This is a genomic window from Sphingosinicella microcystinivorans (genome assembly GCF_027941835.1).
Lineage (GTDB): Bacteria > Pseudomonadota > Alphaproteobacteria > Sphingomonadales > Sphingomonadaceae > Sphingosinicella.
In genome coordinates, this window is sequence record NZ_CP116005.1 from 1,119,182 (window position 1) to 1,175,802 (window position 56,621).

The 56,621-nt window shown below is 68.9% G+C and carries 54 protein-coding genes (2 of these 54 running past the window's edge); 35 read left to right on the top strand and 19 right to left on the bottom strand.

Annotated features, from left to right (window positions below; translation table 11 throughout):
- The 4 genes from PE061_RS05380 to PE061_RS05395 form a co-directional block, all read left to right on the top strand.
- Nucleotides 1–675, top strand: the final stretch of a protein-coding gene (locus PE061_RS05380) for an AMP-binding protein (protein WP_271258129.1). It extends 936 nt beyond the left edge of the window; 675 of the gene's 1,611 nt are visible here — the last part of the coding sequence; its start codon lies off the left edge, out of view; the stop codon is at nt 673–675.
- On the top strand, nt 672–1,085 hold the full coding sequence (locus PE061_RS05385; protein WP_271258130.1) for a Zn-ribbon domain-containing OB-fold protein: 414 nt from the start codon (nt 672–674) through the stop codon (nt 1,083–1,085). The genes PE061_RS05380 and PE061_RS05385 overlap by 4 nt, the downstream gene beginning before the upstream one ends.
- A gap of 7 nt (nt 1,086–1,092) precedes the next feature.
- Nucleotides 1,093–2,232, top strand: coding sequence for a thiolase family protein (locus tag PE061_RS05390; protein WP_271258131.1), 1,140 nt, complete (start codon nt 1,093–1,095; stop codon nt 2,230–2,232).
- A gap of 91 nt (nt 2,233–2,323) precedes the next feature.
- Nucleotides 2,324–4,633 (top strand): TonB-dependent receptor, encoded by a 2,310-nt coding sequence (locus PE061_RS05395; protein ID WP_271258132.1) that lies wholly within the window; start codon nt 2,324–2,326, stop codon nt 4,631–4,633.
- Between the two features lie 62 nt (nt 4,634–4,695).
- Here PE061_RS05395 and PE061_RS05400 read toward each other — a convergent pair whose 3' ends face one another.
- Nucleotides 4,696–6,897, bottom strand: coding sequence for a TonB-dependent receptor (locus tag PE061_RS05400; protein ID WP_271258133.1), 2,202 nt, complete (start codon nt 6,895–6,897; stop codon nt 4,696–4,698).
- A 294-nt stretch (nt 6,898–7,191) separates the two neighbouring features.
- Here PE061_RS05400 and PE061_RS05405 point away from each other — a divergent pair, with 294 nt between their 5' ends.
- Together PE061_RS05405 and PE061_RS05410 are read left to right on the top strand one after the other, a co-directional pair.
- Entirely contained in the window at nt 7,192–8,274 is a 1,083-nt protein-coding gene (locus PE061_RS05405) for a helix-turn-helix transcriptional regulator (protein ID WP_271258134.1), read from the top strand.
- Between the two features lie 19 nt (nt 8,275–8,293).
- Nucleotides 8,294–9,031, top strand: a complete 738-nt coding sequence (locus PE061_RS05410; RefSeq protein WP_271258135.1) for a LuxR C-terminal-related transcriptional regulator — start codon at nt 8,294–8,296, stop codon at nt 9,029–9,031.
- Nucleotides 9,032–9,167: 136 nt separating this feature from the next.
- Here the strand turns inward: PE061_RS05410 and paaZ are convergent, their stop codons facing one another.
- Complete coding sequence (gene paaZ, locus PE061_RS05415) at nt 9,168–11,180, bottom strand: phenylacetic acid degradation bifunctional protein PaaZ (protein WP_271258136.1); 2,013 nt, start codon at nt 11,178–11,180, stop codon at nt 9,168–9,170.
- A gap of 60 nt (nt 11,181–11,240) precedes the next feature.
- Complete coding sequence (paaG, locus tag PE061_RS05420; protein ID WP_271258137.1) at nt 11,241–12,029, bottom strand: 2-(1,2-epoxy-1,2-dihydrophenyl)acetyl-CoA isomerase PaaG; 789 nt, start codon at nt 12,027–12,029, stop codon at nt 11,241–11,243.
- Nucleotides 12,030–12,115: 86 nt separating this feature from the next.
- Between paaG and paaI the strand changes: the two genes are divergently transcribed.
- From paaI to paaE, 7 genes are all read left to right on the top strand, one after another.
- Nucleotides 12,116–12,592: a hydroxyphenylacetyl-CoA thioesterase PaaI gene (paaI, locus tag PE061_RS05425; protein WP_271258138.1), complete on the top strand. Its 477-nt coding sequence runs from the start codon at nt 12,116–12,118 to the stop codon at nt 12,590–12,592.
- Nucleotides 12,589–13,791: a 3-oxoadipyl-CoA thiolase gene (gene pcaF, locus PE061_RS05430; RefSeq protein WP_271258139.1), complete on the top strand. Its 1,203-nt coding sequence runs from the start codon at nt 12,589–12,591 to the stop codon at nt 13,789–13,791. The genes paaI and pcaF overlap by 4 nt, the downstream gene beginning before the upstream one ends.
- Before the next feature lie 73 nt (nt 13,792–13,864).
- Nucleotides 13,865–14,851: a 1,2-phenylacetyl-CoA epoxidase subunit PaaA gene (gene paaA / locus PE061_RS05435; RefSeq protein WP_271258140.1), complete on the top strand. Its 987-nt coding sequence runs from the start codon at nt 13,865–13,867 to the stop codon at nt 14,849–14,851.
- A 14-nt stretch (nt 14,852–14,865) separates the two neighbouring features.
- Entirely contained in the window at nt 14,866–15,150 is a 285-nt protein-coding gene (paaB, locus tag PE061_RS05440; protein WP_271258141.1) for a 1,2-phenylacetyl-CoA epoxidase subunit PaaB, read from the top strand.
- Nucleotides 15,150–15,902: a 1,2-phenylacetyl-CoA epoxidase subunit PaaC gene (gene paaC, locus PE061_RS05445; RefSeq protein WP_271258142.1), complete on the top strand. Its 753-nt coding sequence runs from the start codon at nt 15,150–15,152 to the stop codon at nt 15,900–15,902. The genes paaB and paaC overlap by 1 nt, the downstream gene beginning before the upstream one ends.
- Complete coding sequence (gene paaD / locus PE061_RS05450; protein ID WP_271258143.1) at nt 15,899–16,366, top strand: 1,2-phenylacetyl-CoA epoxidase subunit PaaD; 468 nt, start codon at nt 15,899–15,901, stop codon at nt 16,364–16,366. The genes paaC and paaD overlap by 4 nt, the downstream gene beginning before the upstream one ends.
- An 8-nt stretch (nt 16,367–16,374) precedes the next feature.
- Nucleotides 16,375–17,454: a 1,2-phenylacetyl-CoA epoxidase subunit PaaE gene (paaE, locus tag PE061_RS05455; protein WP_271258144.1), complete on the top strand. Its 1,080-nt coding sequence runs from the start codon at nt 16,375–16,377 to the stop codon at nt 17,452–17,454.
- A gap of 113 nt (nt 17,455–17,567) precedes the next feature.
- Here paaE and PE061_RS05460 read toward each other — a convergent pair whose 3' ends face one another.
- The gene (locus PE061_RS05460) at nt 17,568–19,193 is read right to left on the bottom strand and encodes a long-chain fatty acid--CoA ligase (RefSeq protein ID WP_271258145.1); all 1,626 of its coding nucleotides are present in this window, start codon (nt 19,191–19,193) and stop codon (nt 17,568–17,570) included.
- Nucleotides 19,194–19,204: 11 nt separating this feature from the next.
- Complete coding sequence (locus PE061_RS05465; protein ID WP_271258146.1) at nt 19,205–19,684, bottom strand: 2,4'-dihydroxyacetophenone dioxygenase family protein; 480 nt, start codon at nt 19,682–19,684, stop codon at nt 19,205–19,207.
- Nucleotides 19,685–19,882: 198 nt separating this feature from the next.
- Between PE061_RS05465 and PE061_RS05470 the strand changes: the two genes are divergently transcribed.
- The 8 genes from PE061_RS05470 to PE061_RS05505 all read left to right on the top strand — a co-directional run bounded on the left by PE061_RS05470 (nt 19,883) and on the right by PE061_RS05505 (nt 26,916).
- On the top strand, nt 19,883–20,668 hold the full coding sequence (locus PE061_RS05470) for an SDR family oxidoreductase (protein ID WP_271258147.1): 786 nt from the start codon (nt 19,883–19,885) through the stop codon (nt 20,666–20,668).
- A 5-nt stretch (nt 20,669–20,673) separates the two neighbouring features.
- Nucleotides 20,674–21,426 carry an SDR family oxidoreductase gene (locus PE061_RS05475; protein WP_271258148.1) on the top strand — a complete coding sequence of 251 codons (753 nt, stop codon included), beginning with the start codon at nt 20,674–20,676 and terminating at the stop codon, nt 21,424–21,426.
- Between the two features lie 11 nt (nt 21,427–21,437).
- Entirely contained in the window at nt 21,438–21,992 is a 555-nt protein-coding gene (locus PE061_RS05480) for a VOC family protein (protein WP_271258149.1), read from the top strand.
- Nucleotides 21,993–22,007: 15 nt separating this feature from the next.
- A complete protein-coding gene (gene paaK / locus PE061_RS05485) occupies nt 22,008–23,303 on the top strand; it encodes a phenylacetate--CoA ligase PaaK (protein WP_271258150.1) in 1,296 nt (431 codons plus the stop codon).
- A 182-nt stretch (nt 23,304–23,485) separates the two neighbouring features.
- On the top strand, nt 23,486–24,064 hold the full coding sequence (locus PE061_RS05490) for a TetR/AcrR family transcriptional regulator (protein ID WP_271258151.1): 579 nt from the start codon (nt 23,486–23,488) through the stop codon (nt 24,062–24,064).
- A 114-nt stretch (nt 24,065–24,178) separates the two neighbouring features.
- Nucleotides 24,179–25,138, top strand: coding sequence for an MBL fold metallo-hydrolase (locus PE061_RS05495; protein WP_271258152.1), 960 nt, complete (start codon nt 24,179–24,181; stop codon nt 25,136–25,138).
- Nucleotides 25,139–25,144: 6 nt separating this feature from the next.
- Nucleotides 25,145–26,719 (top strand): FAD-dependent oxidoreductase, encoded by a 1,575-nt coding sequence (locus PE061_RS05500; protein ID WP_271258153.1) that lies wholly within the window; start codon nt 25,145–25,147, stop codon nt 26,717–26,719.
- Nucleotides 26,716–26,916 carry a DUF2783 domain-containing protein gene (locus tag PE061_RS05505; RefSeq protein ID WP_271258154.1) on the top strand — a complete coding sequence of 67 codons (201 nt, stop codon included), beginning with the start codon at nt 26,716–26,718 and terminating at the stop codon, nt 26,914–26,916. Before PE061_RS05500 ends, PE061_RS05505 begins: the two co-directional genes overlap by 4 nt.
- Here PE061_RS05505 and PE061_RS05510 read toward each other — a convergent pair.
- Nucleotides 26,873–27,301, bottom strand: coding sequence for an RrF2 family transcriptional regulator (locus PE061_RS05510; RefSeq protein ID WP_271258155.1), 429 nt, complete (start codon nt 27,299–27,301; stop codon nt 26,873–26,875). The two genes, PE061_RS05505 and PE061_RS05510, sit on opposite strands and share 44 nt — an antisense overlap.
- Nucleotides 27,302–27,386: 85 nt before the next feature.
- On the opposite strand from PE061_RS05510, the gene PE061_RS05515 reads away from it, so the two are divergent.
- From PE061_RS05515 to PE061_RS05530, 4 genes are all read left to right on the top strand, one after another.
- Nucleotides 27,387–28,061 carry a response regulator transcription factor gene (locus tag PE061_RS05515; RefSeq protein WP_271258156.1) on the top strand — a complete coding sequence of 225 codons (675 nt, stop codon included), beginning with the start codon at nt 27,387–27,389 and terminating at the stop codon, nt 28,059–28,061.
- A gap of 34 nt (nt 28,062–28,095) precedes the next feature.
- Nucleotides 28,096–29,436 (top strand): sensor histidine kinase, encoded by a 1,341-nt coding sequence (locus PE061_RS05520; protein ID WP_271258157.1) that lies wholly within the window; start codon nt 28,096–28,098, stop codon nt 29,434–29,436.
- 107 nt (nt 29,437–29,543) lie between these two features.
- Nucleotides 29,544–30,815: a glycosyltransferase gene (locus PE061_RS05525; RefSeq protein WP_271258158.1), complete on the top strand. Its 1,272-nt coding sequence runs from the start codon at nt 29,544–29,546 to the stop codon at nt 30,813–30,815.
- Nucleotides 30,812–31,564 carry a methyltransferase domain-containing protein gene (locus PE061_RS05530; protein ID WP_271258159.1) on the top strand — a complete coding sequence of 251 codons (753 nt, stop codon included), beginning with the start codon at nt 30,812–30,814 and terminating at the stop codon, nt 31,562–31,564. Before PE061_RS05525 ends, PE061_RS05530 begins: the two co-directional genes overlap by 4 nt.
- Nucleotides 31,565–31,567: 3 nt before the next feature.
- On the opposite strand, the gene PE061_RS05535 is transcribed toward PE061_RS05530, so the two are convergent.
- The 7 genes from PE061_RS05535 to PE061_RS05565 form a co-directional block, all read right to left on the bottom strand.
- Nucleotides 31,568–32,431, bottom strand: coding sequence for a DMT family transporter (locus PE061_RS05535; protein WP_336297019.1), 864 nt, complete (start codon nt 32,429–32,431; stop codon nt 31,568–31,570).
- Nucleotides 32,432–32,466: 35 nt separating this feature from the next.
- Entirely contained in the window at nt 32,467–33,675 is a 1,209-nt protein-coding gene (locus PE061_RS05540) for an ABC transporter permease (RefSeq protein WP_271258160.1), read from the bottom strand.
- A gap of 3 nt (nt 33,676–33,678) precedes the next feature.
- The gene (locus PE061_RS05545) at nt 33,679–34,383 is read right to left on the bottom strand and encodes an ABC transporter ATP-binding protein (protein WP_271258161.1); all 705 of its coding nucleotides are present in this window, start codon (nt 34,381–34,383) and stop codon (nt 33,679–33,681) included.
- Entirely contained in the window at nt 34,373–35,779 is a 1,407-nt protein-coding gene (locus PE061_RS05550; RefSeq protein ID WP_271258162.1) for an efflux RND transporter periplasmic adaptor subunit, read from the bottom strand. The genes PE061_RS05545 and PE061_RS05550 overlap by 11 nt, the downstream gene beginning before the upstream one ends.
- Nucleotides 35,776–37,182 (bottom strand): efflux transporter outer membrane subunit, encoded by a 1,407-nt coding sequence (locus PE061_RS05555; RefSeq protein ID WP_271258163.1) that lies wholly within the window; start codon nt 37,180–37,182, stop codon nt 35,776–35,778. The genes PE061_RS05550 and PE061_RS05555 overlap by 4 nt, the downstream gene beginning before the upstream one ends.
- 125 nt (nt 37,183–37,307) lie before the next feature.
- A complete protein-coding gene (locus PE061_RS05560; protein WP_271258164.1) occupies nt 37,308–38,048 on the bottom strand; it encodes a lysophospholipid acyltransferase family protein in 741 nt (246 codons plus the stop codon).
- Nucleotides 38,045–39,268: an SAM-dependent methyltransferase gene (locus PE061_RS05565; protein ID WP_271258165.1), complete on the bottom strand. Its 1,224-nt coding sequence runs from the start codon at nt 39,266–39,268 to the stop codon at nt 38,045–38,047. Before PE061_RS05565 ends, PE061_RS05560 begins: the two co-directional genes overlap by 4 nt.
- A 128-nt stretch (nt 39,269–39,396) precedes the next feature.
- Between PE061_RS05565 and PE061_RS05570 the strand changes: the two genes are divergently transcribed.
- Entirely contained in the window at nt 39,397–39,879 is a 483-nt protein-coding gene (locus tag PE061_RS05570; RefSeq protein WP_271258166.1) for a septal ring lytic transglycosylase RlpA family protein, read from the top strand.
- 22 nt (nt 39,880–39,901) lie between these two features.
- On the opposite strand, the gene rlmN is transcribed toward PE061_RS05570, so the two are convergent.
- Together rlmN and PE061_RS05580 are read right to left on the bottom strand one after the other, a co-directional pair.
- Nucleotides 39,902–41,116 carry a 23S rRNA (adenine(2503)-C(2))-methyltransferase RlmN gene (gene rlmN, locus PE061_RS05575; protein ID WP_271258167.1) on the bottom strand — a complete coding sequence of 405 codons (1,215 nt, stop codon included), beginning with the start codon at nt 41,114–41,116 and terminating at the stop codon, nt 39,902–39,904.
- A 33-nt stretch (nt 41,117–41,149) separates the two neighbouring features.
- Entirely contained in the window at nt 41,150–41,791 is a 642-nt protein-coding gene (locus PE061_RS05580; protein WP_271258168.1) for a histidine phosphatase family protein, read from the bottom strand.
- 107 nt (nt 41,792–41,898) lie between these two features.
- On the opposite strand from PE061_RS05580, the gene PE061_RS05585 reads away from it, so the two are divergent.
- Genes PE061_RS05585 through PE061_RS05595 form a run of 3 tightly spaced genes read left to right on the top strand, consistent with a single transcriptional unit; the run spans nt 41,899 to nt 44,089 of the window.
- Nucleotides 41,899–42,603, top strand: a complete 705-nt coding sequence (locus PE061_RS05585; protein WP_271258169.1) for a CoA transferase subunit A — start codon at nt 41,899–41,901, stop codon at nt 42,601–42,603.
- The gene (locus tag PE061_RS05590) at nt 42,600–43,448 is read left to right on the top strand and encodes a 5'-nucleotidase, lipoprotein e(P4) family (RefSeq protein WP_271258170.1); all 849 of its coding nucleotides are present in this window, start codon (nt 42,600–42,602) and stop codon (nt 43,446–43,448) included. The genes PE061_RS05585 and PE061_RS05590 overlap by 4 nt, the downstream gene beginning before the upstream one ends.
- Nucleotides 43,448–44,089 carry a CoA transferase subunit B gene (locus PE061_RS05595; protein ID WP_271258171.1) on the top strand — a complete coding sequence of 214 codons (642 nt, stop codon included), beginning with the start codon at nt 43,448–43,450 and terminating at the stop codon, nt 44,087–44,089. Before PE061_RS05590 ends, PE061_RS05595 begins: the two co-directional genes overlap by 1 nt.
- 67 nt (nt 44,090–44,156) lie before the next feature.
- Here PE061_RS05595 and PE061_RS05600 read toward each other — a convergent pair whose 3' ends face one another.
- Nucleotides 44,157–44,837, bottom strand: coding sequence for a TetR/AcrR family transcriptional regulator (locus PE061_RS05600; RefSeq protein ID WP_271258172.1), 681 nt, complete (start codon nt 44,835–44,837; stop codon nt 44,157–44,159).
- 129 nt (nt 44,838–44,966) lie between these two features.
- On the opposite strand from PE061_RS05600, the gene PE061_RS05605 reads away from it, so the two are divergent.
- From PE061_RS05605 to dnaN, 3 genes are all read left to right on the top strand, one after another.
- The gene (locus PE061_RS05605; RefSeq protein WP_271258173.1) at nt 44,967–47,186 is read left to right on the top strand and encodes a TonB-dependent receptor; all 2,220 of its coding nucleotides are present in this window, start codon (nt 44,967–44,969) and stop codon (nt 47,184–47,186) included.
- Between the two features lie 11 nt (nt 47,187–47,197).
- A complete protein-coding gene (locus PE061_RS05610; protein WP_271258174.1) occupies nt 47,198–48,391 on the top strand; it encodes an alpha/beta hydrolase in 1,194 nt (397 codons plus the stop codon).
- A gap of 97 nt (nt 48,392–48,488) precedes the next feature.
- Complete coding sequence (dnaN, locus tag PE061_RS05615) at nt 48,489–49,589, top strand: DNA polymerase III subunit beta (protein ID WP_271258175.1); 1,101 nt, start codon at nt 48,489–48,491, stop codon at nt 49,587–49,589.
- A gap of 135 nt (nt 49,590–49,724) precedes the next feature.
- Here dnaN and PE061_RS05620 read toward each other — a convergent pair whose 3' ends face one another.
- On the bottom strand, nt 49,725–50,444 hold the full coding sequence (locus PE061_RS05620) for a hypothetical protein (protein WP_271258176.1): 720 nt from the start codon (nt 50,442–50,444) through the stop codon (nt 49,725–49,727).
- 48 nt (nt 50,445–50,492) lie between these two features.
- Here PE061_RS05620 and recF point away from each other — a divergent pair, with 48 nt between their 5' ends.
- The 3 genes from recF to PE061_RS05635 all read left to right on the top strand — a co-directional run bounded on the left by recF (nt 50,493) and on the right by PE061_RS05635 (nt 54,853).
- Entirely contained in the window at nt 50,493–51,593 is a 1,101-nt protein-coding gene (recF, locus tag PE061_RS05625) for a DNA replication/repair protein RecF (protein WP_271258177.1), read from the top strand.
- A 7-nt stretch (nt 51,594–51,600) separates the two neighbouring features.
- The gene (gyrB, locus tag PE061_RS05630) at nt 51,601–53,967 is read left to right on the top strand and encodes a DNA topoisomerase (ATP-hydrolyzing) subunit B (protein WP_271258178.1); all 2,367 of its coding nucleotides are present in this window, start codon (nt 51,601–51,603) and stop codon (nt 53,965–53,967) included.
- Nucleotides 53,968–54,055: 88 nt separating this feature from the next.
- Nucleotides 54,056–54,853: a universal stress protein gene (locus tag PE061_RS05635; RefSeq protein ID WP_271258179.1), complete on the top strand. Its 798-nt coding sequence runs from the start codon at nt 54,056–54,058 to the stop codon at nt 54,851–54,853.
- Here the strand turns inward: PE061_RS05635 and PE061_RS05640 are convergent.
- Nucleotides 54,801–55,094: a hypothetical protein gene (locus PE061_RS05640; RefSeq protein WP_271258180.1), complete on the bottom strand. Its 294-nt coding sequence runs from the start codon at nt 55,092–55,094 to the stop codon at nt 54,801–54,803. The two genes, PE061_RS05635 and PE061_RS05640, sit on opposite strands and share 53 nt — an antisense overlap.
- Before the next feature lie 315 nt (nt 55,095–55,409).
- Nucleotides 55,410–56,621, bottom strand: the 3' portion of a protein-coding gene (locus tag PE061_RS05645; protein WP_271259130.1) for a [protein-PII] uridylyltransferase. Its footprint extends 1,518 nt past the window's final position; the window shows 1,212 of its 2,730 coding nt (coding positions 1,519–2,730); its start codon lies beyond the right edge, outside the window — the gene reads right to left on this strand; its stop codon occupies nt 55,410–55,412.

Below are 56,621 nucleotides of genomic sequence, written 5' to 3' on the forward strand. Positions count from 1 at the left end.
GAAGGCTACGGCATGAGCGAGATCGGCATTCCGCTGAACAACAGCATCGAGCATCGCCGGCCCGGATGCTGCGGACGGCCGCTGCCGCAATACGAGGTGCGGCTGGTGGACGACGACGGCGGCGACGTACCGGACGACACGCCCGGCGAGCTGCTGATCCGGCCGAAGACGATGAACAGCATGATGCTGGAATATTACCGGATGCCGGAAAAGACCGTGGAAGCGTGGCGCGACCTCTGGTTCCACACCGGCGACTATCTGAAGCGTGACGCGGACGGCTATTATTATTTCGTCGACCGCAAGAAGGATGCGCTGCGTCGGCGCGGCGAGAACATCTCCAGCTACGAGGTGGAGCGCGGCGTCTCCGCGCATCCCGCCGTCCTCGAATCCGCCGCGGTCGCCGTCGCCTCCGAACTGGGCGAGGACGAGGTGATGATCTGCCTGACGCTGCACCCCGGCCAAAGCCTCGAACCCGTCGACCTGATGCGGCACTGCCTGCGCCAGATGGCGCGCTTCATGGTGCCGCGCTACGTGCGCATCCTCGAGAGCCTGCCGAAGACGCCGACCGAGCGCGTGCAGAAATACGCGCTCCGCGCCGAGGGCGTCACCGCCGACACCTACGACCGCGAGGCCGACCCCGCGTGGCACACGCTGCTGAAGGACGCGGCGGCATGAGCGGCGACAACCTCCCGCCCTTCGCGGAAGGCATCTTCCGCAGCGACGGCGCGCTCACCGAGCTCGTCGGCAGCCGCTGCCCGACATGCGGCGCACGGCACTTCCCGGCGCGTGCGCATTGCCCGGACGACATGGCGGAAACCGAAACCGTGAGCCTCGGCGCCAGCGGCACGCTCTACAGCGCCACGGTCGTCCGCACCAAGCCGCCGTTCGGCCTGCCCGCGCCCTACGCGGTCGGCTACGTCGACCTCGATGATCATCCCTTGCGCATCTTCATGCTGCTCGACCCCGCGCACGCAGAGGATTTCCGCATCGGCATGGCGCTCGATCTGAGGAGCGGCGCGCTCGGCGTTGGCCTCGACGGCGAACCCTGCATCCGTCCCTATTTCACGCCCGCACTGAAAGACTGATCCCCGCATGGTCGCGATCCTCGGTGTCGGCACGACACGCTTCACGCAAAAACTGGAACGAACGATCGTTTCACTGGGCGTCGAGGCCGCGCGCCTCGCACTTTCCGACGCGGGCCTCGCGCCCGCGCAAATCGACGGCGCATTCGTCGCCAACGCGCTCGGCGGGATGCTGTTCGGCGACACGACGATCGGCCAGACCCTGCTCCGCGAGGTCGGCCTGCGCCGCCTGCCGGTCGTGAACGTCGAGAATGCCTGCACCTCGGGATCGAGCGCGCTCTGGCTCGCGTGGAACGCCGTGAGCGCGAGGCAGATGGAGGCGGCGCTGGTGCTCGGCGTCGAGCGCATGTGCGTGCCGACGCTCGGCCTCATCAATTCCGGGCGCACCGAGATCGACACGCTGCTCGGCCTCGTCACGCCCGCGAGCTTCGCGCTGCGCGCGCAGCGGCACATGCACGAATTCGGCACCACGCGCGAACAGATGGCCGCGGTCGTCGAGAAGAGCCGCCGCCACGGCGCGCTCAATCCGAACGCGCTGTTCCAGCGCGCGGAGGCAACAGCCGACGTGCTCGCCGGTCCGGCGGTCGCCGATCCGCTCACACGCTCCGAATGCTGCCCGATCGCGGATGGCGCGTCGGCGCTCGTCATCGGCTCCGATCGCCTCGCGCGCGAACTGGGCGCGGGCGTGCGCATCGACAGCGTCGTCCTCGCGAGCGGCGGCTACGAGAACCCCGCCGATCTCGCGCGCTGGGAGACCGACAGCGAGACCGCCGCCACCGCATATGCGCGCGCCGGGATTGGACCCGAGGACCTCGACCTCGTCGAATGCCACGACGCTTTCTCGATCGCCGAGATCCTGCACTGCGAGGCGCTGGGCCTCTGCGCGCCGGGCGAGGGCGGGCCGCTTGCCGCGAGCGGCGCGACCGCGCTCGGCGGGCGCATCCCCGTCAACGTCTCCGGCGGGCTTCTGAGCCGCGGCCACCCGGTCGCGGCGACGGGCGTCGCCCAGATCGCCGAAATCGCCGCGCACCTGCGCGGCAACGCGGGCGCGCGCCAGGTGGACGGCGCGAAGGTCGGTCTCGCCCAGTGCATGGGCGGCGACCTCGCCGGCGACACGAAATCCTGCACCGTCGCGGTCCTTTCGCGATGAGGCAGAGAACACCAGAAAACGGGAGGATTGCATCATGGTTCGAAGGTCTGTTTCCGCTGCCATAAAGACCGGAATTTCCATTTCGGCATTCATGGCAGGGTTCATCGCCCTGCCCGCCGCCGCGCAGGACACCGATGAGACCGGCATCGCCGAGATCATCATCACCGCGCAGAAGCGCGAGCAGAGCCTGCAGGACACGCCGCTCTCCGTCTCCGCGTTCGGCGCGGCGCAGATGAATGCACGCGACGTCACCAACATCGGCAATGTCGCGGCCTATGTGCCGAACGTCGAGATCAATTCGGGCAAGGGCGACGGCGGCAGCACCAACGCCGCGATCTTCATCCGCGGCGTCGGCCAGAACGATTTCATCTTCCCGACCGATCCGGGCGTCGGCGTCTATGTCGACGGCGTCTATATCGCGCGCTCGATCGGCGCGATGATGGACCTGTCCGACATCGAGCGCATCGAGGTGCTGCGCGGACCGCAGGGCACGCTCTACGGCAAGAACACGATCGGCGGCGCCATCAACATCATCTCCTCGCGGCCCGGCAACGAACTCTCCGGGCAGGTCCGCACGACGCTCGGCTCGCGCGACCGCATCGACGTGGAAGGCCGCGTCTCGGTGCCGCTGATCCCGGACGTGCTCGCGATCAAGCTCGCCGCGGCCAGCAAGAATCAGGACGGCTACGTGATCCGCCCCGACGGCACCGATCTCGGCAACATCAACGTCGATGCGGGTCGCTTCGCGATCGCGTGGAATCCTGCGGAGGACTGGACGGTCGACCTGTCGTTCGACGCCTCGCGTATCCGCCAGAACGGCTCGCCGCAGCGGCTGTCGGACACGTTCTCGTTCCCCGGCGGGCTCTACGATCTCTACAACATGATCGCCGCGCCGCTCGTCGCCGCGCGCGACGGCCTGCCCGCGGGCGCGCTGTTCGACGACCGCTGGGTCTCCTCCGACCGGCGCGTCAGCAACGGCACCGGCCCGACGCGCGACAAGGCGGACGTGTGGGGCACGAACCTCACCATCGCGTGGGAGGCGAGCCCGGCGCTCACCGTCAAGTCGATCACCGGCTACCGCGAGATGGACGCGAAGATCCAGGTCGACATGGACCAGTCGCCGTTCCCGATCATCCACACCGACGAGGTGCAGAGCGAGAACCAGTTCAGCCAGGAATTGCAGCTGGGCGGGGCGACCGGCGACAAGCGTCTGAACTGGCTGGTCGGCGCGTACTACTTCCGCGAACGCGCGCACGATCTCAACCAGACGCTGCTCGCCTCGGGCCTCTACGACGCGCTCGAACTGCTGCCCGATGCGCTGATCCCGCTGGTGCCGGGCGTGCCCTGCCCGCCGCCGGTGGCCGGCCTCCCCTGCGCGGGCGGCGCGGGCAATCCGTTCAACGCGCTGCTCGACCTCGACGTGCGGCCGCAGACGGCGCTCACCACCAACAACTGGGCGGTGTTCGGTCAGGCGAGCTACGAGATCGTGCCCGCGCTGACGCTCACCCTCGGCGGGCGCTACAGCTGGGAGCGCAAGCGCTACTTCATCGATTCCGTCTATCCGAATTCCGGCCGCATCGCGACGCCGCCGACGCACGACGAGCGCACGTGGAAGAACTTCACGCCGAAGATCGGCATCGACTACCGCGCGAGCGACGACGTGCTGCTCTATGCATCGTGGTCGAAGGGCTTCAAGAGCGGCGGCTGGAACCCGCGGCCGCTGACGCCCGAGGAATTCAAGTCCTACGATCCCGAGAAGCTGACGGCGTATGAGGCGGGCCTGAAGTCGCGGGTGCTGGGCGGGCTGATGACGTTCAATCTCGCCGGCTTCTACAGCCAGTACAAGGATCTCCAGCTCCAGACCAACAGCGTCTCGCCGACGACGGGCGGCCTGATCCTCACCGTCGATAACGCAGGCAGCGTCGATCTCTACGGGTTCGAGGCGGAGATTCTCGCGGCGCCGCTTCCGGGCCTCGACCTCAACGCCAGCGTCGGCTACCTCCACAACGAGTATCAGTCGCTCGCGGCGGGCACGGGCTATCCGATCACCAACAAGCTGCCGAAGGCGCCCGCATGGACGGTCGCGCTCGGCGCGCAGTACCGTTTCGATCTGCCGGGAACGATGGGCGGGCTCACGCTGCGCGGCGATCTCAGCCACCGCAGCAAGACCTATCACGATCCGGCGAATTCGCTTTCGATCGTGCAGCCGGCCTATACGCTCGTCGACGCGCGCCTCGCATGGACATCATCGAGCGAGGCGTTCGAGGTCGCCGTCTTCGGCAAGAACCTGACCAAGGAAAACTATTTCACCGCCGCCGAGTTCGTACCGGCGTTCGGCGTGCAGAACATGGTGATCGGGCGTCCCCGCGAATGGGGGCTTCAACTCACCGCACGTTTCTGACGATCCCTTCCGGGTTGTCGGTATCGGCCGGAGGCGGCGCCCCGCCTCCGGCCGTTTCTTTTCTAGAAGTTGTAGCGCACCTGCGCACCGAACCAGCGCGGCTGCGTGTAGGTGTCGTAGGCGCCGCCGAGCGGCGGGGCCGAGACGTCGAACGAGAAGATCTTGCGGGCCTTGTCGAACACGTTGTTCGCGAACACCGAAAGCTCGAGCTTGTCCTCCATCGTCTTCAACGACACGCGCGCATTGGCGAGCCATCCGCCCGGGACCTTCGTGACCGCCGCGTTGGTGAGCTGCGAGTAGAAGTCCGCGGTGTAGACGGCGTTGAACGTCGTGCTGAGCTCGCCGAAGCCGAGATCGAAGTCCTTCGTCGCGGCGAGGTTGATCGTGTGGCCGGGCGACTGCGGCGCCTTGCGGTCGACGAGGCGCGTGCCGATCGGAATATCCTCGACGTTCGTGTGCAGCAGCGCGAGGCCCGCGTCGAAGCGGAAGCCCATGCCCGGTTGCACCGACAGCTCGAAGTCCGCGCCGTAGATCTCCGCGCCGGTGTTGAACAGCGTGAAGTTGAAGCCGCGCTGGTCGAACGCCTGATAGTTCGAATAGTCGTAATAGAAGGTCGCGGCGTTGAAGCGGACGCGGCGATCGAGCAGCTCGAACTTGCCGCCGATTTCATACGCCATCAGGTTCTCGCCCTTGAAGCGGAAGCCGGAGAGCGGCGCCTGCCCGACGAAACCGGCGTTGTAGTTGAACGCCTTGTAGCCGCGGTTGATGCTCGCATAGAGGAGCATCGCATCATTGGGCTTCCAGTCGAGCGCGAGGCGGCCCGAAACGCCGGTTTCGCCGTGCTTGTCGGTGGTGACGCCGTTCGCCGCAAGCGTGCCCGGCGCGATCAGCAGCGGGCAGAGCGGGCCTTCGCAGATTTCCGAGTAGTAATAGTCCTTCTCGTCGCGCGTCACGCGGATGCCCGCCGACAGCTTGAGCTGATCGGAGAGATCGTATTCCGCCTGCGCGAAGCCCGAGTAGGACTTGGTGTCGACCCGGTAGTCGGCGCGCGGATAGGTGGCGAAGCCGGAGAGGTTGAAGCCCTGGAAATAGTCGCCGTTGATGTTGAGGTAGTAGAGACCGGCGGTCCAGCGGAACGCGCCGTCGTCCTCGATCAGGCGGATTTCCTGCGTGAAGTGCTTCGCCTTCGCGTCCTGCTCGAAGACGCCGATGTCGACCGGCGAGAAATCGTTGTCGGCGGCGTAGGTGCTGTCGAGCTTCTGGTAGCTCGTCACCGTCGCGAGCGAGTAGCCGCCGCCGAGATCGTAATTGATCTTGCCGCCGATGGTCCACGTCTCGCGCGCGAAGTTGCCCGCGTAGTTGAACGCGCCGGTGTAGGGATCGCCGTCCGCGTCGGCATAGCCGAAGCCGGTGGGCGAGCCCGGCGGCAGCGGCACGCCGAGGCCGTCCGCATCCTGCGTGGCGCCGGTGATCATGGCGCCGCCGCTGGTCACGGGCCGCGTCTTGTACCAGTCGGCGAACAGGTTGATCGTCAGCGCCTCGTTCGGTTCCAGCCGGAGCTGGAAACGCCCGGCGAGCGTGTCGTCGGCGAGGAGGTCGGGGCCGATCGCGTTCTTCACGTAGCCGTCGTGCTTGTCCTTCATGAAGGCGACGCGCGCGGAGACGCCCTCGGCGATCGGGCCGCCGACCGCGGCCTCGATGCGGAACTGGTCGTAGCTGCCGTAGGTGAGGTCGACATAACCGTCGAGTTCGTCGCCCGGCTGGTTGGTGACGATGTGGACGAGGCCGCCCGTGGCGTTGCGGCCGAACAGCGTGCCCTGCGGGCCCTTCAGCACCTCGACACGGCCGACGTCGAACAGCTGCTGCACGCTGGTGCCGCTCGAGGGCTGGTACACCTCGTCGATGTAGAAGGCGTTGGCGGGCTCGATGTGGCCGGCGAAATCGTTCTGCGAAACGCCGCGGATCGAGATGAGGCCGGCGACCGGCGGGCCACCCGGCGAGACGAACTGCAGGCCCGGCGTCATCGCCGCAAGGTCGGTCGTGTCGCGCAGGCCGAGCTCGACGAGGCGGTCGCCGCCATGCGCCGTGACGGCGATGCCGATGTCCTGCACGTTCGCGGCGCGGCGCGTCGCGGTGACGACGATGGCCTCGATGCCGTCGCTGCCGCCCGTCGCGGCATCCTGCGCCGCCGCGCCCGTCGCGCCGAGCGCGGCCGCAAGCGCGAGAAGACCGGCACCCGTGTTGAAACCGCTGGTCCGTTTCATGATTCTGACACCTCCCCCGAAAGGCCGGTCGCGCCCCGCGGCGGCCGGCGATCTTGCTTCTCGGGGCCCTTCATGGCGCGTTCCCGAAAAGCCGCCTATAACGGGAAACACTCATGGGGGTATCGGGGGGTGTGGCGCGGAAGCCGCGCGTCTCCGGCACTTTTCCCGCGCCGGCTTTTCTGATTGAATGCGGAATGCAGGGGCAGTAGATTCATTGTACGATCGGTCGATCTATAGATACGCGCCATGAAGAGCGCACGAGACCGAGGGACGAGGGAGGCGGAGGTGCCCAGCGTGAATTTCGGGGAGGATCCCTCAGCGGGGATCTTCGAGAAGATTCTGTCGTGCGAAAGCGCCGACGCGGTCGGCGAAACAGTGCTCGAACCGATGGTCGATGCGCTCGGCGCGACGAGCGCGGTGTTCATGCAGATCTTTTCGTCGCCCTACGGCGACCGGCATTTCGGTGCGCGCAGCTATGTCGGCGGCACGCCCGCGTCGGTGGATGCCTATGTCGACGGGCTCTACGCGCTCGACCCCGTGATCCGTCCGGTGATGGAATGGATCGACGACGAGCGCGGCCCGGCGCCGAGCCTGCTCACCAGCTCCTTCGAGCGCGAGCTCGCAGAAGACGCGCAGTACCGCGACACGTTCCTGCGCCCCTACGACATCGGCCATGTCGTCGCCGTCGCGATGCCGATGAAGACCGGTCTCGAAGCCCAGCTCGCCTGCGTCGGCTTCCATCGCCGCCACGGCGACATCGCCTTCCTGCCGGAGCAGCTCGCGTGGTTCCAGCGGCTGGTGCCGGCGATCCGCTCGGTGCTCTATGCGCTCGCCTGCAAGGAGGCGCTGGCGCTTTCCGAGACCATCGCCATCGCCGCGCGCGAGGCGGGCACGGAGATGGGCTTCCTGATCCTCGACGAGGATCTCGTCGTCCGCAACGGCAACGCGAAGGGCATGGAGGACCTCGGCCTCACCGGCGCGCGCGGCGGCTCGTCCGTGCTCGGCGAGATCAAGCAGCGTTTGTTGACCGTGGATCGCGTGCCCGGCGCGGCGTTCGGCTTCAAGGCGAACGGCCCGCGCGCGTTCGATGTCGAGGTCCGCAATTTTGAAACGGCCGACGGGCGCCACTTCCATCTCGTCGTCACCAGCGGCGGCGGCCCGCGCCACGCCATCGGCGACGCCTGCCGCCGCTTCGGCCTCACCGAGCGCGAGACGGAGATCGCGCGCCAGATCGCGTCGGGCAAGTGCAACGCCTCGCTCAGCCACGAACTCGGCATCTCGCTGCGCACCGGCGAGAACCACCTTCGCTCGATCTACCGCAAGGTGGGCGTCAGCAGCCGGACGCAGCTCGTCTCGCGCTTGCTGCACATCCAGTAAGTGCGGTAACGCTCCGCCGATGGCCGAGCTTCCGCTCCTCGATCCCGACATCGGCGCCGCGCTCGTCGACGCGATGGGCACGCCCGCGTTCGGCGCGCTGATGCTGGACGCCGCGCAGCGCGTCGCGGGCGTCGACGAGATCTTCGCCTACCATGTCCGCGACGGCGAGCGCCCGGTCGCGCTCTCCTCGATCAGCGAACGCGGCGACCACGACCGCCGCGCGCGGCACTATGCCGAGCGCTTCTACCACCATGATCCGGTCGTCCACGCCCGCCAGCGCACCGCCGCTGGACGCGGCTTCGTCGCCTGCGTGCGCGCCGCGGAAATCAGCCTGCGCGACTACCGCGCGATCTGCTTCGAGCAGCCCCGCTTCGCCGACAAGCTCTGCTTCGGCTGGCGCGGCGCCGGGCGTGCGATCGTGCTCAGCTTCTACCGGCGGCAGGACAGCGAAGGCACCGCCGCGCTCGCCGCGCTCGCCAACGTCGGCCTCACCGCGCTCGCCCGGCAGAACATCGCGGCGCCCGACCCCGAGGCCCGCCTCGTCGAACGTCTGGAAGCCCGCATCGCGCGCGCCTTTCCGGCGCTCACGCACCGCGAGCGGCAGGTCGCCGCCCGCACCGTCGCCGGCTGGACCGCGGAGCGCACGGCGGATGCGCTCGACATCCGCCCGAGCAGCGTCCTCACCTACCGCCAGCGCGCCTACCAGCGCCTCGGCTTCTCGTGCGCGGCGGATTTCCTTCCCGCGATCCTCGACTGACCGATCCGGCGTTCTGACACGAATACCGTGCGTCCCTCGACTTCGCTCGGGATGATGCACGTTTTACAAGGGATAAAGGCCCCTTCATCCCGAGCGAAGTCGAGGGACGCACAACCGGACTGTCGTTTCGGTCGGGCTACACCGCGTTCATCGTCAGCAGGTCGTATGTCGCGCAAAGCTCGTCGTCCTGGTTGGTGACGCGCACCGCCCAGCGCACCTCGCCCATCTCGGGCGAGCGCTGCGACTTCGACTTCACGGTGAGCGAGACCTTCATCGAATCGCCCGGCTTCATCGGCTTCACGAAGCGCAGGTGCTCGAGGCCGTAGTTGGCGAGCACCGGCCCCGGAGGCGCATCGACGAAGAGGCCGGCCGCGAACGACAGGATCAGGTAGCCGTGCGCCACGCGCCCGCCAAAGATCGGGCTCGCCTTCGCGGCCTCCTCGTCCATGTGCGCGTAGAAGGTGTCGCCGGTGAAGTGCGCGAAATGCTCGATGTCGTCGAGGGTGATGGTGCGCGATCCGGTCTTCAGCGTGTAGCCCGGTTCCAGCTCGCCGAGGCGCAGGCGGAACGGGTGCACCGTGCCCTCGTCCATCGGCGCGCCGGGCAGATACTCGCCGAGCGCCTTCGACAGCAGCCCCGGATCGCCCTGAAGCGCGGTGCGCTGCATGCAGTGCTTGACGCCGCGGATGCCGCCCATCTCCTCGCCGCCGCCCGCGCGGCCGGGGCCGCCGTGGACGAGCACCGGCAGCGGCGAGCCGTGGCCCGTGGAGGTCTTCGCGGATTCGCGGTTCAGGAACGCCATGCGCCCGTGGAATGCGCCCGATTCGAGCACCAGCTCGCGCGCCGTGGCGCCGTCGTGCGTGAACACGGAAATGGCGAGCGAGCCCTTGCCGTGGTTGGCAAGCGCCGCGGCATCGGCGAGATCGGCGTAGGGCATCAGCGTCGAGACCGGGCCGAACGCCTCCACCTCGTGAATCGCCTCCGCCTTCCACGGATCGTCGGTGCGCATCAGCACCGGCGCGAAGAATGCGCCCTTTCCGTCGTCCGCCGCGTTCGGATCGCCGTAGACGACCGGCGCGACCGCCGAAAGCTCGGCCACCTTGGCGCGCACGTCCGCAAGCTGGCCGCGGCTGACGAGCGCGCCCATGGTGACGCCTTCCTGACGCGGATCGCCGACCACCGTCTTCGCGAGGCGCGCGGAGAGCGCCTCCTGCACGGCGTCGATCAGGCTCGCGGGCACCAGCGCGCGGCGGATCGCGGTGCACTTCTGCCCGGCCTTCACCGTCATCTCGCGCGCGACCTCCTTCACGAACAGGTCGAACTCCGGCGTGCCCGGCGCAGCATCCGGCGCGAGGATCGAGGCATTGAGCGAATCGCGCTCCGCCGTGAAGCGCACCGCCTCGCGCGCGATCACCGGGATCTGCTGGAGCTTCGCGGCGGTCGCCGCCGAGCCCGTGAACGCCACCGAATCCTGCCCCGTGAGATGATCGAAGAGGTCGCCCGGCATCCCGGCGATGAACTGGAGCGCGCCCTCCGGCAGCACGCCGCTTTCGATCATGATACGGAACGCCGCCTCGGCCACGTAAGCCGTGGCGGACGCGGGCTTCACGATCGCGGGAACGCCCGCGAGCAGCGTCGGCCCGAGCTTTTCGAGCATCCCCCACACGGGGAAGTTGAACGCGTTGATGTGGAGCGCGAAGCCCTGCATCGAGGTGTAGACGTGCTGGCCGATGAAGCTGCCGTCACGCGCCAGCACCTCGGTGTCGCCGTCGATCAGGATGCGGTCGTTCGGCAGCTCGCGCCGCCCCTTCGAGGCGTAGGAGAACAAGGTGCCCGCGCCGCCCTCGATGTCGATCCAGCTGTCGGCGCGCGTCGCGCCCGTGTCCCACGACAGGTCGTAGAGCTCTTCCTTGCGCTCCATGATCGCCTGGCCGAGCGCCTTCAGCATCAGCGCGCGCTCGTGGAAGGTCATGGCGCGCAGCGCCTTGCCGCCTTTCTTGCGGGCGTAATCCGCCATGCCGCCGAAATCGAGGCCGTCGCTGCCGGTCTCGGCGACGACCGCGCCGGTGAGCGCGGAATGGATGGGCGCGAGCCCGCCGGCGCTCTTCACCCAGCGGCCTTCGGCGTAGTTTTCAAGAATGGCGGTCATGGATCGTGGCTCCGGGAACAGGGGTCGTCGTGGACGGCGCGCGGATCAGGCGCCGGTGAATCAGATGCCGGTGAATTTCGGTTTGCGCTTTTCCATGAAGGCGGCGACGCCTTCCTTGTAGTCGGCGGAAAAGCCGAGGCGGCGCATCAGGTCGCGCTCGTTGTCGAGCTCGGCGTCGAGCGTGTTCGCCCATGCGCCGCGGATCGCCTGCCGCGTGGCGGCGAGGCCCTGCGTCGGTCCGGCGGCGAGGCGAACGGTAAGCGCGCGCGCCTCTTCGGCAAGCGCCTCGTCGTCGATGCACTTCCAGATGAGGCCCCACTCTTCGGCGCGCTCGGCGCTGAGCGGCTCGCCGGTGATGGCGAGGCCGAGCGCGCGCGCTTGACCCACGAGGCGCGGCAGCACCCACGTGCCGCCGCTGTCGGGGATGAGGCCGATCGCCGCGAAGGACTGGATGAACTTCGCGCTTTTCGCGGCAAGCACGATGTCGCAGGCAAGCGCGATGTTGGCGCCCGCGCCCGCGGCAACGCCGTTCACGGCGCAGACGACCGGGATGGGAATCGTGTTCAGTCGGCGGATCAGCGGATTGTAGAACCGCTCCACCGAATCGCCGAGATCGACGGCGCTTTCCCCCGGCGTCACGGCACGGTCGGAAAGGTCCTGCCCCGCGCAGAAGCCGCGCCCCGCGCCCGTCAGCAGCAGGGCGCGCGCGCCCTCCTTCTCGGTGCGGTCGAGCGCCTCGGCGACCTCGCCGTGCATCTGCACGGTGAAGCTGTTGAGACGGTCGGGACGGTTCAGCGTCAGCGTCGCGACGCCCTCGCTGATGTCGAACACGATCGTTTCGAAAGACACGCCACCTCCCTCCGCAATTGTTAATGATAAAATGAACGGTCGAACAATTATTGGCAAGCGCGAAATCGCCCGCTATCTGCCTCGCCATGCCTGACACGACGAAGCCGAATCCGCCAAATTCCGCACCGCTCTCCGCCGACGATACGGCGCTCCGCATCGCCCGCGCAATGGCGGCGAAGGAAGGCACCACGCCCGCCTTCGGCCTCGAGATCGAGGCGGCGGGCGAAGGTTATGCGCGCGTCGCCATGCGGCTCTCACCCGCCATGCTGAACGGCTTCGGCATGGCGCACGGCGGCATGGTCTTCCTGCTCGCCGACACCGCGTTCGCCTACGCCTGCAATTCGCGCAACGTGCAGACCGTGGCGCAGCACGCCAGCATCAGCTTCATAGATGCTGGCCGCGCGGGCGAGCGGCTCGTCGCCGAAGCGCGCGAGCGCGCCGCGAAAGGCCGGACGGGGGTATACGCCGTCAGCGTCTTCGGCGAAGACGGCCGCATCATCGCTGAATTCCAGGGGCTCAGCCGCACCATCGGTGGGCCGGTCATCGAAGAGGGACAATCATGACGGAAGCTTTCATCTGCGACGCCGCGCGCACGCCGATCGGCCGCTACGGCGGATCGCTCGCGGAGGTCCGGCCGGACGATCTCGCTGCGGTGCCGCTGAAGGCGCTCGCCGCGCGCAATCCCGGCATCGACTGGGGTGCGCTCGACGACGTGATCCTCGGCTGCGCCAACCAGGCGGGCGAGGACAACCGCAACGTCGCGCGCATGGCGGCGCTGCTCGCGGGCCTCGGCGACAGCGCGCCGGGCACCACGATCAACCGCCTGTGCGGCTCCGGCCTCGACGCGGTGGCGATGGCGTCGCGCGCGATTCGCGCCGGCGACGCCGATTTCATCGTGGCGGGCGGCGTCGAGAGCATGACGCGCGCGCCCTTCGTGATGCCGAAGGCGGACAGCGCCTTCTCGCGCGGCAACGCCGTCTACGACACCACCATCGGCTGGCGCTTCGTGAACCCGCTGATGAAGGCGGGCTTCGGCATCGATTCGATGCCCGAGACGGCGGAGAACGTCGCGGACGACTTCGGCGTCTCGCGCGAGGACCAGGACCGGTTCGCGGTCGAGAGCCAGCGCCGCGCCGCCGCCGCGCAGGCGAGCGGCCGCTTCGCCGAGGAGATCGTGCCTGTCACCATCGCGCGCAGGAAGGGCGACCCCGTCGTCGTCGACCGCGACGAGCATCCGCGCGAGACGAGCATGGAAACGCTCGGCAAGCTCCGCCCCATCGTGCGCGCGGACGGCACGATCACCGCGGGCAATGCCAGCGGCGTCAATGACGGCGCGGCAGCGCTGCTCATCGCCAGCGAATCGGCGGCGGCGAAGCACGGGCTCACCCCCATCGCCCGCATCGTCGGCGGCGCCGTCGCGGGCGTGCCGCCGCGCATCATGGGCATCGGCCCCGCCCCCGCCACGCGGCGGCTGCTCGCGCGCACCGGCGTCGCGCTCGGCGACGTCGACGTCATCGAGCTCAACGAGGCGTTCGCCGCGCAGGGCCTCGCCGTGCTGCGCCAGCTCGGGCTCCCCGACAACGCGGCGCACGTGAACCCGAACGGCGGCGCCATCGCGCTCGGCCACCCGCTCGGCATGTCCGGCGCGCGCCTCGCGCTCACCGCCGCCATCGAGCTCCGGAAGCGCGGCGGGCGCTACGGCCTGGCCACCATGTGCATCGGCGTCGGGCAGGGCATCGCGCTACTGATCGAGCGTGTCTGAATCGTTCAAATAATAATTGACCGGTCGGTCGATTTATTATACGTGAGACGGAACAGGGAGGAAGGAGCGCCCCGTGTACACCACAGAACTTCAGAAGGCCGATCCGCAGCAGGTTCCCGCGCGGGAACCGCAGGACCTCATCGACGCGTTCGAGGCGCGGGTCGCCGCCGACGCCTTCATCGAACCCAAGGACTGGATGCCGGAGGCGTATCGCCGCACGCTCATCCGCCAGATTTCGCAGCACGCGCACAGCGAGATCGTCGGGATGCTGCCGGAGGGCAACTGGATCACGCGCGCGCCGTCGCTGAAGCGCAAGGCGATCCTGCTCGCCAAGGTGCAGGACGAGGGCGGCCACGGCCTCTACCTCTATTCCGCCGCCGAGACGCTCGGCGCCTCGCGCGAGGAGATGATCGACGCGCTGCACAGCGGCAAGGCGAAATACTCGACGATCTTCAACTACCCGACGCTGACGTGGGCCGACATCGGCGCCATCGGCTGGCTGGTGGATGGCGCCGCGATCATGAACCAGGTGCCGCTGCAGCGCACCTCCTACGGCCCCTATGCGCGCGCGATGGTCCGCGTCTGCAAGGAAGAGAGCTTCCACCAGCGGCAGGGCTATGACGCCCTCCTCGTGATGGCGAACGGCACCGACGAGCAGAAGGCGATGGTGCAGGACGCCATCGACCGCTGGTGGTGGCCGGCGCTGATGATGTTCGGCCCGCCCGACGAGAATTCGCCGAACTCGGCGCAGTCGATCCGCTGGCGCATCAAGCGCGAGACCAACGACGAGCTTCGCCAGAAGTTCGTCGACGCCACCGTGCCGCAGGTCCACCTGCTCGGCATGAAGGTGCCGGACGCCGACCTCAAGTGGAACGAGGAGCGCGGCCATTACGACTACGGCGCGCTCGACTGGGAGGAATTCTACGCCGTCGTGCGCGGCGAGGGTCCGACCGCGAAGGAACGCATGGAAGCCCGCCGCAAGGCGTGGGACGACGGCGCCTGGGTGCGCGAGGCGGCAGACGCCTACGAAGCCCGCCGCCGCATCAAGGCCGCAGCCTGAAGGAAAGACGAGACATGAAGACCGATTGGCCTCTCTGGGAAGTGTTCGTGCGCGCGCGCGGCGGGCTTTCGCACCGCCACGCGGGATCGGTGCACGCGCCCGACGCGACGATCGCGCTCCGCCACGCGCGGGACACCTACACGCGGCGCATGGAAGGCGTCAGCCTCTGGGTGGTGCGCTCGTCCGACATCGCCGCGTCCGATCCCGAGCAGGCGGGGCCGATGTTCGAGCCGGCGGAGACGAAGATCTATCGTCATCCGACCTTCTACGACCTCCCCGACGCCGTGAAGCACATGTGATGACGGACGCGCTTTTCACCTACGCGCTGCGCCTCGGCGACGACAGCCTCGTGCTCGGGCAGCGGCTTTCCGAGTGGTGCGGCCACGCGCCGACCATCGAGGTCGACCTCTCGCTCGCCAACGTCGCGCTCGATCTCGTCGGGCAGGCGCAGCTCTTCCTCGGTTACGCGGGCGAGCTTGAAGGCAAGGGCCGCGACGCCGATCGTCTCGCCTTCCACCGCGACGTGATGGCGTGGACCAACTGCCTGATGGTCGAGCAGCCGAACGGCGATTTCGCGCGCACGATGGCGCGGCAGTTCCTGTTCTCGACATGGCAGAAGGCGCTGTTCGACAGGCTCGCCGTCTCGAAGGACGCGCGCCTCGCCGAGATCGCCGCCAAGGCTGTGAAGGAGGTCGCCTACCACGCCGACCTCGCCGCCGACTGGGTGATCCGTCTCGGTGACGGCACCGGGGAAAGCCGGACGCGCATGATCGCGGGCCTCGACTGGCACTGGCGCTTCGTCGACGAGCTGTTCCAGACGGACAGTGTCATCGAAACGCTCGTCGCCGAGGGCATCGCGGTCGATCCGGCCGCGCTGCGCCCGGTGTTCGAGGCGCGCGTCGCGGCGGTGCTCGCCGAGGCGGGCCTTCCCGCGATGGAGCTTCCGCGCCCCATCGTCGGCGGGCGCAAGGGCCATCATTCCGAGCACCTCGGGCACATGCTCGCGGTGATGCAGCACATCCCGCGCACCTATCCGGAAGCCGTCTGGTGAACGACGCACGCGCCATCATGGCCGTGCTTGCCTCCGTGCCGGACCCCGAGATCCCGGCGGTGTCGCTGGTCGATCTCGGCATCGTCCGCGACGTGCTCACCGATGCCGAGCCGCCGCGCGTGCTGATCACACCGACGTACACGGGGTGCCCTGCCACGGCCTACATCCAGCTCGCGGTCCGCGAGGCGCTCGATGCGGCGGGTATGGCGGATGTCGCCATCGAAACCCGCCTGTCGCCGCCGTGGACCACGGCGTGGATCACCAAGGACGGCCGCGAGAAGCTGCGCGCCTACGGCATCGACCCGCCGCCCGACGACATCCGCATGAACAGCCAGCCTGCCACCTGCCCGCGCTGCGGTTCAAGGAACACGCACGAGGTCAGCCGGTTCGGCTCCACCCCCTGCAAGGCGCTCTGGCAGTGCGACAGCTGCCGCGAGCCCTTCGACCGTTTCAAATGCCATTGAGGCCCTGAATGTCCACGCATTTCCACACGCTGAAGATCGCCGAAGTCCGCCGCGAGACGCCGAGCGCCGTCTCCATCCTGTTCGACGTGCCCGAGGCCGAGCGCGAGGCCTTCGCCTTCCGCGCGGGCCAGCACATCACGCTTCGCGCCGACATCGACGGCGAGGACCTGCGCCGCAACTATTCGCTCTGCGTCGCCCCGCACGAGGGCCAGCTTCGCGTGGCGATCAAGGCCATTTCCGACGGCCGCTTCTCGCGCTGGGCGAACACCGCGCTCGCCGCCGGCGACACGATCGAGGTGATGCCGCCGCACGGCAGCTTCTCGTGGGATTTCGATGCGAATGCTGCGCGGCATTACGTGGGCTTCGCGGGCGGCTCGGGCATCACGCCGGTGCTGTCGCTCCTCAAGACCGCGCTCCGCGAGGAGCCGAACAGCCGGTTCACCCTGTTCTACGGCAACCGCGCCAGCAACGAGATCATGTTCCTCGAGGAGATCGCCGCGCTCAAGGACCGCTTCCTCGACCGGCTGGAAGCCTACCACTTCCTCGAGGACGAGGACGACGAGGACATCGCCCTCTTCAACGGCCGTCTCGATTCCGGGAAGCTCGCCGAGCTGATGCAGGGGCTGATCGATCCCGCCGCCATCGACGCCGCCTTCATCTGCGGCCCCGGCCCGATGATGGACGCGGTGGAAAGCGCGCTGACCACGGCTGGCGTCGCGGCCGACCGCATCAAGGTGGAGCGCTTCACCACCGATCGCCCGACCGCCGAGCAGGCCGCAGCGGCACGCGAACTCGAGCGCAAGGCCGAAGGCCGCAAGATCGAGGCGACGCTGGAAGGCCGCCGTCGCCGCTTCGCATTCGAAAGCGCACAAGGCAGCATCCTCGACAGCGCCCGCGCGGCCGGACTGCCGACGCCCTACGCCTGCAAGGCGGGCGTGTGCGCCACGTGCCGCGCGAAGCTGGTGAGCGGCGAGGTCCACATGAAGGTGAACTACGGCCTGTCGCCGGAGGAAGTCGCGCAGGGCTATATCCTCACCTGCCAGGCCGTGCCGATGACCGACAACGTGATGGTCGATTACGACGCCTGATCGAAAAGCCCCTCCTCTTCAGGGGAGGGGTTTGGGGAGGGGCGGTTCCGCCCGGTGCAACGTCTGAGGATACGCCCCACCCCCGGCCCCTCCCCTGAAGAGGAGGGGTGATTTTACGCCGCCGCGTCGTCCAGACAGTTCACGTAGCGCGCGCGCAGCGTCTTCTTGTCGATCTTGCCGGTCGCCGTCAGCGGCACGGCGTCGAAGAAGATGCGGTCCGGCATCCACCATTTCGCGATGGCCGGGGCGAGGTGCGCGCGCATCGCCTCTTCCGTCACCTCGGCGTCCTCGTGGAGATCGAGGACGAGGACCGGACGCTCCTCCCATTTCGGGTGATGCACGCCGACCACCGCCGCGACCTTCACGCCCGGAAAGCCGACCGCGATGTTCTCGATGTCGATCGAGCTGACCCACTCGCCGCCCGACTTGATGACGTCCTTGGCGCGGTCGGTGATGCGCATGAAGCCGTAGCCGTCGATGGTGGCGATGTCGCCGGTGTCGAACCAGCCCTCGTCGTCGAGCGCACTGTCCTCCGCGCGGTAATAGCGCGCGATCGTCCACGGCCCGCGCACCTTGAGCGCGCCGGAGGTCTCGCCGTCGTGCGGGAGGACGCGGTTCTCCTCGTCGGTGATGCGGAGCTCGACGCCGAACTGCATCCGGCCCTGCCGCGTCCAGATGATGTCGTCGACATGATCCGCGCCGCCCTCGGCAAGCGCGGGTGTCGGCGTCGCGACGACGCCGAGCGGGTTCAGCTCGGTCATGCCCCAGAGTTGCAGCACCTTGACGCCGTAGGTGCGCGAATACGCCTCCGCCATCGCACGCGGCACGGCGGAGCCGCCGATCACCAGCCGCCGGAGCTTCCCCGTGGTTCCGCCGGTGCGCTGGAGATAATCGAGGTACATCGTCCAGATCGTCGGCACGCCGCCAGAGAAGGTGACGCCTTCGCCGAGCACGAGTTCGTGCAGGCTCGCCGGGTCCATGCGGTCGCAGGGCAGCGCGAACGCGCAGCCGTTCAAGGCGCCCGCAAACGGCAGGCCCCAGCCGGTCGCGTGATAGAAGCTGCTGCACGGCATGATGCAGTCGAACACGTCGAGCCCGAACGCGGACGGCAGGCTCGCCGCCATCGCGTGCAGCACCGTCGAGCGGTGGCTGTAGACGACGCCCTTCGGATGGCCCGTGGTGCCCGAGGTGTAGCAGAGGAACGCCGCCGTGTTCTCGTCGAGGCGCGGCCAGTCGATGGTGTCCGGCTGATCCGCGATCAGCGTTTCCCACGAGTCCGCGCCGACGCTGCCGGGGATCGTGTGCCCCGCATCGCTCAGCATCACGAAGCGCGTGAGCTGCGGCAGCATCGGCGCCAGCCGCTCGACCAGATCGGCGAACGTGCGTTCGTAGAACAGGATGCTGCTGCCCGCGTGTTCGATCGTGTAGGCGATCTGCTCATCGGTGAGGCGCGGGTTCGCGGTGTGCAGCACCGCGCCGATGCCGGGCGCCGCGAACATCAGCTCCATGTGGCGGTGCGTGTTCCAGCCGAGCGAGCTGATCCGGTCGCCCGGCGCGACGCCCATGCCGCGCAGCATGTGCGCCGCACGCGCGGTACGCGCGGCGAGCCCGGCATAGTCGTAGCGCCACAGCGGCTCGTCGACGAGCCGCGACACGATCGGCCGCGCGCCGTGCGCCGCGGCGGCGTGGGTGAGGAGCCCGCTGATCAGCAGCGGGCTGTCCTGCATCAATCCCAGCATCCGGGCGGCTCTTACCAGTCGAGCGGCTTGTCGATGTGGTCGGCCGCGCCGTGCGAGGCCGCGAGATCGTACATGAACTTCGCGTCCACCACGGCGGCGATGCTGCCGTCCGCGTTGTAGCCCATGAGCGGGCCGTTGACGGTGGCGAACATCACCATGCCGTCCGCGTCGGTATCGGGGATGTGGTTGATGCCGCCGGGCTCGCGCACGTACCAGCCGGCGCGGCCGCGGTCCTCGCCGTAGCCGAAGCCGCCTTCGAGCAGGATGCCCTCGACCGAGCCGATATGGCCGTGCACGGGCGCGAGGTTGTTCGGCCCCACCTTCAGCAGCATCGTGAACCCGCCCGTGTAGGGATTGACGTTCAGCAGCTTGAACCAGGTGTCGGGCATCACCCAGTCGTGCCACGGCAGCTCGGCGACATTGAAGAAGGCCGGGCGGTGCAGCGCGGTCTGGGCGATGTCGGGGCTGTCTTCCCGGGTGAGCAATGCCATGATGAATCCTCCCTCGTTTTTGAAACAGGGCGGCATTCTGCACATCTGCCCCGCGCCGCGGAATGGCGGGAAACACCTAAGGCGCAAGCTTAGGTGTTTCCCGCTATTGGAATGACAGGCCGCCTCTCTAGCTTTTCGTGCGAGCATAACGAGGTCTGCCCACGAGGCGTTCGGGGGCATTGGGGAGGGGTCCGCAGCATGCGTCTTCAGGGTAAGGTCGCCATCGTCACCGGCGCCGCGTCCGGCATCGGCCGCGCGACCGCCATCGCCTTCGCGCGGGAAGGCGCGCGCGTCGGCGTCACCGACATCAATCTCGCGGGCGCCGAGGCGACCGCCGCCATGATCGGCGAGACTGCGCTCGCTTTGCGGCTCGACGTGACGAGCGAGGCGGCATGGGCGGAGGCGACGTCGGCGGTCGTCAAGCGTTTCGGCAAGCTCGACAGCCTCGCCAACGTCGCGGGCATCGGCTTCCCCGGCACGATCATGGACCTCGCCATCGACCAGTGGGACAAGATGATCGCGGTGAACCTCACCGGCGTGATGCTGGGCTGTCAGGCGGCGATCCGCGCCATCTCGGCGAGCGGCGGCAGCGGCGCGATCGTCAACGTCTCGTCGCTGGCGGGTCTCGTCGGCATTTCGGACGTCGCGGGCTACTGCGCGTCCAAGGGCGGGGTGACGACGCTTTCGAAATCGGTCGCGCTCTACTGCGCGGAGCAGCGCCTGCCGATCCGCTGCGTCTCGGTGCACCCCACCTATGTCGACAGCGAGATGCTGGACCCCGTCGCCGAAGCCATCGGAAACCGCGCGGCGATGATCGCGGGCATGGCGAGCCTCGTGCCGATGGGCCGCATCGCCAGACCTGAGGACATCGCGAACGCCATCCTGTTCGCGGTTTCGGACGAGGCGGCCATGCTCAGCGGATCGCCGCTCATCATCGACGGGGCGCAGCTCGCCGGCCCCTCCAGCGCGCACACGAAAGGCTGAACGTCATGGGACGCGTAAACGGCAAGGTCATCATCGTGACGGGCGCCGCCGCCGGGCTCGGCGCGGCGATCGCCGACCGGCTGGTGGAAGAAGGCGCGACGGTCATCCGCACCGACATCGCGCAGGGCGAAGGCGTCGTCCGGCAGGACGTTGCCGACGAGGCGGGCTGGCAGGCGCTGATCGACGAGACGCTGGCGAAGCACGACCGCCTCGACGGGCTCGTCAACAATGCCGGTATCTCCTCGAGCAAGAGCCCGATGGACCCCGAAGGCGCGGCGCTGGAGGACTGGCGCCGCATCAACACGGTGAACGTGGAAAGCGTGTTTCTCGGCTGCAAATACGCGATGCCTGCCATCGCGAAGGGCGGTGGCGGCGCCATCGTCAACATGTCGTCGATCGGCGCGCTCGTGCCCACGCCTTTCATCGCCGCCTACGGCGCCTCCAAGGCGGCGGTCGCGCAGTTCACGCGCTCGCTGGCGCTGCACTGCTGCGAAAGGAACTACGCCATCCGCTGCAACAGCGTGCACCCCGGCCAGATCCGCACGCCGATGCACGACGTGCTGATCGCGCGCACCGCCGCCGAGCACGGCATCAGCGAAGACGATGCCGCGCAGGCCTTCCTCGCCAAGGTGCCGATGAAGACATGGCAGGAGGCGATCGACATCGCCAACGCCGTGCTGTTCCTGCTGTCGGACGAGGCGCGCTTCATCACCGGCACCGCCGTCGTCGTCGACGGCGGCATGAGCCTGACCAACTAGGAGAACCCCGCTTGAAAAACCTCGACTTCGGCCAGCCGATGGGCGGCATCATGCAGATCGCCTACATCGTGCCCGACATCACCGCGGCGATGAAGCACTACATGCCGCGCCTCGCCTGCGGCCCGTGGTTCGTCATCGAGCACTTCCCGCTGTTCGACGCGCAGTATCGCGGCAAGCCCACCGAGCTCGACATCACGCTCGCCATCGGCTTTTCGGGCGCGATGAGCTTCGAGCTGATCCAGCAGAACAACTGGGAGACGCCTTCGGTCTATACCGAGGTGCAGCAGAAGCGCGGCTGGGGCTTCCACCATTTCGGCGTCTCCAGCGCGGACTTCGACGCGGACGTCGCGAAATACAAGGCGCTCGGCCACGACATGGCGCTGTACGGCGTCGCGGGCGTCGGCGCGCGCGCGGCCTACATGGACACGTCGGACGTGCTGCCCGGCATGATCGAGCTGATCGAGATGACCGACCAGACCGAGGCCTTCTTCACGATGATGAAGACCGCGTCGGAAAACTGGGACGGCAGCGATCCCATCCGCGTGTTGCAGCCGCCGGCCGAGTGAGTGCAGAACAGGCCCATGACAAGCAAGGTTGGTCTTGACGCGATTGAGCACGCGTCGCGTGACGAGCTTGGCGCGTTGCAGTTGTCGCGCCTCAAGCAAAGCCTCGCCCACGCCTATGCGGGCAACCCTGCGTACCGTGCGAAGTTCGACGCGGCGGGTGTGCATCCCGACGACCTCGTGTCGCTGGAGGATTTGGCGAGGTTCCCGTTCACGACGAAGGCGGACCTGAGGGACGCCTACCCGTTCGGCTTCTTCGCGGTGCCGCAGGAGAAACTCGCCCGCATCCACGCCTCGTCGGGGACGACTGGCAAGGCGACCGTGGTGGGGTACACGAAGCGCGACATCGAGACGTGGTCCGGCCTCGTGGCGCGTTCGATCCATGCTGCGGGCGGGCGCCCGGGCATGAAGGTGCACGTCGCCTACGGCTACGGCCTGTTCACCGGCGGCCTCGGCGCGCACTACGGGGCGGAGGCGCTCGGCTGCACGGTGATCCCGATGTCGGGCGGGCAGACCGAGAAGCAGGTGCAGCTGATCACCGACTTTGCCCCCGAGATCATCATGGTGACGCCGAGCTACATGCTGGCGATCCTCGACGAGTTCCGGCGGGAAGGCATCGACCCGGCCCAAAGCTCGCTGAAGGTGGGCATCTTCGGCGCCGAGCCGTGGACGGAGGCGATGCGCGCCGAGATCGAGGGGGCGTTCGCGATCGACGCGGTGGACATCTACGGGCTGTCCGAGGTGATGGGTCCGGGGGTGGCGCAGGAGTGCGTGGAGACCAAGGACGGGCTCACCGTCTGGGAGGACCATTTCTACCCCGAGGTGATCGACCCGGAGACGGGCGAAGTGCTTCCCGATGGCGAGGAGGGCGAGCTGGTGTTCACCTCGCTCAGCAAGGAGGCGATGCCGATCGTGCGCTACCGGACGCGCGACCTGACGCGTCTGCTTCCCGGCACGGCGCGCACGATGCGGCGCATGGCGAAGATCACGGGGCGGTCGGACGACATGCTGATCATCCGGGGCGTGAACGTGTTCCCGAGCCAGATCGAGGAGCACATCCTGTCGGTGCCGGCGCTCGCGCCGCACTTCCTGATCGAGCTGACCCGCCCGGACCGCATGGACATGGTGCGCCTCTCCGTCGAGGCCCGCGAGGACACCGACGCCTCGACCCACGCCGAGCACGCCTACACGCTCGCACACCGCATCAAGACCATGGTCGGCATCAGCGTCAAGATCGACATCGTATTGGCGGGAACGCTCCCACGATCACAAGGCAAAGCAAGCAGGGTCGTCGACAAGCGGCCGAGAGAGTAAGCCTGCATACAGATCGCGCGTCCCTCGACTTCGCTCGGGATGAAGGACCTTTATACCCTGCAAGAACGTATCTCATCCCGAGCGAAGTCGAGGGACGCATCATACCCCATGTCAGCCGTTGCGGGCGCCGCATACACCGCCTAGACACGAACGCTCTGTTATTGCGAACGAAAGGCGCGCGGGTGGCCCGGACACAGGCGGCGGATTATGACGAGCGGCGGATGGCCGTGCTCGACAAGGCCGCCGAGCTTTATGCGCATTCGGGGTTCCACGGCTGCTCGATCGCCGACCTCGCCGCCGCGTGCGGCATGTCGAAGTCGCTGCTCTATCACTACTTCGCCTCGAAGGAGGACATCCTCTTCGAGATCATGGACGGGCACATCGGCGCGCTTGCCGAGCTGGCGGACGCCTGCCGGGGCGAGGCCGATCCCGCGCTGCGCTTCCGCAAGCTGACGCACGGCTTCCTCGAGCTCTATGCCGACGCGTCCGCGCGGCACCGCGTGCTGGTGAACGATCTCGACAAGCTGCCCGAAAAGCGCCGGCGGCATATCGTCGATACCGAGCGCACGCTCGTCGATCTCGTCGCGCGCACCATCGGCGAGATCGCGCCGGCGCTTTCCCGGGAGGACGCCCGCGTGCGCGCCATGCTCTATTTCGGCATGATCAACTGGTCGCACACATGGTTCCGCCCCAAGGGCAGCTTCACCGTGGAGGCGCTCGCCGAGACGGTGATCGACCAGATGCTGGACGGGCTGCGCTGACCCGACGATCCTCCGGCGTCTGTCATCAGAGCTGATGACAGACGCCCGCCCCCGCCTCGTCTAAAGTCTTCCTCAAGGTCCGCGAATGCGGCGTGACACATGAGGAGGTTTACCGTGGCAAAACCATTCGCATCGTCGGCGGACACCGCCGAGAAGGTCGAGACGCTGGAGATCCTGGCGGACGGCGTCTACGCGCTGACCGCCGAGGGCGATCCCAACGTGGGCGCGATCGAGGGCGAGGATTTCGTCGTCGCCATCGAGGCGCGCGCGACGCCGGTCGCGGCGCGCGACTGGCTGGCGAAGCTGCGCCGGCACACCGACAAGCCGGTGAAATACCTGATCCTGACGCACTATCACGCCGTCCGCGTGCTCGGCGCGAGCGCCTTCGAGGCCGAGCACATCATCGCGAGCGAGATGACGCGGAGGCTCATCGAGGAACGCGGCATGGAGGACTGGGCGAGCGAGTTCGGCCGGATGCCGCGCCTGTTCAAGGAGCCGGACTCGGTGCCCGGCCTGACGTGGCCGACGCAGACGTTTGAAGACACGTTCAGCATCGACCTCGGCGGGACTCGCGGCACGCTCGACCTCGCCTTCTGCGGGCGCGGCCACACGGCGGGCGATATCGTCGTGTGGCACGACAAATCGAAGACGCTGTTCGCGGGCGATCTCGTCGAGGCCGAGGCGGCGCTCTATACCGGCGACGCCTTCCACATGGACTGGGCGGCGGGCACGCTCGACAAGGTGAAGGCGTACCGCGCCGAGAATTTGATCGGCGGGCGCGGCGCGGTGGCGAAGGGCGTCGCCGCGACGGACGCCGCCGTCGAGCAGACGCGCGAGTTCCTGAAGACGATGATCGACAAGGTGGGCGCCGTGCACCGCGCCGGCGGCACGCTCAAGCAGGCGTTCGAGGCGACGCACGAGGCGCTGTTCCCGAAGTTCGGCCGCTGGCCGATCTTCGAGCACTGCCTGCCCTTCGACGTGCAGCGCCTGTGGGACGAATTCGAGGGCATCGACTGGCCGCGCATCTGGACGATGGAGCGCGACCGCGAGGTCTGGGCCGAGCTTCAGGACTGACGCAGCATGGCAACGGCGATCTCAAACGCGGGCATTCCGATCCACCGCCCGATCGGCGCGTCGCCGCCGGGCACGGACGGCGAGCCTCTCGAAACGCTGATCGTCGGCGCCGGGCCGGTGGGGCTTTCGATGGCGCTCGACCTCGCGCGGCGGGGCCGCAAGGTGACGGTGCTGAGCCGGCTCGACTTCATCGCGGCGGGCTCCAAGGGCATCTGCTATTCGAAGCGCAGCCTCGACATCTGGGACCGGCTCGGCGTCGGGCAGGCGATGGTGGACCGGGGCGTCGTGTGGAATGTCGGCAAGGTGTTCTGGGGCGCGAACACGACGCCGATCTACGAGTTCGACCTGCTGCCGATCAAGGACCAGCGGCGGCCCGCCTTCATCAACCTCCAGCAGTATCACGTGGAGGCGATCCTCGTGGAGGCGCTTGGCCAATACGCCAACGTCGACATCCGCTGGGGGCATGAACTGACGGCGCTCGATGCGCGGGCGGACGGCGTGACCGTGACGGTGGAGGCGCCGGGGGGCGCCTACACGATCGCCGCCGACTGGCTGATCGCCTGCGACGGCAACAAGTCCACCGTGCGCGGCCTGATGGGCCTCGATTTCGAGGGTCGCGTGTTCGAGGACAATTTCCTCATCGCCGACATCCGCATGAAAGGCGAACATCCCGCCGAGCGCTGGTTCTGGTTCGATCCGCCGTTCAACCCCGGCCAGTCCGCGCTGATGCACAAGCAGCCCGACGACGTGTGGCGGCTCGATTTCCAGCTCGGCTGGAACATCGACCGCGAGGCGGCGATGCGCCCCGAGAACGTCGAGCCGCTGGTGCGCGCCATGCTCGGCGACCACATCGAGTTCGAGCGCGAGTGGTACAGCGTCTACACCTTCCAGTGCCGCCGGATGCAGCGCTTCGTGCACGGCCGCGTGCTGTTCGCGGGCGACAGTGCGCACCTCGTCTCGCCGTTCGGCGCGCGCGGCGCCAACAGCGGGCTCGCCGACATCGACAACCTCGGCTGGAAGCTGGAGCTGGTGCTGGAGGGCAAGGCGCCGGAGAGCCTCCTTGAAAGCTACAACCACGAGGCGGTCGTGACGGCGGACGAGAATATCCTGAACTCCACGCGCTCCACGGATTTCCTCACCCCGAAGTCGACCGCGAGCGCGGCGTATCGCGACGCCGTGCTGAGCCTTGCGGGCGAGCACGCGTTCGCGCGGCCGTTCGTGAACAGCGGCCGGCTTTCGACCGCGGTGTCCTACCCGGCGAGCCCGCTTTCGACGCCCGACGAGGACGCGGACTGGAACGGCGTTCCGCCCGGCTCGCCCGCGCTCGACGCGCCGATTGGCGAGGACTGGCTGCTCGGCAGGCTCGGCGGCGGCTTCCGCCTGATCGCGAACGGCTGGCAGGGCGAGGCGCCGGTGCCGGTGGTCGACGTCGCGGGCGAGGCGCTGATCCTCGATCGCTATGACCTGTCGCCAGGCAGCGCCTGCCTGATCCGGCCCGACCAGTACGTCGCGGCGCGCTGGCGGCGGCCTTCGACAGCCAAGGTCTCGGCGGCGATGGCGCGCGCGGGAGGTGCGGCATGAGCATCAGGCGGCCCGACGACATCTACGAGGCGCTGATCGCTGCGCAGGCGGGCATGAGCGAGGCGGAGAGCCTGCGCTTCTCGGCACGGCTGATCCTGCTGCTCATCGACCGGATCGGCGACGACGCGGCGGTGACGCAAGCGATCGCAGCGGCTAGAGAACCGACTCCGGCAGCGGGATCGGATCGGCAAGCGTGACCGTGTCGAGGATGCGCGCCGTCTCGTCGCGCACCATCACCATCAGGCGGTGCAGGCGGCACTCCGCTTCGGTGACGCAGTTCTCGCAGGGCTTGTAGTCGAAGCGGCTGGCGCAGGGCACCAGCGCCAGCGAGCCGCGCGTCAGCCGCACGATGTCGCCGTAGCGCACGTCGACCGGCGGCACGGCGAGCCAGTAGCCGCCGTCCGGGCCGCGCTTGGTGCCGACGATGCCGAGACGGCTGAACTCCGAGAGGATCACCGTCAGGAACTTTTTCGGGATGTTCTGCGCCTCTGCAATGTCGACGAGCCGGATCGGCCCCTTGCCGTAATGGTCGGCAAGGTGCTGGAGCGCGCGAATTGTATACCGCGTCCGTTGAGAAAGCATGGTCCCCCCTATGATGCCGCAATAAGGCAATGCCGTGGCAAAGGGCAATTGACACGTCGATACCGCCCGCTTCTTGTGCTGGCACATGCGTATCCTGCTGATCGAGGACGACGAACGCGTCGCCGCCTACGTGGCGAAGGGCCTCGGCGAGGCCGGCCACGTCGCCGAGCATATCGCCGACGGGCGCGAGGGCCTCTACCGCGTGGCCGGGGAAGCCTATGACGTCGTGATCCTCGACCGGATGCTGCCGGGCGTCGACGGGCTCACCATCCTGCAGACGATGCGCGCCGCGGGGAACCGCACGCCGGTGATCATCCTCTCCGCGCTCGGCGAGGTGGACGAGCGGGTACGGGGCCTGCGCGCGGGATCGGACGATTACCTGACGAAGCCGTTCGCCATGTCGGAGCTGCTGGCGCGGATCGAGGCGCTCGGGCGGCGGCCCGCGGCGGCGCCATCGAAATCGACGCTCGCCGTCGCCGACCTCGAGATCGACCTCCTGTCGCGCACCGTCTCGCGCGGCGGCAGGCGCATCCCGCTCAGCACGCTCGAGTTCCGGCTGCTCGAATACATGGCGCGGCACGCCGGGCACGTGCTCACCCGCACGATGATCCTGGAGGCGGTGTGGGACTATAATTTCGACCCGCAGACCAACATCGTCGACCAGCACGTGAGCCACCTGCGCCAGAAGATCGACAAGGGCTTCGACGTGCCGCTGATCGAGACCGTGCGCGGCGCCGGATACAGCCTGCGGAGGCCGTAGGGTGCGCCGGGCGGCCTTCCGTTTCTCACGCGGCATGACGTTCCGCCTCGCACTCGCCTACAGCGCGCTGTTCGTCGTGTCCTACGCGGCGATGGGGGGGCTCGCCTGGTGGATCTTCGTGACCTCTCCGCTCGCCGAGGTCCGCGGGACGGTGCTGGCCGAGGTACAGGCGCTTTCGTCCGTGTATGAGCGGAAAGGCGCGTCGGCGCTGGTCGCGGCGTTGAACGCGCGCACGGAGAAACCCGCGCGGCGGCGCGCCTTCCACGCCCTGATCGGACCCGGCGGCGAATGGATCGCCGCAAACATGCCCGCCCCGCCGCCGCTCGTGGCAAGCCCGTGGTTCCGTTTCGAGTTCGAGACCTTCGAGCACGGCCTCGCGCGGGAGAACGAGGCCTATACCTACGAGCGGCGCTTTCCGGACGGCACACGCCTGCTGGTGGCCCGCGATACCGAGGACGTCGACGAACGCGAGGAGCTGATCGGCCAGGCGATCGGTTGGGGCACGGCCGTTGCGGTGCTGCTGGGCGTGCTCGGCGGCGTGCTCATGAGCCGCGCCGTCGGCCGCCGCATCGACGCCATCACCGGCACGGCGGAGCGCGTGATGGCGGGCGATCTCAGCGGCCGCGTCGAGCTTCGGGGCACCGGCGACGACTTCGACCATCTCGCCGAGACGCTGAACGCCATGCTGGACCGCATCGAAAGCCTGATCCAGTCCGTGGCGCGCGTTTCGGACAGCATCGCGCACGAGCTGCGCACGCCGCTGGCGCGCATCCGCGCCGATCTCGAGGAGCTGGACGGCGCCGGCGACGCCGCGACGCGGGAGGCGCTGATCGCGCAGGCGAACGAGAGCGCCGCGCGCCTGCAATCGACCTTCGACGCGCTGCTGCGCATCGCGCGCATCGAGGCCGGCCGCCACGCGCTGGCGGCGGACAGCGTGAACCTGTCGGCGCTCGTCGCCGACGCCGCCGAACTCTACGCCCCCGCCGCCGAAGCCGAGGGCCTGCGGCTCGACAGCGATGTCGAGCCCGGCATCCGCGTGTGGGGCGACCGCGACCTGCTGTTCCAGGCGGTCGCCAACCTGATCGACAACGCCGTGAAATACACGCCCCCCGGCGGCAGCGTCCGCGTTGCGCTGGCCCGCGAGGGCGCACGCGCCCGGATCGGCGTGACGGACGACGGCCCCGGCGTCGGCGCGGACGACCTGCCGCGCATCACCGAGCGCTTCTTCCGCGCGCCCGCACAGGCCGCCGCCGCCGGGCAGGGCCTCGGCCTCGCGCTCGTCGACGCGGTCGCGCGCTGCCACCGCGCCGAGCTTGCATTCCGGAACGAGAGCCCCGGCCTCGCCGCGACACTGCGCCTGCCGCTCGCCAACTGAACGCGCGCGGCGCACGCGCCGCCTCAACATGGACGCATCCAAATGTTCGGCCAACGCGGCCGCCATCTCCGCCGCGCAGGGGGTCTCCGTAGTTTCCGGAGACCGACATGCAGAGCGCCCGCGCCCTTCGCCGCGCCCCGACCGACACGTGGAAGCCGCTGCGCGTGCCCGATGCGCCGATGCGGCGCAGCACGGCCGCGGTTCAGGCAGCGATCCTCGTCTATGACCTTCGCGCAAGCGGCGTCGTCCGCAACGCGCTCCGGATCGCCGCGGCGGCGGCCGCGTCGGGGCTTGCCGCCGAGCTCTGGGTCGTGCGCCGCACCGGCGCCTTCGCGGCGGAGGCTGGCGGCGTCCCCGTGCGCGTGATCGCGGAGGGCGCGGCGCGCCTCTCGCGCGTTGCCGACAGCGCCCTGACGCTCCCGGCGCTCGCCGCCGCGATCCGCCGCGTCCGGCCCGCCGTTCTGCTCTCCTCGGGCAACCACATGCACGCCTTCGCCTGCGCCGCGCATCGCCTGTCCGGCGTGTCCGGCACGCGGCTGGTGGGCCGCGCGAGCAACGCGCTCGCCGCCGCCACGCCGCCCAAGCGCGCGGGGCTTGCGGCGGGGCCGATCCGGCGGAGCGCCGTGGCGCTCGAACGCGCGCAGTTCGGCATGATGGACGGCGTGATCGCCGTGTCGCGCGAGCTTGCCGACGACCTCAATCGCCGCGCCGGGGTTTCCGGCGCGCGGCTCGCCGTGATCCCGAACGGCGTCGATGTCGACGCGATCGGCCGCGATGCGAAGGCCCCGGTCGACCACCCGTGGTTCGCGGACGGCACGCCGCCGGTGGTGATCGCGGTGGGCCGGCTGAGCCCGCAGAAGGATTTCGGCACGCTGATCCGCGCCTTCGCCGCCGCGCGGCGCGCGCGCCCGCTGCGGCTCGTCATCCTCGGCGACGGCCCGGCATCCGAGCGCGCGCGGCTGACGGCGCTTGCGGAGACGCTCGGCGTCGGCACCGACCTGTGGCTCGGCGGCTATCAGGCGAACCCGCACGCCTTCGTTGCGCGCGCGCGGCTCTCGGCGCTCTCGTCGCGCTGGGAAGGGGCCAGCAACGTGCTGATCGAGGCGTTCGCCTGCGGCACGCCGGTCGTCGCCACCGCCTGCCCCACCGGCGTCCGCGAGGTGCTGACGGAGGCCTGCGGCACGCTGGTCCCGGTCGGCGACGACGCGGCGATGGCGGCAGCCCTGCTGGCGCGCCTCGACGCGCCGCGTGATGCCGCGGCGTGCCGCGCGCGCGCCGCCGATTTCAGCCTGCGCGCGATGACGGACGGATACGCGCGCTACCTGCACGCGATGGTTCGGGAGACGGCCCGAGAGACGGTCCGCGAGACGGTGCGATGAGGCACGAATATTCGAAGCAGTTCTACACGCGCCGCGCCGACCGTGCCGCGCGCTCGGCGCAGGCGCTGGTGCCGCTGATCGTCGACCTGCTCGGCCCGTCGTCGGTGATCGACGTCGGCTGCGGCGACGGCATCTGGCTGAACGGCTTCCGCGCCGAGGGCGTGGAGACGGCGATCGGCCTCGACGGCCCGTGGGTGCCCGGCAAAAGCCTGCGTATCGACGCCGCGTCGTTCGTGCGCTTCGACCTCGGCAGCGCGGCCGTACCGTTCCGGCCGCCGCTGCCGCAGGCGCGCTTCGATCTCGCCATGTCGTTCGAGCTCGCCGAGCACCTCGATGAGACGCGCGCCGATGCCTTCGCCGACCTGATGGCCTCGCTGTCGGACACGCTGCTGATCTCCGCCGCCGCGCCGCATCAGGGCGGCACCGGCCATGTCAACGAGCGCTGGCCGGACTACTGGGCGGAGAAGTTCCGCGCGCGCGGCTACAAACCGTTCGACTTCCTGCGCTATGCGCTCTGGACCGACGAACGCATCGCGCCGTGGTATCGCCAGAACCTGATCGGCTATTTCCGCGGCGAAGTGCCGGAGGCCGTGCAGCGCTTCGGCGAGGCGTCGCTGCGCGGGCTGCTGGAGCGACCGCTGCCGCTCTGCCATCCCGGCGTCTTTTCCTACAAGCTCGGCAAGCTGCGCGGCTGGCTGACGCGCCCCCTCGCCACGGGCCTTGCCGAATATCGCCGCCGTCGCGGCTGACGCTCAGCCCGGTTTCCGCGCCAGCAGCACCGACACGCCGATGCCGCAGAGGATGAGCGCCATGCCGGCGAAGTGACGCGGCCCGAGCGGCTCGCCGAGCAGCGACGCCGCGAGCAGCGCACCGAACACCGGCATCAGCGTGATCGACTGGCCTGCCTTCGCCGCCCCGATCATCGCCACCGCCGCATTGAACAGGAAATAGGCGGCGAGCGAGGGGAACAGCGCCACGTACAGGAACGCGCCGACGATTTCGGGCCGCCAGTCGATCGCGGACGCCTGCCGCCATTCGAGCGCCGCAAGCGGCAGCATCGCCGCGACCCCGATCGCGAAGGTGACGGCGAGAAACGACAGCGGGTGCACGTCGGGACGGAGCCTGAGCAGGCTGGTGTAGACCGCCCACGCGACGACCGCCGCGAGCACCAGCGCGTCGCCGCGCCCGAAGTGCAGGCCGAGCACCGCGGCGAAATCCGGGAACAGCACGACGCCGACGCCGAGGGTCGAGAGTGCCACGCCCGCGACCTGCCACGCCGAGGCGCGCACCCCGAACGCCAGCGCGTCGATGACGAGCACCAGCGCCGGGATCGCGGCCTGCAACAGCAGCCCGTTGGTGGCGGTCGTGTCGCGCAGCCCCGAATAGAGGAGCGCATTGAACGCGCCGACGCCGACGAGCCCCAGCACCAGCACCGGCCGCCAGTGCCTGAGCAGCACCCGCCTGTCCGCTGCCACGTGCCGCAGCGCGAACGGCGCGAGCAGCAGGAACGCGCCGAGCCAGCGCACGAACGCCAGCGTGAACGGCAAAATGTCGTCCCGCACCGCGCGGCCCACGATGGCGTTCCCGGCCCAGAACAGCATGACGAGCGCCAGCATCGCATATGCCCGAAGCTCAGCGCTGCGGGCGGGCATCATTCGTGGCGGAGCGCGTCGATGGGATTGAGCGAGGCCGCGCGCCGCGCCGGGAAATAGCCGAACACCACGCCGATCGCCGCCGAGAACAGGAAGGCCAGCATGTTGATCTTCAGGTCGAAGATGAAGGGCACCTGCATCAGCGGCGCGATCGCGATCGAGGCGAACAGCGCGATGACGAGGCCGATGAGGCCGCCGAGGCACGACAGCACCACGGCCTCGACGAGGAACTGCATCAGTACCTCGCGCGCCACCGCGCCGATGGCGAGGCGGATGCCGATCTCGCGCGTGCGCTCCGTCACCGACACCAGCATGATGTTCATGATGCCGATGCCGCCGACGAGCAGCGAGATGGCCGCCACCGCGCCGACGATCTGGGTGAGGATCGTGGTCGTGCCGGTCAGCGTGTCCGAGATCTGCTTGGTGTCGAAGACGTTGAAGTTGTCGCTGTCCCCCGGCTTGATCTTGCGCCGCTCGCGCATCAGCGCTTCAAGCGAGGCCTGCACTGTGGAGGTCTCGTAGGCGTCGTCCACCGCGACCATGATCTGGCTGATGTCGCGGTCGCCCGTGAAGCGCCGCTGCACGAACTTGATCGGCATGACGACGACATCGTCCTGATCCTGCCCGAAGCCGCCCTGCCCGCGCGTCCCGAGCACGCCGATGACCTGACAGGACACGCCCTTGATGCGGAAACGCTGGCCGAGCGGATCGGCCTGCCGGAACAGGTTGTTCTTCAGCGTGTTGCCGATGATGCAGACCGGCTTTCCGGCCTGCTCCTCTTCCGGCATGAACAGGCGGCCGCTGTTCAGCGGCCATTGCTGCGCCTCGAAGTAGGACGCCGTGGTGCCGTTGACCGTGGTGTTCCAGTTGTTGCCTTCGTAGATCGCGGTTCCCGACGACTGCGCCATCGGCGCCACGGCGCGCACACCGGTGAGCTGGCTGGCGATGGCGGTGACGTCCTCGGGCTTGAAATCCGGCGGACGCGGGCCGCCGCCGCCGCGCCCGAAGCCCTGCCCGGGACGAAGCTGGAGGATGTTGGCGCCGAGGCTGGCGATCTGCTCGCGCACGGCGGCGGTCGCGCCGTTGCCGAGCGTCGTCATGGTGACGACGGCGGCGACGCCGATGATGATGCCGAGCGTGGTGAGGAACGAGCGCAGCTTGTGGCGCATGATGGCGCGGAAGGCGAGCGTGACGGTTGTGCCGAGCATCGGTTACGCCCCCATCTTTCCGGTATTCTCGATGCGCTCGACGAGGCCGTCGCGGAAATGCACGATGGTGCGCGCGTAGGCCGCCATGTCGGGCTCGTGCGTCACCATCAGCACGGTGATGCCGCTGCGGTTGAGATCGGTGAGCAGCTCCATGATCTCGAACGAGCGCTCGGTGTCGAGGTTGCCGGTCGGCTCGTCGGCAAGCAGCACGTCCGGGCTCGTCACGATCGCGCGGGCGATCGCGACGCGCTGCTGCTGGCCGCCGGAAAGCTCGGCGGGCGTATGGTCCCACCACTCCCTGAGGCCGACCTTGTCGAGCGCCGCCATGCCGTGCTCGTAGCGCGTGCGCCGGTCCTCGCCGCGGTAGAGCAGCGGCAGCTCGACGTTTTCGAGCGCGGTGGTGCGCGAGAGCAGGTTGAAGCCCTGGAACACGAAGCCGAAATAGCGGCGGCGCAGCAACGCGCGCTGGTCGCGGTCCAGCGTCTCGACATGATGGCCGTGGAACAGGTATTCGCCCGCGCTCGGCACATCGAGGCAGCCGAGGATGTTCATCGCCGTCGACTTGCCCGATCCCGACGGGCCCATCACCGCCACGAAATCGCCGCGCGCGATGTCGAGGTCGACGCCTTTCAGCGCCTGAAAGGCCGTCGCGCCGGTGCCGTAGGTCTTGGTGATCCCGCGCAGGCGGATGATGGAGTCATCGGCCATTGCCGGCCTTTTCCGCCGAACGCTGCCCGGCGCCCGAATTTCCGCCCGAATTTCCGTTCGAACGCGCTCCGCGCTGCTGCGGCGCCTGCTGCCCGGCGACGAGCTGGCCGACGATGACCTTCATGCCGTCCTTGATGTCGCCGCTCTGGATCGCGGTGTTGGTGCCGTCGCTGTCGCCGACGACCACTTCGACCGCCTTCGGCGCGCCGTCCGCGCCGACGACGTACAGCGTCTGCGTGCTGCCCGCGCCGAAGCCCACCGACTTCTGCGCGCTGCCGCCGCGCCGCGGGCGCATGACGAGCTGGCTGGTGATGCCGCCGCCCTGCGCGGCGCCCGACTGCGTCGACGGATTGAAGCGAAGCGCGGCGTTCGGCACCAGCAGCACGTTTTCCACGCGGCTCGCGACGATGTCCGCGGTCGCGGTCATGCCGGGGCGCAGCGTCTCGTCGCGGTTGTCGACGTTCAGCACCGCCGTGTAGGCGACGACCGTGGCCGTGCTGCTCGACGTCGAGGACGACGAGCTGCCCGAACTCGCGTTGGAGCCGACGTTGACGCGCGTGACCTTCGCCGGAAAGCTGCGGCCGGGGAAGGCATCGACGCTGAAGGTCGCCGCCTGGCCGTCCTTCACCTGACCGACGTCCGCCTCGTCGACGGAGACCTCGACCTCCATCTCCCTCAGGTCCTCGGCGATGGTGAACAGCACCGGCGCGTTCAATGAGGCGGCGACGGTCTGGCCGGGCTCGATGTCGCGCGAGAGCACGACGCCGGTGACGGGCGAGACGATGCGCGCCTTCGACAGGTTGGTTTCCGCCGACGAAAGCTGCGCGCGCGCGACGAGAAGCTGCGCCTCCGCCGCGCGCAGGCCCGCGACGGACTGGCTGTAGCTCGCACGCGCGCTGTCCAGCTCGGTCTTCGACGGCACGCGGCCGCCGGACAGGCGGGAGACCTCTTCCTGCCGGTCGAGCGTCGCCTTCGCGAACGCCGCGCTCGCCTTCGCCTGCGCGATGCCGGCCTCGGCGGACGCGACCTGCGCGCGCGCCTGCGCCACCGAGTCCCTGAGCCGCGAGGGATCGAGCTCGGCAAGCTGCTGGCCGCGCGTGACGCGGTCGTTCACGTCGACGAACACCTTGGTGATGAGGCCCGACTGCTCGGAGCCGACATCGACCTGGTTGATCGGCTTCAGGTTGCCCGTCGCCGACACGGTGACGGTGAGGTCGCCGCGCTGCACGGGCCGTGTGTCGTATTGCGGCGCGTCGTCGGCGAGCAGGCTTCGGACGACGAGGACGAAGACGACCGCCGCCACGGCAAGCGCGGCATAGATCGCCCATTTGCGCCACGGCTTTTCCGGCTGCGCGCCGAGGAAGTCATCGAGCGACTGGGTGTTGGTGTCGTTCATTCGGGCCGCCATCCATCAATCGTGTTCATTGTCTGCCATCCGCCGCCGAGCGCGCTGTAGAGCTGCGCCGCTGCGAACACCTCGTCGCCCTGCGCATCGGCAAGGCCCTGCCGCGCCGACAGCAGCGACTGCTCGGCGCTGAGCAGCGTCTGGAAATCGGTGAGGCCGGCCTGATACTGGCTGCGCGCGAGAATCGCGCTGTTGTTCGCCGCGTCGTAGGCCTCAGTGTACTGCACCTGCCGCTCGCGCGCGGCGCGGAGCGCGACGAGCGCGTTCTCGACGTCCTCGAGCGCGCCGAGCACCGACGCCTTGTAGGCCGCGAACGCGCCTTCCGCCGCCGCTTCCTGTGCGCGGACGCGCGAGGCGGTGGCGCCGCCGTCGAAGATGAGCTGGCCGATCGAGGCGAACAGGCCGCCGGTGATGACATCGCCGAGGCCGCCCAGCGAAAGCGCGCTGGTGCCGACATCGCCGCTGATGCGGAGCGACGGATAGAGCGCGGACTGCGCGACGCCGATGCGCGCCGTCGCCGCCGCGAGCGCGCGCTCGGCCTGCCGCACGTCCGGCCGCTGACGCAGCGTATCGGCCGGGATTCCGGCGGTGATCGCATCGGGCGCGTCGGGAATCGGCGCCGCCGTTTCGAGCGCGCGCGTCGCCTCGCCCGGCGCGTCGCCGGTGAGCACGGCGATGCGGTTGAGCGCGCCCGCGAGGTTTTGCTCGATGGAGGGGATCGAGGCGCGGTTCTGCGCAAGCTGCGCACGCGCCTGTTCCTCGTCGAGCGAGGAGACGAGGCCCGCCTGCACGCGCCAGCGCGCGATGTCGTAATTGTCCTCGACCGTCTTCAGCGTGTCGCGCGCGATGCGGAGGCGCTCCTGCGCGAGCCGGGCGCTCACGTAGTTGCTCACCGTTTCCGCGACGATCGCCGCGCGCACGTTCGCAAGGCTGTAGCCCGCCGCCTGAAGATCGGCGCGCGAGGCCTCCACCGAACGGCGGATGCCGCCGAACAGGTCCACTTCCCACGACGCGTCGGCGCCGAGCGAATAGCTGCTGCTGTCGGGCGAGCCTTCGCGGAAGTTGCGCCCGCCGCCGCCCGAGGCGCTCACCGAGGGCAGGAAATCCGCCTGCGACTGCCGGAGCGATTCCCGCGCCTGCCGCAGCCGCGACACCGCCTGCGCGATGTCGAGATTGTTTTCGACCGCGCGCGCGACGAGCCCGTCGAGCACCGTGTCGTTGTAGACGCGCCACCATTCGGCGAGCGCGGCGTCGCCCTCGGGCGCGGCGCTGCCGTCGCTCCATGCGGTGGGCACGCCGAGCGCGGCAGGCACCGGCGCACGATAGTCCGGGCCGGCCGCGCACGCGGCGAGCGCCAGCCCGGAAAGGAGGGGAAACAGCTTCTTCACGCGCACCTTTTGTCGAAATCCAGCGGCCACGGAACGTTGCCACAAACGCCATACGTGCGACGTACAGGTTATTCCCTGCATTCGGGATGAATATATTGAAGAAAATTTCGCGCGCGGCCCGATCGACGCGCTCACGGCCGGTAGTGACGGAGCATGATGTCGCGGCAATGCTCGGCGAGCGCCTTGCGCGTGTCGAACGCGGACGGTGCAACCGGGTCGTGGAAATGGAGGACGACACCGGCACGCTGGCGCGCGAGCGCAAACGCGTTCGGCAGCATGTCCTCGTCCCCGATCCACGCGATCGCGTCGAGCACCGCCGGGTCGAGCGGGCCGCCGCCGGGCGCCGTGTAGCGGATGGTGACGGGCTGCACGGCCGCCGCGGCATCCGCCGCCGCGAACAGGCTGCTGCGGAAGGGCAGCAGGCCGCGCCCGTCCGAGGTCGTGCCTTCCGGGAACATCAGCACGCGCCGCCCCGCGATCAGCCGCTGCCGGATTGCCTCCATCTGGCTCCCGGTCTGCGAGCGCCGCTCGCGCTCCACGAAGATGGTGCCGGTGCGCCCGGCGAGCGCGCCGATGCCCGGATAGGCGGCGACATCGGCCTTCGCGACGAAATCCGTGTCCACCACCGCCGCGACGCTGACGATGTCCGCCCAGCTGATGTGGTTGGCGACGAACATGGTGCCCGCCGCGCCCGGCGTTCCGAACACCTGCGGCCGCAGGCCGAAGCCCGCCGCGATGGTGCGGTGGAAGCGGCGCTCCAGCGCCTTCGCGGGCACGCTCTTCGGGCTCATCAGCAGCCAGGGCGGAACCAGCATGGCGGCACTCGCAAGGCCGAGCGCGGCGCGCGAGCGTCCGAACGGGCGGTGGCTCATATCATCCCAGCGTAGCGCGCTTCGGCCTCGGCCATGTAGTCGCGGGTGATCGGCAGCGCGTCGCGGCGGCGCGCGAGCTGGATCTGGAAGTTGGCGTGCCCGTCGTGCCGGAAGGCGCCGCGCGCGGCGGCGAGGTAGAAGGTCCACATGCGGTAGAAGCGCTCGTCGTAGAGCCGGACGATCTCCGCCTTCGCCGCTTCCGTGCGGCGCAGCCATTCCTCCAGCGTCTTCGCATAATGGAGCCGCAGCACCTCGACATCGGTGATCCACAGCATCTCGCGCTCGATGGCGGGCACGATCTCCGAGAGCGCCGGCGAATAGCCGCCGGGGAAGATGTACTTCGCCGTGAACGGATCGGTCGCGCCCGGCCCGTCCGCGCGGCCGATCGTGTGGAGCAGCGCCACGCCGTCTTCGGTGAGCAGCTCGCGCACGCGGCGGAAGAAGGTGCGGTAGTTGGGGATGCCGACATGCTCGAACATGCCGACCGAGACGATCCGGTCGAACGGGCCCGTCACGTCGCGGTAGTCGATCAGCGCGAAACGCACCCGGTCGGCCACCCCCGCCTCCTCGGCGCGGCGGCGCGCGACCTTGAACTGCTCTTCCGACAGGGTGACGCCGAGCACGTCGACGTCGGCGACGCGGTTCAGGTAGAGGGCCATGCCGCCCCAGCCGCAGCCGATGTCGAGCACCTTCTGTCCCGGCTTCAGGGCCAGTTTCGCGGCGATATGCGCCTTCTTGTCGACCTGCGCCTGTTCGAGCGTCTCGTCCTCCGAGCGGTAGTAGGCGCAGCTGTATTGCCGGTCCGCATCGAGGAAGAGGTCGTAGAGCCGGTCCGACAGGTCGTAGTGGTGCGCGACGTTGCGCTTCGCGGCGCGGCGGTAGTTGCGCTGGTAGAGATAGGCGCTGATGCTCTGCGCGCGGCGCGTCTCGCTGCGGATATCGTTGTCGTCGGACCAGCGGCCGTTCCACGCGACGAGGTCCAGCAGGTCCCCGATGCCGCCGGTGGTGAACTGCAACCGGCCGTCCATGAAGGCTTCGGCCGCGCCGATCGACGGGTTCATCGCGATCCTGAGCGGCGTGCGCGCATCGGTGAAGTGCAGGGCGACGGGCCGAAGCGCGGGGTCCGGTTTCCCGTAGCGGTGAACGCGGCGACCCGCCGTGGTGACCGTCAGTTCCCCGTCGCGGATCAGCCGTTTCAACATGCGGTCGAGCAGCAACATCCGTCCAGCCTAGCCAAGAAGTCCGGCCGTGGGAATCCCCGAGAACGCCTTCGCCGGACCGTGCGAATGCAACGCTTCATCGCAGGCGGGTGGATGCGGCGAAGCGAAGCCGCCAGTGGAAACCCGCGATGGGGGCCACTCTCATTCAGATTCGCGGACGCTGGATTCGCGCGGCGGCGGCAGCAGCCACGGCGCTTGCGCTGTGCGCCTTCTCCGACGCGACCACCGATATGACCGCCGTTTCGCTCGCCGAGGCGCTTTCCGCGACCGCCGATGCCGACGACGCCGTGTTCGCCAGCGAAGCGGAGCTGCGGCTGATCGGCTCGGGCCGCGCCAGCTACTACGCCGACAAGTTCGATGGCCGCCGCACCGCGAACGGCGAGATCTTCGACCAGGACGAGCTGACCGCCGCGCACCGCACGCTGCCGATGGGCAGCATCGTGAAGGTGACCTGCGAGAAGACCGGCCGCAGCGTGACCGTGCGCGTCAACGACCGCGGTCCGTTCACGGGCAGCCGCGTCATCGACGTCTCGAAGGCGGCGGCGCGCGAGCTCGGCATGATCAACGCCGGGCTCACCGACGTGACGCTGGAACTGCTCCCCTCCGCCTGATTTTTCTTAAAGGTTCAGCGTATCAGGCCAGCGCGGCCTGCTTCTCCGCCGCGATCCGGTCCAGCTCCGCGCGCGACAGGCGCTCGCTCTCGCTCTTGAGCTGGCCGCAGGCGGCCATGATGTCGCGCCCGCGCGGCGTGCGGACCGGCGCCGAGATGCCCGCCTTGAAGATGATGTCCGAAAAGCGCGCGATGCGGTCGTCGTCGCTGCATTCGTAGGGCACGCCCGGCCACGGGTTGAACGGGATCAGGTTCACCTTGGCGGGCAGCCTGTACTTGCGGATGAGCCGCACGAGCTCGCGGGCGTCCTCGTCCGAATCGTTCTTGTCCTTCAGCATCACGTACTCGAACGTGATGCGGCGGGCGTTGTTGGCGCCCGGATAGTCCGCGCACGCCCTCAGCAGCGCCTCGATGCCGTACTTGCGGTTCAGGGGCACGATCTCGTCCCGCACCTCTTTCGTCACGGCATGGAGCGACACGGCGAGGTTGACGCCGATCTCCTCGCCCGCCCGCGCCATCATCGGCACGACGCCGCTCGTCGAGAGCGTGATGCGGCGGCGGCTGAGCGCGAGGCCCGTCTCATCCATGACGATGCCGAGGCCCTTGGAGACGTTGTCGAAATTGTAGAGCGGCTCGCCCATTCCCATCATCACGATGTTGGAGAGCATCCGCGCCTCGCCGGTCAGGTCCTCGCCCGGCTGCGGCCATTCGCCGAGCGTGTCGCGCGCCAGCATCACCTGCCCGACGATCTCGCCCGCCGTGAGGTTGCGCACCAGCTTCATCGTGCCGGTGTGGCAGAAACGGCAGTTGAGCGTGCAGCCGACCTGGCTCGAGACGCAAAGCGTGCCCCGGTCGGCGTCCGGGATGAACACCATCTCGAACTCGTTGCCGTCGTCGGTGCGCAGCAGCCACTTGCGCGTGCCGTCGGTCGAGACCTGCTGCATCGTCACGTCCGGGCGGCCGACGACGAACCGCTCGGCGAGCAGCGCACGCGTGTCCTTGGCGATGTCGGTCATGCCCGAAAAGTCGGTGAGGCCGCGGTGGTAGATCCAGTGCCACACCTGCTTGGCGCGCAGTTTCGCCTGTTTTTCAGGAACGCCCGCCTGAACGAGCGCCGCGGCGAGCTCCGCCTTGTCGAGCCCGACGAGATCGACGCGGCCGTCCGCGCGCACGGTCGGCGCGCGCGGCACGGGGACGGGATCGGCCCCGCCGGGAATGGTCATGGCTGCGGTCGGCATGGCGCGCCATGTAAGGCTTTTCAGCCGTTTTGCCTAGAACCCCTTCGCTTTCCCGTCGACCGAGCCGTGGCCGACGTGGATCGCGTCCTCGCGGCCGCCTTCGATGCGGAACACCGTGCCCTGCGGCGCGTCCGCGGCGAGCGGGACGCAGCCGGGCTCGAACGGCGTACCGCCGACGAGCGCGCCGCGCAGCACGCGCGCGGTGATGCCGTGGCTGATGACGAGCGCGGGGCGCGCGGGATCGAGGTCTGCGAGCCAGCCCGAGAGGCGCCGCGCGATGTCGGGATACCACTCGCCGTTCGGCGGCTTCCTCAGGAACACGCGCCGTTCCGCGCACAGGAGCGGGCCGGATTCGGCGACGATCTCCTGATAGCTGCGCCCCTCCCAGTCGCCGACGTCGATCTCCAGCAGCCGGTCGTCGGCGCGGATGTCGAAGAAGTCGCGCTCCAGGTGCTCGGCGATGATCGCCGCCGTCTGCATGGTGCGGCCCGCGCGCGAGGCCCAGAGGGCGATGTCGGGCTTCGGCCCCAGAAGATCGCGCAGCGCGCGGCCCATGTCCTCGGCCTGCCTTATGCCGTTGCGGGTGAGCGGCGTGTGGCCCATGTGTCCCTGCATCCGGGCGGCGGCGTTGAACACGGTTTCGGCGTGGCGGGCGAGATAGAGCGTCGGCGTCATGGTGCCCGCGCTTATGCAAAGATTTTTACAGAAAACCTACTCTTTCCCAAGCGCAGCGCGTGCGCTAGCAGGACCCCATTCGGATGCGGCAACGCGGGAGGTTCCCCTTGGCGAACAAGCTTTACGACGACGCGGCGAGCGCCCTTCAGGGCCTGCTTTTCGACGGCATGACGGTGATGTCCGGCGGTTTCGGCCTGTGCGGCATCCCGGAGAACCTGATCGCGGCGCTGCGCGATTCGGGCACGAAGGGCCTCACCGTCATCTCCAACAACGCCGGCGTCGACGATTTCGGGCTCGGACTGCTGCTGCACACCCGGCAGATCGCCAAGATGGTCTCGTCCTACGTGGGCGAGAACAAGGAGTTCGAGCGCCAGTACCTGTCGGGCGAGCTTCAGCTCGAATTCAACCCGCAGGGCACGCTCGCCGAGCGCATCCGCGCGGGCGGCGCGGGCATCCCGGGCTTCTACACCAAGACCGGCGTCGGCACGCTGGTGGCGGAAGGCAAGGAGCACAAGGACTTCGGCGGCGAGACCTACATCCTCGAAACCGGCCTCGTCGCGGACCTTTCGATCGTGAAGGCGTGGAAGGCGGACCCCTACGGCAACCTCGTGTTCCGCAAGACCGCGCGCAACTTCAACCCGATGATGGCGACCGCGGGCAAGGTGACGGTGGCCGAGGTGGAGGAACTCGTCGGCCCCGGCGAGATCGAGCCCGACCATATCCACACGCCCGGCATCTTCGTGCAGCGGCTGATCGTCGGCAAGACCTACGAGAAGCGCATCGAGCAGCGCACAGTGAGGCAGGCGGCGTGAACCGCCTTGCGGCGGTCTGCCTGATGGCAGCGCTGCACGGCTGTGCAGGCGGCGGCGTGCCCCGCACGACGCAGCCGCTCGCGTGGACACTGGGCTCGGCGGAAGCAGGCGCGATCGCCGCGCAGACCTACCGCGCGCTGGTGCGCTCGGTGGAGGCGCGGCTGCCCGCAGCGGCAGGCACGCCGTCCGCCGTCCTCGGGTCCGATGGAACGCCGCTGCCCTGCACGGCGGAAACCGCGCAGCGCCCCGCCGCCGTTTTCGACGTGGACGAGACGCTGATCTGGAACGTCGGCTACGCCTATCATGAAGCCCGCAGCAACGCGCCGTTCGATGAGACGAGCTGGGACGCGTGGGAGCGCGAAGGCGCGGAGAAGGCCGTGGCGATGCCCGGCGCGAAGGCGGCGCTGGGTGCGCTCCGCGCGCTCGGCGTGACCCCCGTGTTCAACACCAACCGCAGCGCCGGAAACGCGAAGCACACGGAGGCCATGCTGGCGCACGCCGGTCTCGGCCCGGCCGTGCACGGCGAAACGCTGTTCCTGAAGGGCGACGTCGACGGCACGTCGGGCAAGGACGGCCGCCGCGCCGAGATCGCGGGGCGCTTCTGCGTGCTCGCGCTCGCGGGCGACCAGAACGGCGACTTCACCGACGCCATCGACAACGGCCCCGCCGGCAAGCGCCCGATGGCCGAGCGCCGCGAGATCGCCGCGACGCGCTTCGGCGCGCACTGGGGCGCCGACTGGTTCGTGCTGCCCAATCCCCTTTACGGCGGCTGGAACGATCCGCCGATGAACCGCGACGAGGTCGTCGCGCCCGAGCAACGCTGGACGTACAAAGGAAACCACTGATGCCCTGGAACCGCGACGGCATGGCGGCGCGCGCCGCCAAGGAACTGAAGGACGGCTTCTACGTGAACCTCGGCATCGGAATGCCGACGCTGGTCGCGAACTACATCGCCGAGGACATCGACGTGACGCTGCAAAGCGAGAACGGCATGCTCGGCATGGGGCCGTTCCCGCTTGAGAACGAGGTCGACCCGGACCTCATCAACGCGGGCAAGCAGACGATCACCGAGCTGCGCCGCACGAGCTACTTCAGCTCCTCCGACAGCTTCGCGATGATCCGCGGCGGCCATATCGACCTGTCCATTCTGGGCGCGATGGAAGTCGCCGAGAACGGCGACCTCGCCAACTGGATGATCCCCGGCAAGATGGTGAAGGGCATGGGCGGCGCGATGGACCTCGTCGCCGGCGTCAAGCGCATCATCGTGCTGATGGACCACACCAACAAGGCGGGCGAATCGAAGTTCCTGAAGGCCTGCACGCTGCCGCTGACCGGCAAGGAGGTGGTGGACGTGGTGATCTCCGACCTCGGCGTCTTCGAGCGGCCCGCCAAGGGCCGGCCCTTCCGCCTGATCGAGCTTGCCCCGGACGTCACGCCGGAGGAGGTCGCGGCCAAAACCGAGGCGCACTACGAGGTCGCGCTGTAGCGTTCGTTTCGCTTCCGGATGGCGCACCTCTTTTCTCCCTCCCCATAGGCAGGGAATCTGAAGCGCTTCAGGATCGCTCTTGAAGCATCGGCGCGCCGTAGGGCGGAGGCGGCGGCGGGGAGCCGTCGAGCGCGGGGGCGAACAGCGCCGCGACCGTTTCAGCCAGCCGGTCCACCGCCTGCGGCAGCGGCTGGCCGACATAGGACCAGTAGAGCCAGAGGCTGGAGTTCAGGTAGAAGGCGTGCAGCGCCAGGTCGAACAGGGCTTCGTCCGGCCACTGTGATCCGAGCCGTTTCAGTTGGTTTGCGATCGTCTGCGCCTGACCCGAGGCATGGCGGCGCGCGACACCCCTGATGCTCGGGAAATGCGCGATGGCCTCGTTCATGGCGAGATCGTAGCCGATCGCCGCCTCGCGTGCCTTGATGTCCCTGATCCAGCGGTGGAGCCCCGCCCTGAGGTCGCCGTCCACCGGCTCGATCGGCGTCTCCACCATGCTGCGGATGTGGGCGAGCTTGGTCTCGTAGAGCGCGAGGATCACCGATTCCTTGTTGGGGAAATAATGGTAGAGCGCCCCCACCGACACGCCCGCCTCCTCGGCGATCGCGGGCGTCGTGATGTGCGTGGGGCCGTCGCGCCGCAGGACCCTGTGCGTGGCTTCGAGTATCTGCTCGATGCTGTGGCGGCCGCGGGCCTGCGTGGGCTCCTTGCGGCGCCTCAGCGTCTTCTCTCCCTTCCGGCGCGTGGTCAACGGCAGCGTCCTCCTGATTACGGGCAACGACTGGCGATCTCGCGGATTTCCGTCAAGCTTGCCCTATAAACCGAAATCGAATAATGTTTCGGTTATTGGGGCTTCGGTTGAAGGAAAAGGGGGAAAGACATGACGACGAACAGGACAAAACGACGCGCAGGCCTGCTGGCGGCCGTCATGGGCTGCGCCGTGATTCCGGCGCTGCCGGCCGCGGCGCAGCAGGCGGAGGGCGCGGCAGGCGAGCACGAGGTGCAGGAGATCATCGTCACCGCGCAGCGCCGGGCGCAGCGCCTCATCGACGTGCCCTCCTCGGTCGCGGCGGTCGATTCGCAAACGATCCGGAACCTCAACATCCAGCAGGTCTCGGAGCTTTCGTCGCACGTCCCGAACCTTCAGATTGATTCGACGACCTCGCTGAACTCCGCCGTCTACATTCGCGGCGTCGGTGCCAACAGCCGCAACATCGGCTTCGACACGCGCGTCGGCGTGTATCTGGACGGCGTCTACCTCGGCCAGTCTCCGGCGCTGAACCAGGAGCTGATCGACCTCGAACGGGTCGAGGTGCTGCGCGGCCCGCAGGGCGCATTGTTCGGCAAGAACACCGTCGCGGGCGCGATCAACCTCATCTCGCGCCAGCCCGATTTCGAGCCCTCGGCCTATCTCGGCGTCCGCATCGGCAACCACGACGAGCGGCAAGGCACGCTGCGCGCGAACCTGCCGCTGTCCGAAACCGCCGCCGTCAGCCTTTCGGTGAACCGCGCGAAGCGCGACGGCTTCACCACCAACATCCACGACGGCAGCACGGTCGGAAACCGCAACGTCACCTCGTGGCGCGGCCAGCTCCGCTGGGACGCGGCGCCGCAGTTCAGCGTGCGCGCCTCCGTCGACGGCCTCAGGGCGCGCGAGGCCGGGGAATACGGCAACGCCTTCACGAACACGTTCGGCAGCGCGCTGTCGCCGCTCTACCTCCAGCCGCGCACCGTGGACCTCAACACCCCGAACCGCGACGAGCGCGACGTCTACGGCGCGGCGCTCGAACTCGCCTACGATCTCGCGGGCGGGCCGACGCTGAAGTCGATCACCGCGTGGCGCTCGACGAAATTCTTCAGCACCAACGACCTCGACTATTCGAACCTCGATTTCCTCAGCATCGACTTTTCCGACAAGTACGAGCAGTGGACGCAGGAATTCCAGCTCGTCTCGTCCGGCGGCGGGCCGCTCGGCTACGTGTTCGGCCTCTATCTCTACCAGCAGGACAGCGACACCGCGCGCACGGCGTGGACCGGCGCGCTTGGGCCGCTGCTCGGCGTCGCGCCGGGCACGCCGCTGCCGACCACCGGCGATCTCAGGACGCGGAACGTCGCGCTCTACGGGAACGCCGAATACGAGGTGGTCGACCGGTTGCGGCTCGGCCTCGGCTTCCGCTGGTCGTGGGAGGAGAAGCGCGTCGACTACAGCATCGACGGCAGCGGCTATCCGCTCGGTCTCGCCACCGGCACCTTCCGGGACAAGCGCAGCGACAACGATTTCTCGCCGACCGTGACGCTCAGCTACGACGTGCTGCCCCGGCTCACCGGCTTCGCGCGCTATGCGAAGGGCTACAAGAGCGGCGGCTACAATCTCGATTTCGTGAGCACCGCGATCTTCCCGAACGGGCTGGAGTTCGAGAAGGAAACCGCGTCCTCGTTCGAGGCGGGCCTGAAGGGCGATCTTTTCGATCGCGCGCTGCGCTTCAGCCTCACCGGCTTCCATACCGATTTCGACGATTATCAGGTGGACCAGTTCCAGAACATGGGCGAGGGCGTGGTCGCCATCGTGATCGGCAACGCCTCCAAGGTGCGCAGCCGGGGCATCGAGCTTGAAGCCACGCTGGAGGTGAGCGAGCGGCTGAGCTTCACCACGGGCCTCGGCGTGCTGGACACCGTGTTCCGGTCCTTCCCCGGCGGCGGCGCGGGCGGCAGCGACGCCTCGGGCAAGCGCGTGCCCGGCGCCTCGCGCTTTCAGGCGCAGTTCGGCGCGGACTACCGGATTCCGCTGCCGTCGGGCTGGAGCCTCGCGCTCCACGCCGACTATTCGCACCGCAGCAGCTATTATTCGGACATCGACAACGTGCGCAGCATCACCGTCGGCGGCGTGACGGTGCCGTTCGACCGCATCCCGGCGAGCGACTTCGTGAACGCCCGCGTCGCGCTCGCCCATCCGGACAAGGGCTGGGAGATCGCGCTGTGGTCGCGCAACCTGTTCGATGCCGACACCGTCTTCATCTACGGCGGCGACTTCTTCGGAACGCGCACCCGCCGTTACATGCCGCCCCGCACGTGGGGCGTCGAACTCGGCAAGCGCTTCTGAAAGGCCCGCCCGTGAAACGCACCCTGCTGGCCTCAGCGGCCGTGCTGCTGCTCGCCATGAATATGCCCGCCCAGCCCCCGATCCTCTCGCCCGCCGACGTGACGCTGACGGCGGCGGAAAAGGCCGAGCTCAAGACCGGCCTCGAGCCCGAACGCTGGTTCGTGGAGCGCCTGCGCGGCCCCCGCGAGCGCGTCGACGGCCAGCGGCTCGACGCCAAGCTGCAATTCCTGAAGGAGATGGCGGCGGCGCAAAAGCCGGAGAATGAGGACGACCTGCTCGCCGCCTTCGACACGCCGGAGAAGCGCGCCGCCATCCGCGCGGACACCGACCGGCGCTGGACAATCCGCAGCGCAATCACTGCCGACATGGCGGTCGAGGACCGCACCATCCCGGGGCGCGGCGGCCCGATCCCCGTCCGCATCTATCGCCCGGAAACCGGTGAGGACGGCCCGCTGCCGGTGCTCGTCTACTACCACGGCGGCGGCTTCGTGTTCGCCAGCGTGCGCGCCGTGGACCGGCAGGTGCGGCTGATCGCCAACGCGGCCCGCGTCATCGTCGTGTCCGTCGACTATCGCCTCGCCCCCGAACACCCGTTCCCGGCGCCGCAGGACGATGCCGAGGACGCCTTCCTCTGGGCGCGCGTCCATGCCACGTCGCTCGGCGGCGATCCGGCGCGGATCGGCGTCGGCGGCGACAGCGCGGGCGGCCACCTCGCGCTGGTGACGTCACTGCGTCAGCGCGCCGCCGGTCGCCCGGCGCCGCTCTACCAGTTGCTCTATTACCCGGCCGTCACGCTCGATCAGGGCGACCGCTCCTATGCGCTGTTCGGCGAGGGCTACGGGCTCGATCTCGCCTTCATCAACGTCGTGACCCGCCTCGCCTTTCCCGATCCGGCGAGCCGGGAGGCCCCGGCGACATGGGCGCTTCGCGAATCCTCGCTCGCCGGTATGCCCGCGACGATCGTGGCGACGGCGGGCTACGACCCGCTGCGCGATCAGGGCTGCCGCCTCGCCGCGCGGCTGGAGACGGACGGCGTCGGCGTCGTCTACCTGAACTACCCGTCGCTCACGCATAGCTTCCTCAACTGGTCCGGGCTGATCCCCGACGCGAACCGCGCCGCGCGCGAGACCGCCGCGCTCTTCGGGCAGGCGATCCGCAGCCGCGCCGTCGCCGCGGCGGACACGGACCGGCGCGGCGGGGAGTGAACGGCGGGGCTTGCATTTGGCCCCGGATTCCCCCTACCGAAGGTTGACGCAGGCGCTATAGTCGCGCGCTCACAATCGGGGGTTTGAAGGGAAACGCATGAAGGCGACGGTCGAGCGGGCGACGCTGCTCAAATGCCTTGGTCACGTCCAGTCGGTGGTGGAGCGTCGCAACACGATCCCGATCCTGTCGAACGTCCTCATCGAGGTCGAGAACAACGGCCTCAAGCTGATGGCGACCGACCTCGACCTGCAGGTCGTCGATTCGATCGCCGCGCAGGTGGAGACGCCGGGCGCCACCACGGTTTCGGCGCACACGCTGTTCGACATCGTGCGCAAGCTGCCCGAGGGCAGCCAGGTCGAGATCGCGGTTTCGGGCGACAAGATGTCGATCGCGGCGGGCCGCGCGCGCTTCAACCTCGCGACGCTGCCGCGCGACGACTTCCCGATGATCGCCGAAAGCGACCTGCCGACGAAGTTCCAGCTCCCCGCCGAGACGCTGAAGCAGATCATCGACAAGACGCGCTTCGCCATCTCCACCGAAGAGACGCGCTATTACCTGAACGGCATCTTCATGCACGTCGTCGACGGCAAGCTGTTCGCGGTCGCGACCGACGGCCACCGGCTGGCGCGCGTCGCGCTCGACGCGCCCGCGGGCGCGGACGGGATGCCCGACATCATCGTGCCCCGCAAATGCGTCGCCGAGGTCAGAAAGCTGCTCGACGAGGTGACGGGCGAGATCGAGGTCTCGCTCTCCTCCACCAAGATCCGCTTCCGCGCGGGCACCGCCGTGCTCACCTCGAAGCTGATCGACGGCACCTTCCCCGATTATTCGCGGGTGATCCCCACGAAGAACGACCGGCTGCTGAAGGTGGACACCAAGTCGCTCGCCGAGGGCGTCGACCGCGTCGCGGCGATCGCCACCGAGAAGACGCGCGCGGTGAAGATGAGCATCGACCGCGACCGCATCGTGCTTTCGGTGACGAGCCCGGAAACCGGCACCGCCGCCGAGGAAGTGCCCGCCGACTACGCGTCGGACAGCCTCGATGTCGGCTTCAACGCCCGCTACCTGCTCGACATCCTCGGCGAGATCGAGACCGACGAGATCGAGATCCACCTCGCCGACGCGGCGGCGCCGACGCTGATCCGCGAGGGCCAGTCGTCCCCGGCACTCTACGTGCTGATGCCGATGCGCGTCTGACGCCGTCGAGTTCGGGATACAGGGCTGTAAGCGCGTCCCTCGATCTCGCTCGGGATGAAAGGCCTTTGCGCCTTGTAAAAACGTGCATCGTCCCGAGCGAGGTCGAGGGACGCACGCCCGGATATCACCAGCCCCTCACTCGGACGGCGGCACCCCCGCCTTCATCTCCTTCACCATCTCCGCGCGGCTGATCGGCTCGGCGGGAAGCCGGAAGCGGGCCGGGTCGACGGCCCCGTCCTTCACGCTGGCGAGCTCGAACTTCGTGCCGGCCTTGAGCGGCGTGCCGAGCGCGAACGCCTGCCGCATGTCGCCGATCATGCTCGCGGCGACATCGCCGATCAGCGGCGCGGCCATCACCATCGTCGCCTCCATGAACTGCAGCATGGCCTTGCCGGCGTGCGCGAGCGCCGGGTCGCGCGTCGCCACCCATTCCGTCACCGCATCGGGGTTCATCTTGTCGATGCCCTTGATCCGATAGGTCTCGCCCGTGAAGCCCGCGACGGTCGTGCTGCCCGCCGCCTCGATGACGAGCGGCTGCGCGGGCTTCTGATCGGCCTTCGCCGCGGCGTCGAACAGGCCCCGGAACGTCGGGCCGATCGCCTCGTCGAGCGCGGCGGCAATGTCGGTGAGGCGCATCACGCGCGGCTTTGCCTGCGCCGTGTCGATCAGGAACAGCTCGCCGTCCTGCACCAGCCCGGTCTGCCCCGGGATAGGTCCGGTGACGTGCACGGCGCCGCTGTCGGCGATTTCGAGCGTGAGGTTCTTCCCGTCCTCGCCCTTGTAGACCACGGTCTGGTCGGCGAGCGCGGCGGACGAAAGCAGCATGGCGGCGGCACAGGCAACGGCACGGATCATGGACGTCTCCCTTTCGCACGAGATTAGCACGCGATAGACGGGGCCGCCATGCCAACACAGCCCCGCACCATAGACCGGCTGCGCCTGACGGATTTCCGCAGCTACGCGCGCGCGGACATCGCCGCCGGGCCGGGCGCGGTCGTGCTGACCGGCGACAACGGCGCGGGCAAGACCAATCTCCTCGAAGCCATCTCGCTGCTGGCGCCGGGGCGCGGCCTCAGGCGCGCCGGCCTCCCGGAGATGGCGCGCGCGGAGAGCGGCGGCGGTTTCGCGATCGCGGCGACGCTCGGCTGCGGCGCGGAGGCGCCGGTCGAGATCGGCACGGGCACGCAAGGTGAAGCGCCGGGGCGGCGGCTGGTGCGCGTGAACGGCGCGGGCGCGGCGGCGAACGCGCTCTCCGAATGGCTCTCCGTGCTGTGGCTGACCCCGGCGATGGACCGGCTGTTCATGGACAGCGCGGGCGGCCGCCGCCGCTTCCTCGACCGGCTGACGCTGGCGCTGGTGCCGCAGCACGCCGGGCATACGCAGCGCTACGACGCCGCCATGCAGTCGCGCAACAAGCTGCTCGGCGGCGAGCGCGCGCCGGACCCGGACTGGCTCGCCTCGCTGGAAAGGCAGATGGCGGAGCACGGCGCGGCGGTGGACGCCGCGCGGCGCATGGCGATCGGCGCGCTCGGCGAGGAAATCGCCGCATCGGACACGGGGCCGTTCCCGAAAGGCGCGCTGATGCTGGACGGCGAGGCGTGGGATGCCGAGGCGCTGGCAGCGGCGCTCGCGGCCTCCCGCCGCGCCGACACCGCGGCGGGACGCACCACCGCGGGGCCGCATCGCAGCGACCTTGCCGTCACGCATCTCGCCAAGGACCAACCCGCCGCGCGCGCCTCCACGGGCGAGCAGAAGGCGCTGCTGCTCGGCCTCGTCCTCGCGCACGCCCGCGTCGTCGCCGCGCGCACCGGGCGGCGTCCCGTGCTGCTGCTCGACGAGGTCGCCGCGCACCTCGACGAGACGCGGCGGGCCGCGCTTTTCGCCATGCTGGAAGCGGACGCCATGCAGGTGTGGATGACGGGCACGGACGTGTCACTTTTCCGTGCAATCGGGCCGGATGCTACCTATATAGACGTGTCAAACGGTCGCCTGAGCAGACTTTAAGGAAATCATGAGCAGCAACGCGCCTTCCGGTGAATACAGCGCCGATTCGATCAAGGTCCTGAAGGGACTCGACGCCGTCCGCAAGCGGCCCGGCATGTACATCGGCGACACCGAGGACGGTTCGGGCCTGCACCACATGGTGTTCGAGGTTTCCGACAACGCCATCGACGAGGCGCTCGCCGGCTACTGCGACACGGTGACGATCACGCTCAACGCCGACGGCTCCGTGACGGTGACGGACAACGGACGCGGCATCCCCACCGACATCCACGCCGGCGAGGGCGTTTCCGCCGCCGAGGTCATCATGACCCAGCTCCACGCGGGCGGGAAGTTCGACCAGAACAGCTACAAGGTCTCGGGCGGCCTCCACGGCGTCGGCGTCTCCGTGGTGAACGCGCTTTCCGACTGGCTGGACCTGCGCATCTTCCGCGACGGCAAGGAGCATTACATGCGCTTCCAGCGCGGCGATGCCGTCGCGCCGCTGAAGGTCGTCGGCGAGGCGAACGGCCGCAAGGGCACGCACGTCACCTTCTTCCCGTCCGAAGAGACGTTCAAGGTCATCGAGTTCGATTTCGACCGGCTGGAGCACCGCTACCGCGAGCTCGCCTTCCTCAACTCCGGCGTGAAGGTGGTGCTGACCGACGCGCGGCACACCGAGCCGAAGGTCGTCGAGATGTTCTACGAGGGCGGCGTCGCCGCGTTCGTGAAGTACCTCGACCGCACCAAGACGCCGCTCATTCCCGAGCCGATCCTGATGCAGGGCGAGCGCGACGGCATCACGGTGGACGTCGCGCTCGAATGGAACGACAGCTACTACGAGCAGGTCCTGCCCTTCACCAACAACATCCCGCAGCGCGACGGCGGCACGCACATGGCGGCCTTCAGGAGCGCGCTGACGCGCACGCTCAACAACTACGCGGAAAGCTCCGGCATCCTGAAGAAGGAGAAGGTGGCGCCGACCGGCGAGGACATGCGCGAGGGGCTGACCGCCATCGTCTCCGTGAAGGTGCCCGATCCCAAGTTCTCCTCGCAGACCAAGGACAAGCTCGTCTCCTCCGAGGTGCGGCAGCCGATCGAATCGCTGATCGGCGAGAGGCTCGCCGAGTGGCTGGAGGAAAATCCGGGACCGGCAAGGGCGGTCGTCGAGAAGATCGTCTCCGCCGCCGTAGCGCGCGAGGCCGCGCGCAAGGCGCGCGAGGCGAGCCGCAAGAACGTGCTTCAGGTCTCCTCGCTGCCCGGCAAGCTCGCCGACTGTCAGGAGAAGGACCCGGCGAAGTCCGAGCTGTTCCTCGTCGAGGGCGATTCGGCGGGCGGCTCGGCGAAGCAGGGCCGCGACCGGCATTTCCAGGCGATCCTGCCGCTCCGGGGCAAGATTCTGAACGTCGAGCGCGCGCGCTTCGACCGGATGCTGTCGTCGAAGGAGATCGGCACGCTCATCCAGGCGCTCGGCACCGGCATCGGCCGCGACGACTTCGACATCGCCAGGCTGCGCTACCACAAGATCGTCATCATGACCGACGCCGACGTGGACGGCGCGCACATCCGCACGCTGCTGCTCACCTTCTTCTACCGGCAGATGCGCGAGCTCATCGAGGCCGGCCATCTCTACATCGCGCAGCCGCCGCTCTATAAAGTCACGCGCGGCCGTTCCGAGGTGTACCTCAAGGACCAGGCTGCGCTCGACGACTACCTGATCCGCACCGGCCTCGACGGGCTCGTCGCGGAGACGGCGGACGGGCAGCGCACCGGCGACGACCTGCGCGGCCTCGTCGATCAGGCGCGCAAGCTGCGGTCGCTGATGGCCTACGTGCCCGGCCGCTACGATCCGCGCATCGTCGAGGCGCTGGCGATCTCCGGAGGGCTGAACCCCGAGCGCGACGCCGCGGCGGACGTCGCCGCGTGGCTGAACGGGCACGACGACGCCCAGTGGAGCGCGGAGCGCGTCGACGAGGGCTACAGGCTCACCCGCACCTTCCGGGGCGTTTCCGACCATTATGCCATCGACCGCGCGTTCATCCTTTCGGCCGAGGCGCGCAAGATCAACCAGCTGCTCGCGGGCGAGGCGGCGGCCTACCGCACGCCGATCCGGCTCGGCGACCGGCAGGTGACGCGGCCGTCAGCGCTGCTCGATGCGATCTTCGAGATCGGCCGCAAGGGCCTTGCCATCCAGCGCTACAAGGGTCTCGGCGAGATGAACGCCGAGCAGCTCTGGGAAACCACGCTCGATCCGACCGTCCGCTCCATGCTGAAGGTGGAGATCGCGCAGGCCGACGTCGCCGACGAGATCTTCACGCGGCTGATGGGCGACGTGGTCGAGCCGCGCCGCGAGTTCATTCAGGAGAACGCGCTCAGCGTCGCCAATCTGGACGTCTAGGCGGCGCGCTCTCCTTCTTGATCTGCCGCAATGTTGCTAGCGTCGGCAGTGGTACCACCCATTCGGGTGAACAGCGGGAGAGTGGAACATGAAATCGATCCTCGTCCATATCCATGACGATGCCGGGCAGAACGCGCGCCTTCAGGCGGCGCTCGACGTGGCGCGCTACTACAGCGGGCACCTGACCTGCCTGCAGGCCATGCCGTTCGCGGCCTATGCCGGCGAGCCCTTCACCGGCGCGATGATCGCCTACGAGGCCTATGCCGAGACGATGGAGGCGACGCGCACGCGCATCGAGGCGCAGCTCGGCAAGGAAGGCGTGCCGTGGGACTGGATCGATTCGCGCGGCAGCGGCTCGGTCGCGGTGATGATGCACAGCCAGCTCACCGACCTCATCGTGCTGAGCCCCACGGGCAAGCTCACCGACCCGGACGCGGCGCTGCCGATCGTGGGCGAGATCGCCACGAAGGTCCGCGCGCCGGTGCTCGCGGTCCGCGACGACCACATCGGCTTCGATCCCTCGGGCGCCGCGCTCGTCGCGTGGAACGGCTCGCCCGAGGCGGCGCAGGCCGTGCGCAACACGATGCACATGCTGACCGCGGCGAAGGCGGTTCACATCGCCTGCATCGAGGAGGATTTCGACACGCACATCCCGGCGCGCGAGGCGGCGTCGTACCTGTCCCGCTACGGCATCAAGGCCGAGGTCCATGCGCGCGCGAAGAGCGGCACGGTGGCGGACACGCTCGGCAGCATCACCGCCGAGGTCGGCGCCGGCTATCTGGTGATGGGCGCCTACGGCCGCTCGCGGTTCGCCGAGTTCATCCTCGGCGGCGTCACCCGCTCGCTGCTGGCGGACGCGGCGCTGCCGCTGGTGCTGTCGCACTGACGCCGGGCGCCTTCCGGATCAGGTAGCGGTAGACGCCGACGGCGTTGATGACGAAGAGCACGGCGTTCTGCGTGGAGAGCGCCGACTCCTCGTCGACCAGCCCGGCCGTGATCCACGCCGCGCTCGACGCCAGGAACAGCACGAACCCCCAGCCGGTGACGCGTCGGCCGAGATCGGCGGCGACGGCGAGCGCCGCCACCATGCCGCTGATCGACGCGGCCCACTTCACGACCTCCAGCACACCGTCCTCCTTGCGCCCGCAAGGCTCAAAGCGACGCCCGGCGGATATGTTCCGGCGTCCGCACCCCGAATCTGTGTTCTTTCGGCAACACCGCCCGGCGATGCACGGCAGCAACATGCCGTATCCGACACGGGCGGTTGCACGATCGCGCGCTTCGTCCCAAGTTAGGTCTTTACGTGGGGGAAAGCTGTCGGCAGGTTTTCGCCCGCGCGTCCGGCTGCGGATTCGGTTGTGCGGCCGTGACGGGGATATTCGGAGACACTCCACGCTGACCCGGGGAGTTGGACCCGTGCCCCGAGGGGCGCGGGTCCTTTTTCAGGCGGCCGCCTTCGCTTCGGTCTCGCCCGAGGCCACCGCCAGCAGCTTGCGCGTGATGGCCTTGAGGCGCTGCGCGTTCTCGATCTTGTCGCCGGTGAGATCGGTCACGTAGAAAACGTCGACCGCGCGCTCGCCGTAGGTGGCGATATGCGCCGAGCTGATCGAAAGCCGCGCGTCGAACAATGTGCGTGTGAGCCCGTAGAGCAGCGCCGGCCGGTCGAGCGCGTGCACCTCGATCACCGTGTAGCGGTTCGAGGCCTTGTTGTCGGCGAGCACGTTCGGCTCCACCTTGAACACGTCGGCGCGGTGCCGGGCAAGCGGCCGCGCGGCCAGCCGCTCGGCGAGTTTCACCTGCCCCGAGGCCGCCTCGATGATCGTCGTCTTCAGCCGGTCGAGCGCATGGGCTTCCTCCAGCACGCGGCCCTCGGGCGTCTGCACGACGAGGTTGTCGATCGCCATGCCGTCGCGCGTCGTGTGGATGCGCGCGTCGACGATGTTCGCGCCGCACAGCGTGATGCCGCCCGCAATCCGGTAGAACAGGCCCGGATGGTCGGGCGCGTACACCGACACCTGCGTCGCGCCGAGCGCGTCGTCACAGGTCATCGCCACGGAAATCTCGTCCTTCGCCTCGGCGATCTGCCGCGCGTTCGCGAGCAGCGACGCCGCGGGCTCGGCGACCCAGTAGCTGTCGAAGAACCGCTTCGCGTGCGCGTTGAAGACGCGGTCGCTCCAGCCGAGCGCGGCCTTGAGGTCTTCCTTCTTGGCGGCGATGCGCTCGGCGCGGCCGCGCTGCTGGTGGCCGAGGCGCAGCATCTCCTCGGCGGCGACATAGAGGTCACGCAGCAGCTGCGCCTTCCACTCCGTCCAGCGGCCGGGCCCGACCGCGCGGATGTCGACGACGGTGAGCACCATCAGCAGCCGCAGCCGCTCGACGTCCTGCACGACTGCGACGAAGTCCTGGATCGTCTTGAAGTCCGAAAGGTCGCGGCGCGTCGCGGTCTCCGACATCAGCAGGTGATAGCGCACCAGCCACGAGACGGTCTCGGTCTCGGCGGGCGTGAGGCCGAGGCGCGGGCAGAGCGCCAGCGCGACATCGGCGCCGAGCACGCTGTGGTCGCCGCCGCGCCCCTTGGCGATGTCGTGCAGCAGCACCGCCACGTAGATCACCCGGCGCGAGGCGATCTGGTGGATGATGACAGCGCTCGTCGG

Excerpts from the sequence above, each read along its gene's own strand:
- paaE (WP_271258144.1), top strand. The coding sequence starts at position 16,375 with ATGTCCACGCATTTCCACACGCTGAAGATCGCCGAAGTCCGCCGCGAG.
- PE061_RS05475 (WP_271258148.1), top strand. The coding sequence starts at position 20,674 with ATGGGACGCGTAAACGGCAAGGTCATCATCGTGACGGGCGCCGCCGCC.
- PE061_RS05635 (WP_271258179.1), top strand. The coding sequence starts at position 54,056 with ATGAAATCGATCCTCGTCCATATCCATGACGATGCCGGGCAGAACGCG.
- PE061_RS05400 (WP_271258133.1), bottom strand. The coding sequence starts at position 6,897 with ATGAAACGGACCAGCGGTTTCAACACGGGTGCCGGTCTTCTCGCGCTT.
- pcaF (WP_271258139.1), top strand. The coding sequence starts at position 12,589 with ATGACGGAAGCTTTCATCTGCGACGCCGCGCGCACGCCGATCGGCCGC.
- PE061_RS05565 (WP_271258165.1), bottom strand. The coding sequence starts at position 39,268 with ATGTTGCTGCTCGACCGCATGTTGAAACGGCTGATCCGCGACGGGGAA.
- paaZ (WP_271258136.1), bottom strand. The coding sequence starts at position 11,180 with ATGACCGCCATTCTTGAAAACTACGCCGAAGGCCGCTGGGTGAAGAGC.
- paaB (WP_271258141.1), top strand. The coding sequence starts at position 14,866 with ATGAAGACCGATTGGCCTCTCTGGGAAGTGTTCGTGCGCGCGCGCGGC.
- PE061_RS05505 (WP_271258154.1), top strand. The coding sequence starts at position 26,716 with ATGAGCATCAGGCGGCCCGACGACATCTACGAGGCGCTGATCGCTGCG.
- recF (WP_271258177.1), top strand. The coding sequence starts at position 50,493 with ATGCCAACACAGCCCCGCACCATAGACCGGCTGCGCCTGACGGATTTC.
- PE061_RS05520 (WP_271258157.1), top strand. The coding sequence starts at position 28,096 with ATGACGTTCCGCCTCGCACTCGCCTACAGCGCGCTGTTCGTCGTGTCC.
- PE061_RS05550 (WP_271258162.1), bottom strand. The coding sequence starts at position 35,779 with ATGAACGACACCAACACCCAGTCGCTCGATGACTTCCTCGGCGCGCAG.
- PE061_RS05470 (WP_271258147.1), top strand. The coding sequence starts at position 19,883 with ATGCGTCTTCAGGGTAAGGTCGCCATCGTCACCGGCGCCGCGTCCGGC.
- PE061_RS05560 (WP_271258164.1), bottom strand. The coding sequence starts at position 38,048 with ATGAGCCACCGCCCGTTCGGACGCTCGCGCGCCGCGCTCGGCCTTGCG.
- PE061_RS05460 (WP_271258145.1), bottom strand. The coding sequence starts at position 19,193 with ATGCTGGGATTGATGCAGGACAGCCCGCTGCTGATCAGCGGGCTCCTC.
- PE061_RS05525 (WP_271258158.1), top strand. The coding sequence starts at position 29,544 with ATGCAGAGCGCCCGCGCCCTTCGCCGCGCCCCGACCGACACGTGGAAG.
- PE061_RS05510 (WP_271258155.1), bottom strand. The coding sequence starts at position 27,301 with ATGCTTTCTCAACGGACGCGGTATACAATTCGCGCGCTCCAGCACCTT.
- PE061_RS05395 (WP_271258132.1), top strand. The coding sequence starts at position 2,324 with ATGGCAGGGTTCATCGCCCTGCCCGCCGCCGCGCAGGACACCGATGAG.
- PE061_RS05385 (WP_271258130.1), top strand. The coding sequence starts at position 672 with ATGAGCGGCGACAACCTCCCGCCCTTCGCGGAAGGCATCTTCCGCAGC.
- paaK (WP_271258150.1), top strand. The coding sequence starts at position 22,008 with ATGACAAGCAAGGTTGGTCTTGACGCGATTGAGCACGCGTCGCGTGAC.
- PE061_RS05390 (WP_271258131.1), top strand. The coding sequence starts at position 1,093 with ATGGTCGCGATCCTCGGTGTCGGCACGACACGCTTCACGCAAAAACTG.
- PE061_RS05515 (WP_271258156.1), top strand. The coding sequence starts at position 27,387 with ATGCGTATCCTGCTGATCGAGGACGACGAACGCGTCGCCGCCTACGTG.
- PE061_RS05535 (WP_336297019.1), bottom strand. The coding sequence starts at position 32,431 with ATGCTGGCGCTCGTCATGCTGTTCTGGGCCGGGAACGCCATCGTGGGC.
- PE061_RS05540 (WP_271258160.1), bottom strand. The coding sequence starts at position 33,675 with ATGCTCGGCACAACCGTCACGCTCGCCTTCCGCGCCATCATGCGCCAC.
- dnaN (WP_271258175.1), top strand. The coding sequence starts at position 48,489 with ATGAAGGCGACGGTCGAGCGGGCGACGCTGCTCAAATGCCTTGGTCAC.
- PE061_RS05465 (WP_271258146.1), bottom strand. The coding sequence starts at position 19,684 with ATGGCATTGCTCACCCGGGAAGACAGCCCCGACATCGCCCAGACCGCG.
- PE061_RS05530 (WP_271258159.1), top strand. The coding sequence starts at position 30,812 with ATGAGGCACGAATATTCGAAGCAGTTCTACACGCGCCGCGCCGACCGT.
- PE061_RS05595 (WP_271258171.1), top strand. The coding sequence starts at position 43,448 with ATGCCCTGGAACCGCGACGGCATGGCGGCGCGCGCCGCCAAGGAACTG.
- PE061_RS05620 (WP_271258176.1), bottom strand. The coding sequence starts at position 50,444 with ATGATCCGTGCCGTTGCCTGTGCCGCCGCCATGCTGCTTTCGTCCGCC.
- gyrB (WP_271258178.1), top strand. The coding sequence starts at position 51,601 with ATGAGCAGCAACGCGCCTTCCGGTGAATACAGCGCCGATTCGATCAAG.
- PE061_RS05545 (WP_271258161.1), bottom strand. The coding sequence starts at position 34,383 with ATGGCCGATGACTCCATCATCCGCCTGCGCGGGATCACCAAGACCTAC.
- paaI (WP_271258138.1), top strand. The coding sequence starts at position 12,116 with ATGCCTGACACGACGAAGCCGAATCCGCCAAATTCCGCACCGCTCTCC.
- PE061_RS05605 (WP_271258173.1), top strand. The coding sequence starts at position 44,967 with ATGACGACGAACAGGACAAAACGACGCGCAGGCCTGCTGGCGGCCGTC.
- PE061_RS05570 (WP_271258166.1), top strand. The coding sequence starts at position 39,397 with ATGGGGGCCACTCTCATTCAGATTCGCGGACGCTGGATTCGCGCGGCG.
- PE061_RS05500 (WP_271258153.1), top strand. The coding sequence starts at position 25,145 with ATGGCAACGGCGATCTCAAACGCGGGCATTCCGATCCACCGCCCGATC.
- PE061_RS05410 (WP_271258135.1), top strand. The coding sequence starts at position 8,294 with ATGGCCGAGCTTCCGCTCCTCGATCCCGACATCGGCGCCGCGCTCGTC.
- paaC (WP_271258142.1), top strand. The coding sequence starts at position 15,150 with ATGACGGACGCGCTTTTCACCTACGCGCTGCGCCTCGGCGACGACAGC.
- rlmN (WP_271258167.1), bottom strand. The coding sequence starts at position 41,116 with ATGCCGACCGCAGCCATGACCATTCCCGGCGGGGCCGATCCCGTCCCC.
- PE061_RS05580 (WP_271258168.1), bottom strand. The coding sequence starts at position 41,791 with ATGACGCCGACGCTCTATCTCGCCCGCCACGCCGAAACCGTGTTCAAC.